Below are 57,671 nucleotides of genomic sequence, written 5' to 3' on the forward strand. Positions count from 1 at the left end.
ACGCCGTCGCCGACGGCGCGGATCCGGCCGGAGACCTCCAGGCCCGGGCGGTAGGGCAGTGACTGCACCCGGTAGCCCTCGGCGCGGGCCTTGAGGTCGGCGAAGTTCACGCCGACGTAGGCGGCGTCGATGCTGACCTGGCCAGGTCCCGGCTGGGGGGCCTCGGCCGTCACGACCTTCAGCACCTCGGGGGCTCCGTACTCCTGGAACTCGACTGCGCGCATGGCGGAACGCACCCTTCGACAAGGTGTTCAATGGAAAGCGAACACCCGGAGTGTAAGATGATCGTCGAACACTGAGCAAGCGGGGGAGCCGACGGGTGTCCCAGCGACGATGCGCAGGACGGGGAGAGGGGCATGCCGAACCAAGCTGCGGGCGCCAGTCATCGTGCGGCGCCGGTACACACGGATCCCGAGGACGTTTCCGTCCTGACGGCGCTGTCCGCGCTCGCCGATCCTGTGCGCATTCAGCTCATCCGCGAACTGGCGGGCTCCGCCGACTGGACGCGCAGCTGTGGCAGCTTCGACGTTCCCGTCGGCAAGGCCGCACTCAGCCACCACTTCTCGGTCCTGCGCGGTGCCGGCCTGGTCGAACAGCGCGACGAGGGCGCCAAGCGGGTCAACCGGCTGCGCCGCGAGGAGTTCGAAGCGCGCTTCCCCGGCCTGCTCGACCTGCTCCTCCGCGCCGACGACACCGACTGAACCCTGCCCCACCAGGCCCCGGCGAGTCTGCCTACCGGGCCCGTGCGACCAGCAGCGCCACGTCGTCGTGGTCGTCGGGGTGGCGCAGGCCGTACAGCAGGAGGTCGCACAGTTCCTCGAGGGGACGGTCGGGTTCGTCCAGGAAGCCGAGGAGGACGGACAGGCGGTCGTCGATGGGATGGTGCCGGGTTTCGACCAGGCCGTCCGTGTAGAGGACCAGCAGGTCGCCGGGGGAGAGGTCGGTCGTGGTGGTCTCGAAGGGGATGCCTCCGACGCCCAGCGGGGCTCCGGAGGGCAGGTCGAGCAGCGTGGGTGCCTTGCCGGGGCCGGCGAGTGCGGGCGGCATGTGTCCCGCGTTGGCGATGCGGCACTGCCTGGTGTGCGGGTCGTACACGGCGTAGAGGCAGGTGACGATGTAGTGCTCCAGATCGCAGGTGATCTTGTCCAGATGCTGGAGCACGGCGCCGGGGTCGAGGTCGAGGTCCGCGTAGGCGCACGTGGCGGTGCGCAGCCGGCCCATGGTGGCGGCGGCGTCGATGCCGTTGCCCATGACGTCTCCGACGACGAGGGCGGTCTTGTCGTCCTCCAGGGGGATGACGTCGTACCAGTCGCCGCCGACCTCGCTGGTGGCCTGCGCCGGCTGGTAGCGGGAGGCGAGTTCGAGACCGGTGTGATGGGGCGGGTGGTTCGGCAGCAGGCTGCGCTGCAGGGTGAGGGCGGTGTTGCGCACGCTCTGGAACCAACGGGCGTTGTCGATGGCCACGGCCGCCCGGCCGGCCAGCTCACTGGCGAGGACGACATCGTCCTCGTCGAACGGGAGCGGGTTGCGGGTGCGCTTGAGGTCGAGGGCGCCGAGCACCTCGCCGTGGGCGATCAACGGCACGGCGAGATACGAGTGGACGCCGGCGCGGGCCAGCAGTGAGCCGGCCTCGGCGTCCCGGGCGATGCGGGGGATGTCGTGGGCGCCGACGTGCCGCACCAGGACCGGCCGCCCGGTGTGCACGCACAGCGTGACCAGGCGGTCACCTTCATAGGCCGCGAGGTCACCGGGAGGGTCGGCGGCGCGCAGAGCCACGGTGGGGTGGGCCGCCTTGAGCGCGAGGGCGCGGAAGAGCTCCGGGCCGTTGTCCGGTCGGCGCGAGCGCCGGCACGCCAGGGCGGAGTCGAGGACGTCCACGGCGACCACGTCGGCGAGCTGGGGGACGGCGATCTCCGCCAGTTCCTGGGCGGTCCGCTCCACTTCCAGCGTGGTGCCGACGTGGGTGGAGGCCTCGGCGATGAGCGCGAGGCGTCGCCGGGCCCGGTCGGCCTCCGCGGCCGCGCGGTGCCGTTCGGTGACGTCGACGACCGAGGTGGCCGCGCCCAGGACCCGCCCGCCGGGGTCCTCCAGCCGGTAGAACGAGAGAGACCAGGCGTGCTCATGTTTCGGGTCGGTCGGTGGGCGGCCCACGTGGTACTGGTCCAGCAGTGGCGTGCCGGTGGTGAGCACCTGACGCAGTGCGGACTCGATGGTGTCGACGTCGGGGAGGGACAGGGTCTCCCGGAGGCGACGGCCGACGTGCTCCTCGGCGGGGATGCCGTCGATCCGCTCGAGTGCCGGGTTGACCAGGAGGTACCGCAGATCGGGGTCCAGGAGGGCCAGACCGATCGGAGACTGGTTGATCAGCCGCTCGCACAGGGCCAGGTCGGTCTCGACGCGCTGGAGCAGGGTGTGGTCGGCCGCGATGCCCAGGGCGTAGACATCCCCGTGATCGTCCTGCAGCCGCATGTTGCGGAACTCCATCAGGCGGCTGCTGCCGTCCTTGTGCCGGATGGGGAAGGCGCCGGCCCAGCTCCGGCCGGTCTCCAGCACCTCCGCGAACAGCTTCACCACGGCCTGCAGGTGCTCGGGGTGGATGAACAGCCGCGCCGCGTACTTGCCGAGCGCCTCCTGCGCGGAGTACCCGAAGAGCTCCTCCGCCTGCGGGGTCCAGAACACGATGCGTCCGTCGGTGTCGACGACCATGGCGGACACGCTCAGGACGTCCAGCAGACCGGTGGGCGGGGGCGCCACGGATCTGTACGCGTCTCCGTCGGGCTGGAAGGGTTCGGCTGTCATCCCAGATCCTCTCCACCGTTCGGCAGGAGGTGGCGACGCCTGTCGGCATCGTCGCACCACCTGGGTTCCCGACCACGGGCACTTCCATGCCGTCTCCGGCCCGGGGAGTCGGCAGGCGCAGGGGCTCCGGCAGGAGGCCGCTCGGCGTCGTGCAGATCGGGCGGACAAGCAGGAACATGGTCGTGTAGAGGATGGCACCCATGGATTCTGCGGATTCTGCGCGAAAAGCTGCCGACAGTCCGGCCCCCGACGGATCGCGCGACCACCTCGACGCGTCCACCGACGCGGTGGCGGTCGTGTCCGCGGACGGCGTCGTGCTCGGCTGGACGCGGGGCGCCGAGGCGCTGCTCGGCCACCCGGCTTCGGAGGTGGTCGGCGGCTCCGCCGCGCGTCTGGTGGCGATGCCCGGCGATCCGGCTCGTGTGGCCGGTATCGCGGCGCGGTGCCGCGCGGGCATGGGGTGGAGCGGACTCATCTGCGTACGGCATCGCGACGGCCACTCCCTCGACATCGACCTGCGGGTCTCGGCGTCCTTCCACATCGGCGACGACGAGTGCTTTCTGATCTCCGCGCGCAAGCAGAGCCCGCAGTGGGCGGTGGATCAGTCGGTCCTCGACGGGTTCCTGACCCGCTCCCCGGTCGGGATGGCGGTGATGGATCTGGACCTGCGCTACGTGTGGCTGAACGACACGCTGGAACGCTTCGGCGGTGTGCCCCGCGCACAGCGGCTGGGGCGTCGGCTCAGCGAGCTGCTGCCCGGCCTGCAGGCGGCCACCATCGAGGGGCTGATGCGCAAGGTCCTGGAGACCGGAGTCCCGATCACCGACTACGAGTACGTGGGATGGAGCTGGGCCGATCCACACCGCCGGCACGCCTACTCCACGTCCTTCTTCCCCCTGGTGGGCGCCGACAACTCCGTCACCGGGGTCTGCTACATGGTCCTGGACGTCACCGAACGGTGGAACGTCCGCCAGCTGCTGTCGCTGGTCAACGAGGCCGGGGCCAGCGTCGGCACGACCCTGGACGTGATGCGTACGGCTCAGGAACTCGCCGACTTCGCCGTCCCACGCTTCGCGGACTTCGTCATCGTCGACCTCCTGGAGCCCGTGCTCAGCACCGAAGGGCACGGCGCGTGGCTGACGGACGCGGGACCGGCGCCCATCAAGCCGGAGATGCGCCGCGCCGGAATGAGCTCGGTGCGCGAGGGCTGCCCGGAGGCCGTGGCACGGATCGGGGACAGGGTGGACTTCATCCCTCCGCCGCACGACGCGAACCTGCTCATCGAGGGCGAGCCGGTCCTCATCCCGGTCCTCGACCCGTCCGACGAACTGTGGGCCTCCGAACAGCCCGAGAGAGCGGCGAGCATGCGCGAGTTCGGACTGCACTCCCTCATCTCGGTACCGATGCGGGCGCGGAACACCGCTCTGGGCCTCACCACGTTCCTACGGTCGCTCAATCCCGTCTCGTTCCAGCCCGACGACGTCCTGCTGGCCCGGGAGCTGGTCGCGCGAGCGGCGCTGTGCGTCGACAACGCCCGTCGCTACACCCGGGAACACGCGGCGGCGGTCACCCTGCAACGCAGTCTGCTGCCGCAGGCCCTGACGGGCGGAACGGCGCTGGAGGTGGCCTCCTCCTACCTGCCGGCCGACCCCACGGACGGGGTGGGGGGCGACTGGTTCGACGTGATCCCCCTGTCCGGGGCCCGGGTGGGCCTGGTGGTCGGTGACGTGGTGGGGCACGGCATCGCCGCGGCGGCGACCATGGGCCGACTGCGCACCGCGGTGCAGACCCTCGCCGACATGGAGATGCCCCCCGACGAACTGCTGGCTCACCTCGACGACCTCGTGCTCCGGCTGAGCGCGGAGATCGAGGACTCGGCGGCCCCGCAGAGCACCACCGCCTTCCTCGGGGCGACCTGCCTGTACGCCGTCTACGACCCGGTCACCAGGCGGTGCACGATGGCCCGGTCCGGACACCCGCCCCCCGTCGTCGTCGACCCCGACGGGCAGGTGTCCTTCCCGGAGCCCCCGGCCGGGCCGCCGCTCGGGCTCGGCGGGATGGCGTTCGAGGCCACCGAGATCGAGCTCGCCGAGAACAGCCTCATCGGTCTCTACACCGACGGCCTCATCGAGGGAGCCGACCGCGACATGGGACTGGGCATGTCCCGGCTCGGTGAACTGCTGGCCCGGTCCGACGCCGACCTCGCGACCCTGTGCACGTCGGCGGTGCAGCAGCTCGTACCCGTTCCGCAACCCGACGACATCGCCCTGCTCCTGGCACGCACGCACTCCCTGGGCGCCGACCACGTCGTCTCCTGGGACGTGCCCGTGGACCCGGCCGCCGTCGCCGACGTCCGAGCCCGGGCGACTCGCCAGGTGGAAGCCTGGGGGCTGGGGGAGCTGGCCATGACGTCGGAGCTCATCGTGAGCGAGCTGGTCACCAACGCCGTTCGCTACGCCGCACCTCCCATACGGCTGCGCCTGATCCGCGACGCGCGCCTGACCTGCGAGGTCGCCGACTCCAGCAGCACGGCCCCCCGGCTGAGACACGCCCGGAGCACGGACGAAGGGGGCCGTGGCCTCTTCCTCGTCGCCCAGCTCGCCCATCGCTGGGGAGCCCGGTACACGGGCGACGGAAAGATCATCTGGGCTGAGCAGGAGATCCCGTGACCGTTCAGCCGACGAGGAGGTCGTCCATCTGGCCGACCGCCTGCTGCAGGCCCTCTTCCATGCCCATGGTCATCAGCTGTTCCATCTTCTCCCGGGTGTCGAAGGCGGACCGGAGCTCCATACGGCTGCCGTCTCCGTGCCGGGTCAGCCGTACGTGCACGGTGGTGACCGGCAGGGTGGGGTCCGGGGTTCCCTCCTCGTCGGCGAAGCCGTCGGTGAACTCCAGGGACGTCGGCGGGGCGACCGACGTGACGCGCCACCAGCCGCGGTGTTTGTCGCCCTCGGGACCCGTCATGAAGTAGGTGACCTCGCCGCCGGGGATCAGGTCGTGGGTCTCGACGGTCGCCGGGTAGGTCGGCGGTCCCCACCAGCGCTCCAGCCGACGGGGGTCGGCCCACAGTTGCCACACCTTTTCGACCGGGGCGGCGAAGTCGGCGATCAGGGTGAGGGTGAGGCTGTCGTCATCCTTGTCCACGCTCGTCACGCTCATCTGTCCTGTCCTGTCTTCTCTCGGTTCGGGCTCTTCCGTACGGGACAGAGTCTCCAGTTCCTCGAGCGTCTGCCGTGCCCGCGACACGGCGTCGGGCTCCGTGCGGACGAGCTGTTCCCGCCCACGGCGGTGCTTGCCGAGGCAGGCGGCCCCCTTTCATGTCACAAACGTACGGGGCTGTCTCGTCCCTGTTCCGGGAGACGGACTCCGGAATCAGGAAGGTGACGGTCATGCGGGTGTTCGTGGCAGGGGGGACCGGGGTCCTGGGGCGGCGGCTGGTGCCGCAGCTCGTGGCCCGTGGTCACCAGGTGACGGCTACGACGACGAGCGCGGCCAAGCTGGGCCTGCTCGAGCAACTGGGCGCAGAGGCGGTCGTGATGGACGGGCTGGACGCGGTGTCGGTCGGTGCGGCGGTGGCCCGGGCCCGGCCGGACGCGATCGTGCACCAGATGACCGCGATCGCCGGCAAGCCCGACATCAAGCACATGGACCGCTGGTTCGCCACCACCAACCGGCTGCGCACCGAGGGGACGGACCACCTGCTGGCCGCCGCCGAGGCGACCGGCGTGTCCCACTTCGTCGCGCAGAGCTACGCCTCGTGGAACGGCATCCGCGAGGGCGGATGGGTGAAGACCGAGGAGGACCCGCTGGACCTGATGCCCGGAACGCCGGCGCGCCCGGGGATGGAGGCGATCCGCCACGTCGAGGACGTCGTCGTCAAGGCCGGCGGCGCGGCTCTGCGCTACGGCGGGCTCTACGGGCCGGGCGCCACCGACGACCAGGTCGAGCTCGTGCGCAAGCGGCAGTTCCCGCTCGTCGGGGGCGGCACCGGCTACAGCTCGTGGGTGCATCTCGACGACGCGGCGAGCGCCACCGTCCTGGCCGTGGAGCAGAAGGCGAGGGGCGTGTTCAACATCGTCGACGACGAACCGGCGCCGGCCAGTGAGTGGCTGCCGTATCTCGCCGCGTGCGCGGGTGCGAAGCCGCCGATGCGGGTGCCGAAGTGGCTGGCCCGGCTGCCGGCCGGCGACGTGGCGGTGACGATGATGACCGAGGGGCGCGGCTTCTCCAACGCCAGGGCCAAGCGGGAGCTCGGCTGGGAGCTGCGCTTTCCGTCATGGCGCCAGGGCTTCCGGGAGAGCCTCGGATGACCCTGACCGAGGAGTTCGAGGAACTGCGGCCGCTGCTGTTCGCGATCGCCTACCGGATCCTCGGCAGCGTGAGCGAGGCCGAGGACGCGGTCCAGGAGACGTGGCTGCGCCACCAGGTCTCCCCGACCCGCCCCACGTCGGCCAGTGCCTGTCTCTCGGCCGTGGTCACCCGGATCTCCATCGACGTCCTGCGCTCGGCGCGCGTTTGGCGGGAGGAGTACATCGGGCCGTGGTTCCCCGAGCCGCTGCTGACCGACCCCTACGAGGACCCGGAGCGCTCGGCGGAGCCGGCCGACTCGTTGTCGATGGCGGCGCTGGTCCTGCTGGAGCGGCTCAGCCCGCTCGAACGCGCGGTCTTGGTGCTGAGGGAGGTGTTCGGGTTCGGCTTCCCGGAGATCGCCTCGACCGTGGAGCGGTCGAAGGCAGCGTGCCGCCAGCTCGCGGTGCGGGCGCGCCGCCACATGGACGCGGGCCGACCCCGGTGCGAGGCCGGCCGAAAGGAGCGCGAGGAACTCGCCGGGCGGTTCTTCGACGCCTTCAGGGAAGGGGACGTCGACGGGCTCCGGGAGCTCCTCGCCGCCGACGTGCACATGATCGGCGACGGCGGCAGCAAGGCCCCGCAGTGGGGCAGGCGCATGATCGGTGCCGGGTCGGTGATCAACCCCGACAAGCTCGGGCACGTGGGTCCGGTGGCGGACGCCTGGGCGGTCGTCCGCGAGGCGCGGCGGGCTCGCCGACCACAGGTGGACCGCAGGAGCTGACCGCGCGGGGGAGCGGGGGAGCGGGGGAGGTGGGCCGACGCGCCGGCCCACCCCGCCTCGGTTCGGCATTCCGGTTCCTCGAACGTGACCTACTGGACGAGCTCCCACTCCTGCGAGCCGTCCGTGACCGCGCTCTGCAGGGTGAGCGGCGCCCCGGCGGTCGCGCCGGTCAAGTACAGACCGGTGTTCCTGACCGCCTGCAGTTTGTAGAAGCCGTCGCTGGTCTTGACGAGGTTCCAGCTGCCGGTGGCGCTGTTGTCGACCCACTGGCCGATCCGCTGGCCGACCGTCGCGTTGCCGGTCCAGATGGCCGCCGCGCGGCCGCCCGACTTGTTCAGCAGCGTCACGCCGCCGTTGGGCTCGGTCACCACGTGCCAGAACTGGGTGTCCGCGTTCGCCGCCGAGCCGGGGGCCTCCAGACGGACGTCGGGAACGTCGCCGTTGCCGATGTTCGCGTCGTTGGTCTTGTTCCCGGTGCCGATCACCTGGTCCGTCTTCCGGTTCACCAGCTGGTAGTAGGGGCCGTCCGAGTGGCCGAGATCGACCTCGGCGAACCTGAGTGTCGAGGTGCCCTGGTTGTTGAGTATCGCGATGCGGCCGGTGCCCTCGACGTACTGCAGGTTGCGGCTGTAGCCGGCCTGAGAGGTCGTCTGGTACTCCTTCCACACCCCGTCGCTGCGACCGCTGTCGTTGACCCAGACGTTGCCGCTGCCGGCGGCGTTGTACACCAGGCGCCCACCGGGAAGCCTGATGAGCACCGGGCTGCCCCCTGTCGACAGAGCACGTGAACCGGTGTCGACCGGCAGTGAGTTGACCCCCGTTCCGGTGGGCGAGCCGGTGTAGAACTTCAGCGGGTCATCGGCGATCCGGTACCTGGTGTTGGCTCCGCCGCCCCAGTACTCGTAGGTGAGGAGCCACTTGCCGTCCGTCGTGCGGACGACGTTCGTCATGCCCGGCCGCCCGTCTCCGATCTCCGTCTTGCCGCCTCCCATGTCCTCGGTCAGGCCGGCGATGTCGACGACGGGGGTGCTCCATTGCGCGCTGCGGCCGTCCCAGGTCCGGTGGGCGAGGATCTGGCCGTGCGAGTCCGGGGCGGTGTCGTTCGCGGGATCCAGGGTCGGGACGCCGGTGGCGGGGTCGAAGCCGGTGTAGTCGTTCTCGTCGGAGTAGTAGCAGACGAGCTTGCCCTTGTGGACCATCAGGTACGGCTCCCAGAGGGGATCCACCTGCTTGTTCGTGTTGGCGTTCGCGATGTTCTGGCCGACTGCGCCCGCGCTGCCGCCCTGCCAGCCGCCGGTGGCGATGACGTTGACGACGTTCCACGTCACGCCTTCGTCGGTGCTGGCGAACAGGGCGATCGCCAGGTCCTTGCGGTCTCCGTCGTTGGACGGCGTCCAGTTGGGGTCGGCTGCCTTGTGCTCCTTGTAGTAGTAGTCGTCGCCCGACACGACACTCGCGAGGAGCAGCGTGCCCTGCTTGAGGTTCCCGACGTCCTGCGGCAGCACGTAGAGGTACGGGTTCGTCCAGTTGCTCGTGTACCTCGCGTACTTGGGGTCGCTGGAGAGGTACGCCGGGGCCTTGACCTCCGACAGCGGCTGCCACGTCGTTCCGTGGTCGTCGCTCTTGTACACCGGGAGCGTCTGCTTGTCGGCGCTTCCCGTCTCCGTCACGACGGTGGACTTCTCGAACGACGCGACGAGGCGTCCGCTCGGCAACTGCGCCGACTTGGGGTAGACCGCGCAGTTGCCCCGCCCCTTCAGGCACGGTTCGCTGCCGAGCTGGTACAGGGTCCCGCCTGTCGGGTTGTACGCCCGCGCACTGGACGCGGGGATCACGAGCATCGCTGCTGCCGCGACCAGGCTCACCAGCGTTCTTCTGGATCTTCTTCTCCGCACAGCCTCCCCTTTCGGGGGTTTCGGGGGTGGTGAATCAGGAGTGGAGGACGCGTACGTCCCACGGGCCCAGGTCGAGCGACGCCCCCGCGGGGAGGGTGGTGCCCGTCAGGACGTCGGACAGGTCCACCGGCGCGAGAACGCTCGCGGGCTCCCAGCTCCAGTTGTGGACGATGTGGACGCGGCGTCCGTCGGGTGAGGTGCCGGTCGTGGCGGTGACGGACGCCGGGAGGTCCCGCCAGGCGTGCCGTGCGGACGGCGTCAGCCACTCGGCCAGCGCCCGGGCGAGGTCGCGACCGGGCACCGTGCCGACGTACGTGACGCGGCCCGCGCCGTGGCGGCGGGTGGTGACCGCGGGCCAGCGCCCGAAGTGCGGGTGGTCGTAGGTGACGAGTACGTCGGCGTCGGTGACCGTCAGGCCGTCCGCCCAGCGGGTCGCCGTCGCGCCGTCGGGGAGGTCGAGGGGGCTGCCGGGTGCCGACCGCACGGGGACCTCCCGCGTGAGGTTGCTGAACTCGTCGTACGTGACGCCGGCGGCGTCGGTGAGGCGTCCGGGCGCCGGCTCGGTGCGGGCACGGGCCTCCTGGTCGGCGTAGCCGGTGCGCGGGCCGAGGACCAGGTGGCCGCCGGCCCCGGCGTAGGCGGCGAGCCAGTCGAGTGTCGAGTCGGCGGCCAGGTACAACGCCGGGACGACCAGGACCGGGTGGCGGCGGACGGCCTCCTCCGGCGTCAGGCCCTCCTGTTCCCCGCGCGGGTCGTGCAGTTGGCGGGCGTGGACGATCCGCACCTGGCGCCCGGCGTCGAACGCGCCGCGGTAGAAGGGGTCGACGATGCGGTGGTAGGCGGCCGGGTCGGGCTCGCCGTCCGGTGTGGACAGCGGCGGGTACTTCTGCATCAGCCACTTGCTCGGAGTCGACTGGACCAGGGTGATGTCGGCGTCCGGTTCGAGCCCGGCGACGAGCGAGCCGGCCGCCTCGAACTCGGCCCCCAGGCGGGCGAGTTCGGCGTACGTACGTCCTGGACGGCCGGTGTGCGGGAGGACGCCGCCCCAGTAGGTCTCCGCGCCGAAGTGCAGCGTGTTCCAGTGCCAGTACTCGATCATGCGGGCGCCGCGCGCCACGAGCGCCCACGCGGCCTGCCGCCACTGGCCGTCGTAGGCGGGCCGGTTGTCCCAGGGGAAGCCGATGGAACCGGCGTTGGTCTCGGTGACCAGGAACGGCTCCTGACGGGAGGCGAACATCCAGTCGGCGGTCTGGTACAGCGCCCACACGCCGGTGGTCTTCCACTTCTGCTCGTGCCCGTCGGGCGTGGGGTCGGGCAGCAGCAGTCCGTCCTGCATGTCGTAGTACGGATTGCCGGAGGCGATGTCGAGGCGGTCGGTCAGCTCGTCGTCCTCCACCGCCGGGCGGGTGTAGGAGATGCAGGTGGTGACGAACTGCTCGGGGCGGGCGTACGCGCGGACGATGTCGGCCTGCCAGCCGATGAACTCGGTGACCTGACGGGCCTGGAACGCGCGCCAGGCGACGTCGTACTGGGGCTGCGCGTTGCCGTCCGGCGTCCACAGGTCGGCCCACGTCGACAGCCGGTGCGACCAGTACACCAGCCCCCACTCACGGTTGAGGGTCTCGACGTCGCCGTACGTCTCGCGCAGATGGTCCACGAAGCGCTGGAAGACGCCGTGGTTGTGGAGGAGTTCGTTGCCCGGTTCGTTGTCGACCTGGAAGCCGATGACGGCGGGGTGGCCGGCGTACCGGGCGACGATCTTGCGGATGACCCGCTCGGCGTGGAAACGGAAGGCGGGGTGGGTGAAGTCGACCTCCTGGCGGGCGCCCCAGCCGATGCGCTCGCCGGTGCGCCGCTCGCCCGTGATCTCCGGGTACTGGCGGGCCAGCCACGGCGGGACGGCGTACGTCGGTGTGCCGAGGACGACGGAGATGCCGCGCTCGTGGGCACCGTCCAGCACCGGCTGGAGCCAGTCGAGGTCGAACCGCCCGTTCTCCGGCTCCCAGGTCGACCACACCGACTCGCCGACCCGGATGATACTGACCTTCGCATCGGCCATCAGGTCCAGGTCGGTCTTGAGGCGTTCGTCGGGCCGTTCGGTGCCGTGAGGGGGCCGGTACTCGTGGTAGTACGCGGCGCCGAACAGGACGCGGGCAGGCAGAGCCGCCATGAAAGGAAACCTCCGAGGAAAGGGGGGTGCTACGAGGACCGCGAGACCTACTGCTTGACGCCACCCGCGGCCAGCCCGCTCTGCCAGTACCGCTGAAGCATGAGGAAGGCCACGACGAGCGGGACGACCGAGATCAGGGATCCGGTCACGACCAGCGGGAGCATGTCGCTGCTGGCGCCGGCTCCGCCGTTCTGCGCCTGCGCGGCCCAGGAGGCCAGGCCGACGGTGATCGGGTACAGGTCCGGGTCGTTGAGCATGATCAGCGGCAGGAAGTAGTTGTTCCAGGTCGCCACGAGCGTGAACAGCAGGACCGTCACCAGGCCGGGACCCAGCAGCCGCAGCACGATCCGGAAGAAGATCCGGGCCTCGCCGGCACCGTCGATGCGGGCGGCCTCGAGGATGCTGTCCGGGACGGCGTCCTGCGCGTAGACGCGCATGAGGTAGAGGCCGAACGGGTTGACGAGCGAGGGCAGGATGATCGCCCAAGGGGTGTTCACCAGACCCGCCTTCGCGAAGAGCAGGTAGGTCGGGATCGCCAGAGCGGTGGTCGGGACCATGACGGCGCCGAGGACCAGGTTGAAGGCCGCCCGGTCGCCGCGGAAGCGGAACTTGGCGAAGCCGTACCCGCCGGCCGCGGCGAGCAGCGCGGCCCCGAGCGCGCTGACGACGGCGTACATCACCGTGTTGAGCAGCCAGTGCAGGAAGACTCCGTCGTCCTGGGTGAAGGTCTCCGTGATGTTCGTCAGCAGTTGCGGGGCGTGCGAGAACCACAGACCGAAGCTGTCGAACAGGTCCTGGGTGCTCTTGGTCGAGGCGATCAGCAGCCAGAAGAGGGGGAGGAGGAAGTAGGCCAGAGCGGCCAGCATGGCGATGGTCAGCGGGGTGCTGCGGCGGGCGGAGGGACGGCGCCCTTTCGCAGGCGCCGAGTGAACCCGCTCGGCCACCGGAGCGACGGCGGCCGTCGGCGTCGTGGTCGTCACGAGGTCCTCCTGCGGTTAGCGGTGAGCAGGACGGCGTAGGAGGCGACCACGATGACGAGGCCGAGGAGGAAGGACACCGTGGCCGCGTAGTTGACCTGCTGGCCGGTGAAGGCGAGGGAGTAGGCGTAGAGGTTGGCGGTGTAGGAACTGCTGATGACGTCCGGGGCGATCTTCATCAACAGGTTCGGTTCGTTGAACAGCTGGAAGCTGCCGATCACGGAGAACAGCAGGGTCAGCAGGAGCGCCGGGCGCAGTGCCGGCAGCTTGATCGACCAGGCGATGCGCCAGGCGCCGGCGCCGTCCATCGCGGCCGCCTCGTACAGGTCCTGGGGGACCGTGCGCAGGGCGGCGTACAGGATGATCATGTTGTAGCCGACGAACTCCCAGGTCACGATGTTCGCCAGGCTGCCCAGCATCCAGCCGTCGCTGAGGAAGTGCGGGGCCGGCAGATCCAGCGTCCGGCTCAGCTGCGCGAAGGGGCCGAAGTCCGGCCCGTACAGGTAGCCCCACATGAGCGCGGCGACCACGCTGGGCACGGCGTACGGGACGAAGATGCCCAGCCGGATCACACGCGCGAGCCGCAGCAGGCCGCTGTCGAGCGCGAGGGCGAACAGCAGCGCCAGCAGCAGCATCACGGGGACCTGGATCAGGAAGAACAGCGCGACGCGTCCGACGCCGCCGAGGAACTGGGAGTCGCCCAGGGCCTGGACGTAGTTGTCGAGACCGACGAACACCGTCCCGCCGATCAGGCGCTCCTGGAACAGGCTGAGATAGGCGGCGTAGCCGAGCGGGGCCAGGAAGAGCAGGAGGAACAGCACCAGGAACGGTGCGACGAACAGCGGCCCCGCCGCCCGTTGACGGCTCATCTCAACTCCCCTTGACGGTGAAGCCCTGGTTCTTGGCGTACGTGGTGAGCCGCGACTGCCAGGTGCCGAGCGCGGCCACCGTGTCGGACTTGCCGGCGAGGGACTTGCCGACCGTCTCGGTCCAGTCGGTCGCCGCCTGGTCGAGGAACGGCGGCCACTGGAAGGAGGGGTTGACCGTGGAGCTGACGTCGGCGAAGACCTGGTTGACCTTCTGGCCGCCGTAGAAGGACGGGGCGTCCCCGACGAACTCGGCGTCCGTGAGCAGGGACTTGGTCGCCGGGAAGAAGAACTGCTCGGTGGTGAACATCTTGGCGCTGGCCGGGTCGCTGTTGAGGAACTGCGCGAACTGGGCCGCCGCGATGGGGTTCTTGGTGGACCGGATGACGGCGGTGGTCGAGCCGCCCCAGTTGCCCGAGCTGGGCTTGGCGGCGTCCCACTGCGGCAGCGGGGCCGCCCGCCACTTGCCCGCGGTGGCCTTGGCGGAGCCGGAGAGGAAGACGGGGCCCCAGGCGGCGGTGATCCAGGTGGCGTACTTGCCCCTGTTGAGGGCGGCGTACCAGGAGTCGGTGAAGTCGGGCTCGACACCGATGACCCCTTCCTTCGCGAGCCCGCCCCAGTACGCGCCGAGCTTCTGGGAGACGGCGTCGTCGACGCTGATGGTGATGTCGCTCTTGCCGGAGGTCACATACGGCTCGGCGCCCGCCTGCCACAGCAGGCCGTGCCAGGCGGCGACCTGGTTGGCCGCGAGGTTCGTCAGGTAGACGTCGGGGTCGGCCTTGTGGAGCTTGCGTGCCGCGGCGGCGAACTCGTCCCAGGTCCTGGGCACTTCGATGCCGTGCTTGTCGAAGATGTCCTGCCGGTACAGCATGCCCATCGGGCCGGTGTCCTGCGGGATCGCCCAGACCTCGCCGTTGCCGCCGCTGACCTGGCCCCACGTCCAGTCCACGAACCTGTCCTGCAGCGCGGAGGCCCCGTACGGCCGCAGGTCCAGCAGGCTGTTGGTGATGGTGAAGGTCGGGATGGCCTGGTACTCGATCTGCACCATGTCCGGGGCGCCGCTGCCGGCCTTCAGCGCCGTGCGCAGCTTGGTGTACTGCGGGGTGCCCTGGCCGGCGTTGACGACCTTGACCTTGATGGCCGGGTACCGCTTCTCGAAGAGCGCGACCTCCTTGGCGATGTTCGGGACCCAGGTCCAGAACGTCAGCTCGGTCGGCGTCTTCATCGCCTTGTCGATGTCGGCCTGGCTGACCGGCTTGGCGGAGCCGGAGGATCCACCGGAGTCACCGCCGCCGCAGGCGGTGAGGGCGGCGCCGAGCGACAGGGCGCCCGTCGTGGTGAGGAAGAGCCGACGGCTCATCGGGGAAGCGCTGGACAGGCGTGTGTTTCTGGGCATGGTGAACTCCCGCCGGTGGCAAAGATGGCGGCACGCCTGGCGAGGGCGTGCGGGGGTGTGGTGGAGGAAGGCGTGGACGCGGCGACCGGGGCCGGATGGCCTGTGCGGTCGGTGTGCGCGTCCTCGTGGACGGGGACCGGCGCGCGTTCCGCGAGCTGCGAAGGCGGAGGGCGCGAGGTCGGTGGGAAGAGCAGGCGTGGGAAGAGCAGGGGAGGGGAGGGGAGGGAAGAGGGTCTGGCGTGGAGAAGCCGGCTCAGGGCCCGCTGCGTTCAGCGGAACGGGAGACGGTGCGCCGTCCGCGCCGCGGGGTCGTCCGGGGCGGCGGTGGCGCGGTCGAGGAGCGGACGATGAGGTCGACCGGTGGGTCGCTCGGGGGCAGGGGGTCTGCGCCGGGGTTCTCGATGGCGTGCACGAGCCGCTTGAGTCCCTCCTGCGCCACGGCGTCGAACGGCTGCCGCACCGTGGTCAGCGGAGGAGTCACGAAGGCGGCGACCGGGATGTCGTCGAAGCCGACGACGCTGACGTCCTCCGGTACGCGCCGGCCGGCCTCCGTCAGCGCGCGGACCAGGCCGATCGCCATGTCGTCGTTGGCGGCGAAGACCGCGGTGACGTCATCGGCCTCGGCCAGTTCGCGTCCCGCGGCGTACCCGGACGCGGCCGACCAGTCGCCCTCGACGACCCGCGGCACGTCCCTGCCGTGGGCGGCCAGCGTCGTCCGCCACCCCTCCAGCCGGTCCCGGGCGGCGTACCACCGCTGCGGACCGGCCAGGTGATGGACCGTCGCATGACCAAGGCCCAGCAGGTACTCGGTCGCCGTCCGGGCCATCAGGTCGGCACCGTCGCCCGCGGTCAGCACCGTGGGCGCGGTGACGGGGGACGGCGCACCGATGACGAGGACCGGCACGTCGACGCGGAGGGAAGCGTCTCGTCGCGTTGCCTCCTCGTCGATCGGTTCGGAGATGACGATGCCGTCCACGCCCTGGTCGAGGAGCGAGTCCACGGCACCCGCGACACCCGCCGGGTCCCCTTCCATCGTGTTGACCACACGCAGCGCGTAGCCGGTGTCCCGCACGACCCGCTCGACGCCCATGAGCAGCGAGGCGGGTCCGTACAGGGCGGTTCCCAGCGTCACCACACCGATGGAGCGGGTGCGGCCGGAGGCCAGCGCCCGGGCGGCGTTGTTACGCCGGTAACCGAGCTGCTCGGCGGCTTCGAGGACGCGCCGGCGCACCTCGGCGGAGACGTACGGCTCGTCGTTGAAGACCCTTGACACCGTCTTCTGCGACACCCCGGCGAGGCGGGCCACGTCCACGCTGCGCGGAGCCGCTGAGCTCCCGCCCCGCCCTGTCCCACCCGTCATGGTGTCTCCCGCTGCCGCACGAACGAGCCCAATGATGGCAGACGCCGTCTGTCTGACTGCGCTGTCATGACTACGCAGTCATGACAGCGCAGTCATAAGGCGGGCGTCAAGACGTCGGAACGCATGCATCACACACCTGCCGGTGCGGGTGTGGGTCGGCGGTGCGGAGGGTGGGGCTTGCCGGTGCGGGGTTGCGGTTGTAGCGGGGAAAGGCGCCGCTGCGGTGTGCTCCGACGTGCAGGGACCGGGCCCCGAGACGTGACTCGGTGTCGGGGCACGGCCCCGACAGTGGGCAGACCTGTCGCCCACCATGGGGGACGCTGCTGGACCGGCTGCGCCAGGACCTACCGCAGCGGCCGTTGCTGCCGACCGGTGCGGAGTTGATCGATGGCCGGGTCAAGGGGCGCTGAAGCTGGCATAGTTGGGGCCATGGGGGAATTTGTGGAGTTCACCTTCGACGACGGCCAGGCGGTGCTGCTGGAGGTCTTTCCCAGTCCGCTGGCCGACTCCGCGGCGGGCGGCACGACACCCGGCTCCGCGCCGCTCGTGCCGGTCGCCAATGACGGGAACGGACGGGTGGCGCGGGCTACCCGCGGCGCATTGCGGCAGGTCTTGAAGCCGTTGGTCCCGGTCCTGCAGTCGGTGCACGACACGGTGTCCGCCATGGACCGGCAGCCCCAACAGCTCACCGTCGAACTGGGTGTCAAGGTCGGCAACGACCTGACGCTCGGCATCGTCGCCAACAAGGGCGAGGCGAGCCTCACGGTGTCCGCGACCTGGAACCTCGAATCCTCCGTGCCGACGGAGTAACGGTGCGCCGCCAGCACGACGACGACCCGGACGCACGTATCCGCAGGGCGTGGGTCACCGTGCATGCCCGCGGCGCGACCGGGGAGGGCCTTGGCGCGGGTGTGGTCGTGGCGGACGGATTCCTGCTGACCTGCGCCCATGTCGTCAACGCGGCTCTCGGACGGCACAAACTGGCCGTCGCCGAACCCACTGCGCAGGACATGCTCCAGGTCGCCGTCTCCTTTCCGGGCCTCGGCGGTGAGCACCACGCCGTGGAACTGGCCGGGTGGCTGGCCCCCAGGCCGGAGGAGCAGAAGTGGTGGTACGGCGACCTCGCCTTGCTGAAGGTCGAGCCCGGGCCGTCGGGCATTTGTCCCGTGCCTGTCCGGGAGACGCCCGGCCGACGGCTGTCGACCTGGTACGCCCATGGAGCCCCGCGCTCCCTCGTGGACGTGTACGTCCAGGCCGACATGGGCCCCTGGTACATCCTGGATCCCGGGTACGCTCCGCTCAGGATCCAGCCCGGCCACAGCGGAGCACCCCTGTGGGACCGTGAACGCGGCTGTGTGACGGGCCTGGTGGTGTCCACCGAACCCGACAACCCACGCTCGTACGCCATCAGAGCCTCCGAGATGGTGAAGCTGCTCGCCGCCACCGGCGTGCTCCCGGCCGTGGCCACGGAGGTGTCCGACCCGCGGACACGAGCCCGGCGCGGCGAGCTGGTCGACGCCCTCGAGGGACTCTCCGACCGGAAGCTGGAGCGATGCGCCGATCGCGTCGGCCGGGCCCTCGGCCTGTCCTGGACCCCGGTCACCCGTGCGGACCTCGTCGACTCGGCCCTGCGCCATCCCCGGGGCATACCGGCACTGCTCAGCACCCTCACGGCACACGAGGGGGTGGCCCGACGGGTCCGCGACGCAGCCGCGAAGCTGGGGCCTTTGCGCCTTCTCACCCAGGACGAGTACGACGAACTCGTCGCGTTGCTGGGTGACGCCGCGTATCCCGAGGTGCGCGCGGCGGCCCGCCGCGCAGTACCGCACTTCGCACTGCCCGACGCCGGCCCTCCCGACCTCGGGGCCCTCATCGAGGACCTGGAGGACCGCGCCGGCGAACCCGGTGTCGTACCGCCCGTGATCCAGGTGGTCGAGGAGGTTGCTGCGGCCCGGCGGGAAGGCGGAGACGTCCTGCGGGACTGGTCGCACCGCGTGATCAACCGCCTGGGCGTCAGCCCGGAGGCGGTGCGGCAGTGCCGCTGGTCCGCCGAGTCCCGTGCACGGGCCCGGACTTCGCAGCCGGTCCTGCGGGTGTGGCTGTGGGCCGAGGAGCCGACCGCGGAGTCCTTGCGCTACCTCCTCCGCCTCTACGACGCGCATGGACACCAGGTCAGGACATGGACGGGCGGGGACACCCTGCGCAGTCGCGCCGACCTGTGTGCCGACCTCTCCGAGGCCGTCGACGACCTCGACCAGTACGAGGAGTCGGCCGGCGTGGAGTTCCTGCTGGAGGAAGGCTTCTTCCGGCTGGCCGTCGACCGCCTGCCCACCCAGGCCGGGGCTTTGGGAACGCGGCCCGTCGGGTTGGACAGGGTGGTGGTCCTGCGCGGTCAGAGCGTGCAGCGCGCCGGCGCCTTGAAGAAGCGATGGGAACACGGACGCGGCTCCGGGGTGGGGCCGTATGTGCTGCACGACGTACCGGCGGAGAACGGCACCCTGTCGAGTCGGCATGAGATCGCCTGCGTCGTCGCCTGCTGCCCGCCCGACCAGCACGACGACGCGCTGGCCCTGTGCCGCTACCTGGGGGTGCCCGTGGTCCTGTGGCACCGCAGCGCCCACGGCCCGGACACCGCCGAGGAGCTGCGGGCCGTCGTACCCGACGACTGGCCGCACGGCCTGCGGGAAGAGGTCAGGCGGCGGCGAGCCGAAGCGCTGTACGACGCCGCGCGCACGGGCGCTCATCTGGCTCTGCTGTGGGAAGACCCGAGCTGGGAACCGCCCCGACAGCGGCTGGCCAACCCGACGAGGCGGAAAGGAGGCGCCGCGTGAACAGCGGACGCCCGCAAGAACGGCTCTTCCGCGGCGACGGCGGCACGTACGACGACTCCGTACCGCTGCCCCAGCCCCCGCCGTGGCGACGGCCGCGACCGGAGGACGAGACCGCGCGGCGGCGGCCGTACCTGATCGGCGAGGACGAGGTGGAGGTGGTCAACGCCGCCCTGCGCCTGCGCCGCCCCCTCTTGGTCACCGGCGATCCCGGCACCGGCAAGTCGTCCCTCGCCCACGCCGTGGCGGCTGAGCTCGGACTCGGGCCGGTCCTCGTCTGGCCCGTCAACACCCGCGCCACGCTCACCGACGCGCTGTACCGCTACGACGCCATCGGCCGCTTGCGGGAGCAGCAGGACGGCACCGACGACATCGGCAGCTTCGTACGCCTGGGGCCCCTGGGCACCGCGCTGGCCACCCGACACGAGGGGCGACCGCGGCTTCTCCTGATTGACGAGCTCGACAAGAGCGACCTGGACCTGCCCAACGACCTGCTGTTCGTGCTGGAGGAAGGCGAGTTCACCATCCCCGAGCTGGCCCGCCTGCCCGAGGAACAGGCCGAGGTCGCCGTTCGTGTGCAGGGCTCGCAGGAGAGGGTGCGGGTGCGGGGCGGCACCGTCCGCTGTCAGGACTTCCCGTTCGTCGTGATCACCAGCAACGGCGAACGGCAGTTCCCGGCGGCCTTCCTGCGCCGCTGCATTTGGCTGGAACTGCCGAAGCCCGAGCCGAAGCAGCTCGAAGCGATCGTTCGGGCGCACTTCGCCCAGGATCTTCAGCAACTGGAGGCGCAGTGGCCGCGGGTGCTGCGTCTCATCAAGACGTTCGACGAGCAGCGCAGCCTCGGCGGTCTCGCCACCGACCAGTTGCTGCACGCCGTCTATTTGCTGCAGCAGGGCGTCCGGCCCGAGGTGGAGCACCTCAGGAAGGCGGTGCTGCGTGAGCTCGGGAGCGGCGGGGCCCGGTGAGCCGGACGAGCTCTGGGTCGCCCGCCTGCACGCCGCGCTACACAGCGCCGGAGCCGAGCTCTCGCCCCGGGAGCTGAGCGACGCGCTGTGGCTCGCCCTGAACGAGCCGCCGCACCGGGCCACGGCCGCTGTACCGGAGCCCGACACCCTGCGCACGTCCCGGTCCGCGCCCGACACTCTCCCGCCCCCAGAGCATCGCGGACGGGGCGCGGCCGAGCCCACGCCGAGTGAGGTCCGGCGCCCCGTCTACGCACTCACCGGGACCCACGACGGCGAAGCCCCCGGCGCGCCGGTCACCCTTCCCGGAGTCCGAGGCCTGCGCCATGCTCTGGGCATCGTCCGGGCGCTGCGCGCGCTCAAACGAAGAGTGCCGTCCGCGCACCGGTACGAGCTGGACGAGACCGCCACCGCCGAGGCCATCGCCGACAGCGGAGTCCTCGACGCCGTGCTGCGCCCGGCGGCGGACCGCTGGCTCCATCTCGTGCTCGCCGTCGACGACGGTCCGTCCATGCGGGTGTGGCGCGACACAGTCGGCGAACTGACCGACGCCCTCACGGTCTCGGGCATCTTCCGTTCCGTGCGCGTGAGCCCGCTCGATGCATCAGCAGCCCCCCTCACCGGCGACCGGACCGCCGTGCTGGTCGTGACCGACGGGGTTGCCGACCACTGGTACACCGGGGCGGCCCACAAGCGTCTGGCCGACCTGGCCCGCAGAGCGCCGACCGCTGTGCTCCACATGTTCCCGACCCGGCTGTGGAGCGGCACCGGGCTCGCAGCCGAACCCATGATCGTCCGTACGACCGATCCGGCACCGCCCAACAGCCTGCTCACAGCTCAGGACCCTTGGCTTCCGGCCGCGATGAGCCGCCGGCCCGGCCTCCCCGTGCCCGTACTCGAACTGGACGAGCCGAGCCTGCGTCCCTGGGCCGACCTCATGGCGTCGCACGGCGGCGTGGCCGCTCTGCGCGTCATCGATGCGGGACGTCCTCCCGACGCCGCGCGCTTGGACGAGGACGGCACGAGTAGGCCGGACACCGCCGCCGAGCGCGTCCAGATCTTCCGGGCGACAGCCTCGCCGCACGCCTACGAACTGGCCGGCCACCTGGCCGCCGTCGATCCGCTGACTCTTCCCGTCATGCGGCTCGTCCAGGCCGCCGCCCTGCCCGACAGCAACCCGGTCTGTCTGGCGGAGGTCTTGCTGAGCGGCCTCATGCACGTGGACGACCCGCTCGCCGGCCAGGACGTCTTCGCCTTCACACCGGACGTACGCGGTGTGCTGCGCACAGTGATCAAGAGCGGTTCGGCACAGCGCACGGTCGACGCCGTGAGCGACTTCATCGCACCGCGTCTCGGCCGTATCCCGGACTTCCCGGCGATCATCGCGGACCGGACCGGGACACTGACCCTGCCGAGAGAGGGCGAACCGCTTGCGGAGCTGGCGCGCGCGAACGAGCTGGAACTGAGGGAGGGGCCGGGCGGGCGCGTAGGGGCGGAGCCGTCCCTGTGGGGCTGGGGCACGCACAACCTGCCCGCGCGCCGTGGCACTCGCTGGTTGCCGGCCCTCGAGGCCGACGTGGTCTGGGTGGAACGGACACTGGCGCACGCAGACCGTGTCCCCGTGGTGCTGTGCGGACCGGCGGGGTCGGACAAGACCACCGTCGCGCTGGAGTACGCCCATCGTCACCTGGGTGACTACAGCGTGGTGTGGTGGGTGGACACGAGCACCGCGCGCACAAAGGAGAGGGACCTCGCACGTCTCGCGGAGGCCGTGCTTCCGGACCTCTCTTCCGAGCCGGAAGGCGTCGGCTTCGCCGAGCAGACCTTGCGCTGGCTGGCGTCCAGTGGCGGATGGCTGCTCGTACTCGATCACGTCACAGATGATGCTGATGTCGCTTGGCTCGTGGACCGGATGGGGGCGTCGCGCGGACACGTGCTGGTGACCACCCGCCATGACGCCCGGAGGTGGAGAACGGCGGCCTCGCGTGACCTGACGCCCGCCTACCGCGCCCGGCACGACGCCCTCACCGGCCTGCGCAACGGCCGTACGCTGCGCGAACAGCTCTCCGGCCTGCTGTGCGCCGATCCGCAGGCCGACGACGACCCGCACCACAGGCACATACGCCTTCCCCCGGAGGATCCCGGGACCGATCGCCAGGGACTGGCCGTGCTCTTCTGCGCCCTCGACAGTTTCCAGGACATCAATGACGGCTTCGGACCAGAGGCCGGTGACGCGGTCCTTGTCGAGGTCGCCCGTCGGCTGCGCACCCTCGTACGCGAGGACGACACCGTGGCCCGCTACGGCGGCGCAAAGTTCATGATCCTCGCGGGCGGCCTGAACCGGGCCGATGCCGAGGACCTCGTCGTACGCGTGCGCGACGAGATTATCGAGCCGATCCCGGTCGACGGCCGGGCCGTTCAGGTCGGCGCCGCTTTCGGGATCGGCTGGGCGCAGTGCGGCATGGACGCGAACGAGGTCATCGAGTCCGCGTACGGAGGGATCCTCGGACACGCGTCGGGCACGGAGCTGTTGCTTCGTCTGACCGAGGCCCTGTGCGAACTGGCGTGCATGGAGGATCCGGAGGGGCGTGGATTCTTCGCCGTAGTGCTCGGAGAAGAACTGTCCAGGCCGGTCGTGCTGCGGGGCGTCAGACTGCGTGAGGACGTCGTCACTCTGGTGCGTGCCGCGCTGAGCGTGTCGGGCGGGGAACACGTCCTGGTCGACGTGGTGAGGGTCTTCGAAGGGGCCATGGCGGCCCAGGAGTTGGTACGACTGCTTGACCGGCTCAGTACGTTCGCTGCTCCCCGGCCGGAGCAGGGAGGGGCCGGGCAGGCTCACGCCCGCGTTGACCATGTGCTTCGCCTGACCGACGCCTTGTACCCGCTGGAGTGCCTGGAGGACGCGGAGGGACGTAGGCAGTTCGCTGCTCTGCTGGGGGACCTGCTGGACCGGCCGATCGACCTGCGGGGCGTCAGACTGCGTGAGGACGTCGTCACTCTGGTGCGTGCCGCGCTGAGCGTGTCGGGCGGGGAACACAACCTCGTCGACGTGGTCCGGATTCTCGAAGGGAGGCCCCCGGCCGATGAGTTGGCATCGCTGATCTCCGCTGGGCCGGTGCTCCTCGTGCCCAACGTGCTGTCGGCCGCGGAGGAGGACGCGGCACTGACCCTCTTGCGGGCCGCCGCAGCCGAACTCTCCTCCGCCCGCCTGCGTGACGCGCTCACCCATGATCTCAACGGCCTTGAGCTGCCCACCGGTCTCTCTCCAGAACGGCTCTTCGCGTGGGTCCTGCAGCGGACCGCGCAGCCGGACGGCCTGCCCCCCGCCGTACTGCTCATCGAGCGTGCGTCCCGGCTCGTCACCTCGCCGGTCCACCGGACCGCTCTGGCCGGCTGGGTCGAGAACTGGGCCGCGAACGCGGGCCTGTCCGAGGCACTGCGGCGGCGACGGGGGACGACGTGAAAAACCTGCTGACGTCGGTGCTCCACGTCATGTCGGATGTCGGTAAGTCACCTGCTCCGCCCATGACCGGCGTGCTAGCTTCACTCGCCGGGCAGGTGTACCGGCTCCGCGGGGAAGGTCGGTGAAGTCGTCGAAAACGGCATGAGCGAGTTCAAGCGTGCGTCAGGCGGCGGCGTGGAGGCGCTGCTCCGGCTGACCGAAGCGCTGTGCGAGCTGTCGTGCGTGGAGGAGCCGACGGGGCGTGTCCTGTTCGCCGATATGCTCGGACAACACCTGGGCGTCAGCATCGACCTTCGGGGCGTGAGACTGCGCGAGGACGTCGTCTCCCTGGTGCGTGCCGCGTTGAGCATGTCCGGGGGCGAGCGCGCACTGCTCGAGGTGGTGCGGATCCTCGAAGGACCCGTGGCCGCCAACACCCTCGAGCAGGAACTCGCTCTCTTGCTTGTGGCGAGCGCCCCGGCAGCCGAACTGCCCGGTCCCGTGTTCGAGCGGGATGTGAGCGCCGCCCGCGCGCTCCTGGACAAGGCGGTGGACTGGCTGCCTGGGACCGAGCTGCGCGACGGGCTCGCAGCCGAGCTCGGCATCGATCTCCCAGCGGGTCTCTCTCCTGTCCAACTCTTCCAGCACGTACTCGAGTTCAACGTGCAGCCGGACGGCCTGCCGCCCGCGGTCCTGCTCATGGATCAGGCAGCCGGGTCCGTCCGGATCACGGGCCTCCAACGGGCCCTGTCCGCATGGGTGAGGGACTGGGCGGGCCGCGCCGGACTGCTGACGCAGATCGAAGAGCGTCGGGCCGCTCGCACCCGCACCCGAACCGACCCCACCATCCCCAGGTGCCTCGTCGTGGTCGTGGAGCCCACCCGCGACGGTTCCGGAGAGGTCGTCGTCCGGCCTTGGCTCAACACGGTCCCCGGCCGCTGGAATCCTCTGCCCGACGAGCCCGTGACGACCACCCTCGACGATCTCGGCGCGGCGGTCGAACGGGTCCTGCGTCGGCTGGCACGGCTCTCGCCCTCAGCGGAAGCGCCGACGCCCACCCGCTCCGCGATGCCGCCGTACGTCGAGTTCGTCCTCCCGTACGACCTGATCAATCACGACGTGGCCGGCCTGAGAGATCGGTCGGGTGGGGGCAGGCCGCTGCCCCTCGGGCTGAAGTACGGAGTGCACCTGCGCAGCCTGGAGCGGATGCGTACCGACGACGCGCTGGTCAGGAGCCAGTGGCGGGAGCGGTGGCATGCCCTGCAGAGGCATGGGGTCACGGTGCACGGCTGGCGGGATGGCGACGAGCAACGACTGGAAGCGTGGCAGGCCGCTCTGGCGGGAGAGCCGATGTACACGGCGGCCGTACTCGACGCGCCCGACGGGAGAGCGGCGACGGACGCCCTCAAGGCGGCCATCGCGGAGGGGATCGGGCTCGCGGTCTGGGACCGTCGAGGCGTCTTCGTGGACGAGCGCAGGGAAGTCGTGACGGCGGTCTTCGCCTCCGTGCCGACGCCCGCCCAGCTGCCCATCGCCATGCACAGGCTCAGAAGCAGAGCCGAACTCCACCAGGGCGGCCCGTCCCTGCTCGGCCGCCACATCGCCTTCTTCTGGGACGACCCCACCCGGCTCGTCGACATCCAGGAGGCCGACCCGGGCGTCGACATGGACACCATCGACAGCGAGGAGAGCGGGATATGAGCGGGACACCACGGGTGGACGAGCAGGCCTGGCGGGTGTTCCACGCCACCGGTACCGCTCCCGACGGGCCACCCCGCCCTCTGCCGGAGGCGCCGCCCTGGCGCAGGTTCCGCGGCGGCCCGGCCCTGCCCCCGCCCCCTGACGACGAGGCGGCCGCACGCCGCCGTCTCGGGTACGCGGACGCCGTGCCACAGCTCGACGAGGCCACCATCGACGTCGTCAACGCGGCGCTCCTGCTGCGCCGCCCCCTGCTCGTCACCGGACCACCCGGAGTGGGCAAGTCCACGCTCGCCTACCTGATCTCCCGTGAACTGGGCCTGGGCCGCGTACTGGAGTGGAACATCGTCAGCCGTACCACGCTGCGCGACGGCCTGTACGCACACGACGCCCTGGGCCGTGCGCAGGCCATTGCCGCCTGGCGGGCGGGCCTCGATGCGCCCCTGGTGCCCGAAGAACCGGATCGGGGCGACGACCTCCCCTCCCCTCCGACTCTGGGTGACTTCATCACCCTGGGGTCCCTGGGGACCGCGCTGCTGCCCTATGACCGCCCGCGTGTGCTGCTCGTCGACGAACTCGACAAGAGCGACATCGACCTGCCCAACGACCTGTTGCACGTGCTGGAGAACGGCAGCTATGAGGTTCCGGAGTTGGTGCGCGACACGGCTGTCAGCGCCCGCGTGCACACCAGTGATCCCGGGCTGCACGCGGTGGTGCGCCACGGGCGGGTGGAGTGCCGGGAGTTCCCCGTCGTGGTGATCACCAGCAATGGCGAGCGGGAGTTCCCGGCGGCGTTCCGGAGGCGCTGTCTGCCCCTGGAGATGCGGCTCCCCACCCGGGAGCAGCTGCTCACCATGGTGGAAAGCCACTTCAGTGCCCTGCCGTCGGGCTCCGAAGAGCTGGTCGACACCTTCATCACACGGCTCCAGTCGGGCGGGACGCACTCCCTGGACCAGCTGCTCAACGCGGTGCAACTGACCACGGACGGCGGCTTCCGGCCCGACGGCGCGTGGCGCCGGCTCATCGAGATGCTGCTGCGCGACCTGTCGAAGGGCCGCTGAATGAACGGTATTCCACGGGAGCGCGCGCCAGGACCCGAGGATGTGGATCCGCACTGGCAGGAAGTGGCCGACGCCGTCTGGCTGGCCGCACACTGGAGCCGTACCGGGCGCACCATCCCGGAGGAGTCCGGGCCGGTGGACGACGACGAGTCGGTGGACGTGGCACCGTTGCCCCCGGCTCCGTCGTCCGATGTGCAGCAGGTGCCGACCGCCGAGGAGTCAGGTCCCTACGCCGCGCTGAGCCTGCCGGCCTCCTCCCCGGAAGGCCCTGCCCAGGTCCGCCCAGGGCCACCCGTCCTGCCCGGGGCACGGCCCCACGTACCCGGGCCGGGAGCACGCTCCGCGCAGCTGGCCCGCGCTCTGCACCGGCTCGCGCGACGGGTGCCGTCCCGCGAGGCGCTGCTGCTGGACGAGGAACTCACCGCCGAACGGATGGCCCTCGACGAGCTGTGGCTGCCGTTGTTCAGGCCCGGCTGGGCCAAGGCCTTCGACCTGGTCGTCCTCATCGACAACGGTCCCACGATGGCCATCTGGCGGGGGGAGACGGCTGCGCTGGGGGCCGCCGCCGAGCACAGCGGTGCCTTCCGGTCCGTGCGTACCGTCCACCTGAACGTGCCGCATGCCGGTGCCGGCGTACCGACGCTGCGCTGGAGCGCGGCCGGGAGCACAGCGGACCTGGGCGAGGTCCTCGACGGCAGAGGGGACCGGCTCTTCCTCGTCGTCACTGACGGTCTCGGGCACGGCTGGGCCGCCTACGCCGCCGACATCCTGCTCCACCGCCTCGGCCGCGCGGGCCCCACCGCCCTGGTCCACCTGCTGCCACCCCACATGCGGCACCGCTCCTCTCTCCATCCCCATGCCCTGGTACTGGAGGCAGGGGGATTCGGCGCCTCCAACCGCAACCTGCACCTCCGGCCGCCGTTCAGCGGGCCGGACCCGCTGCGGCCCCTGCCGGAGACCGACGGCGAAGCCACAGCCGTTCCCGTACTGTCCTTGAAGCCCGGTTCGCTCACCGCGTGGGCCGATCTGGTCGTCGGGGAGCCTGGCGTCCGCCGCGAGCTTCCCGTCGTGCTGGCCGGGTCGCTGAGCGCCGGAACGCCCGCGCCCGGGCTGCGTGCCCCGCAGCTGCCCCGCGGCGCGGCCGCCGCCGTGCGCCGCTTCTTCACGCTGGCCACGCCCGCTGCCCGTCGGCTCGCCACCTATCTCGCGGCGGCCCCGTTCGAGTTCGACCTCATCCAACAGTTACGCGACCGGACCATGCCGGACACCGGGGCGGAGCACCTCGCCGAGATTCTGATGGGCGGACTGATCGACTGGGAGCACGCCGATGCGCAACGCCCTGAGTTCGCCGACGGCGTCCGCGAAGCGCTCCTGGCCACGACGACGCGCACGCAGTTGGCCACGGTGGTCAGCGTTCTCGGGGAACTTCCCGCGGCGGGAGAACACGGCATCGCCCTGCGTGCTGCCTTGCGCGATCCGGCGGGGATCGCGCTGCCCGACGAGAGTGCCTGGGCGTGGCGGCGGACCGAACTGGCGGTGATGCGGGCGTTGGCCGGACCATATGCGCTGCGAGCCCGCCGGATCGAGGCCACCGGCCTCACCGTGATCCGCGACGCCGCCGACGTGGGGTCGACCGCCGGTCCGTCCTCTCTTGAGCTCCCCCCGGCTGCGGCGTCCCGGGAGCCCTCCGAGGCGACCGTCACAGCCGTGGAGGCACCGCTGAAAAGCGAGGCCGAGCCGTCGCGATCACCATCCGTCATGGTGAACGTTCCCCCGCGGAACAGATTGTTCGTGGGCCGGACGGCGCAGCTCCAGGCACTGGAGGAGCAGCTCGAAGTCCAGGACGTCGTGTGCCTGCTCCCGGACGCGTTCTCCACTTCCAGCGGTGTGGGCACGTCCGAGCTGGCGCTCGAGTACGTTTACCGGCATGCGGACGACTACAACCTCGTCTGCTGGATCCCGGCCGAGTGGGAGAGCCTCGTCCTGGCGACCCTCGCGAGCCTGGCGGATCGGCTGGGCCTTGGCCGGGCGGCCAGCGCAGCCCACCCCGTCGACTGGGCTGAGCCGGCCGTTCTGGACGCGCTGCGCACCGGTGCACCGTACGACGGGTGGCTGCTGGTCCTGGACAACGCCGTGGACGTCGAAGCGGTACGCCGTCACCTGCCCACCGGCGGACCCGGGAAGATCATCGTCACCTCCCGCAATCCCGAGTGGCAGCAAGTGGCCACCCCGGTGACGATGGGCGTCTTCGAGCGCGAGGAGTCGGTCGAACTGCTCCGGAAGCTTTCGCCCGCTCTCCCGGCGGAGGATGCCGACCGGCTCGCCGAGGCCTTGGGCGACGTGCCGCTCGCCGTTGAACAGGCGGGCACCTGGCACGGGCTCACCGGAATGGGGACCGACGAGTACCTCGAACTGCTCGGCCGCCGCGGCCCAGCCGTCGACGCACTCGACCCGGATACGAACTGCCCGGTCTCCCTGGCCGCGGTCTGGGACATTTCGTTGGAGCGGCTTCGGGAGCTGAACCCGGACGCGCGTCGGCTGCTCGACCTCTGCGCGAGCATGGCCCCCGAGCCGATCCCGTTCGACCTGTTGCCCCAGGTTCGAACCGCCGACGGCACGTCGCCGGAGAGCGAACACCTGCCGGGCAACCCGATGGGAATGTCCCGCGCAGTCCGGGCCCTGTGGCAGCTCTCCCTGGCCAAGGTCGACCACCGCGCGGGCACCCTGCAACTGCACCGGCTGCTGCGGGCTGCGCTGCTCGCCGGGCTGCCGGCCGAACAACGCGAGCGGACGCGTGAGGCCGCCCACCAGCTGCTGGCGGCGGGCAGGCCCGGCCGCTGCTCCTCGCCGCAGGAGTGGCCCGCCTACTGGTCACTGCTGCCCCACGTGCTCGCCTCGCAGGCGGTGACCAGCACGGACCCGCGGGTGCGGGCCCTCGTCCATGACGTCGTGCTGTTCCTCGAGCACTGCGGCGACCGCGAGGGTGCCGCCGCGCTCGGCCGGCAGGCCTGGGCCGCCTGGCTCGCGGCTTCCGGCGAGGAGCACTCCGACGTCCTCCGCATGGCCAGGGCCTACGCGTCCCTGCTGCGGCGCTCCGGCCGGCTGGCCGAGTCCGTCCCGCTCACGGAGAACGCGCTGGAGGTCTCGCGCCGGATCGCGGTCGACCCCGAGGACCTGATCGACTCCCTGTGCGAGCTGGCCGACGCCCGCCGCCACCAGGGCCAGTTCCAGGAGGCACGGGCCTTGAGTGAGGAGGCCACCCGACTGGCCCGGCCCGTGTTCGGGTCCCAGGACCCCTGGACGCTGCGGGCCACCCACAGCTGGGGCATCGACCTGCGCCTGTGCGGGCAGTTCGAGGAGGCTCTGACGCTGGACGGGCAGAACGCGAGGCTGGCCGAAGACCTGTACGGTCCCGCCGACCACTTCACCCTTGAGAGCCTCAACGCTGTCTCCATCGACATGCGTGAGCGCGGCGACTACCCCGGCGCCCGCGACCTCCAGGAGGATCTCTACCGCCGGGCGCGGTCCGAGCTCGGCGAGGAACACCGGCTCACCCTGCACATCGCCGCCACCCTCGCGGTATGCCGACGCCGCGACGGGGCACTCTCCGCGGCCGCCGTGCTCTCCGAGGAGACGTTGTGGCACTGCACGGCCCGCTACGGATCCGACCACCTCGACTCCCTCTTGGCCGCGATCAACGCAGCCGTCGACAGGCGTCTGGCCGGCGACGCGGAGTGGTCGCAGCAACTGTCCGAGACAACCACACAGCGCCTCGCCGCGCGCTTGGGCGAGGACCACCTGTGCACTCTGGTGGCGGAGGCCAATCTGGCCGCCACCCTGCGCACGCTCGGCCGCCTCGACGACGCGCAGGAACTGGAGGACGACGTCGCGCACCGACTGGACGCGACGGTCGGACCCCGCCACATGACGGCGCTGACCGTCGCGATCGGCAGAGCCAACACGGCATACGCCGGATTGGAATTCGAGCGAGCACACGAGATCGACGAGTCCAACCAGCTGCTGCTGGCTGAGATCGCGGGCGAACAACACCCGTTGAGACTGGCCTGCACCGCCAACCTCGCCCTCGACCTCCGGGGGCTGGGCCAGGGTGCTGAGGCAGACGAACTGCAACGAACGGCCATCGAGGGGCTCTTGGCTGTCGTCCGGGAGGACCATCCCTGGCTCCTCGCGGCCCGGCAGCGGCGACGCATCGAGTGCGACGTGGCCCTCATTCCGCTGTAGTCGCTCGCAGCAGCCCACGACCGGCGGAGGGCTGGCTGCGGCCGGGACAGGCGTGCGCTCCACACGGCTGCCGTGCACGGGTGCGCACCTCGATGCTGCACCAGGCGATGGTGCGGGCCGATCGGTGGACCGGTCGGCCCCCAGCAATCCGGGCGACGGACGCCACCGCCCGCCCCGCGGCCTGCACCCAGGCGCGTGGCCTTCCGGAGGAGGATGCCGTCACGCTTCGACGGGGCCCGCCAGGTGCACGATGTCGTCGGAGGCGACGTCGTGCAGTCGGACGGCGAGGTCGTCCAGGGCGCGGCTGGCGGCGAGTTCGTCGCCGATCTCCGGAATGGGGCGGTCGACCGGGTTGCGCCGGGCCGTGCCCTGACCGGTGACCGTCGAGGTCTCCCCGGTGGTCAGCACGGCACGCGCGTGGGTGTCGTCGCCGTCCTCGGTGATGAAGATCTGCACGGTCCACTGTTTGGATTCCATCGTGATCACTTCCGTGCGGAGCGGGAGGCGAGGCTTCGGGACGGGCCTGCGCAGGCAGGATGCCTTTCCTGCCCACTCCTCAGCGTGCGCCTCCTCACCGAGCAGGTCCAGGGCGGACGGGTCGCGCTCCACCAGGTCGCCGCCCCGGCCCTGCTCGTCCCGCGGTGAAGCAGACGCGGAGACGAGGAGGCCGTTCGGCTCGTCTCCCCGCCCCGCGCCTCCTCCGCCTCAGGCGTCACCAGGTGTGGGCCACGTCCACCACGACGTGGTCCGCCAGGCGCAGCACCCGGAAGGGCAGCCGAGCCCGTACCCCGAGGCCGAACTGCGTCACACCCTCGAAGCTGCCGGCGAACCGAGTGTCACGGAAGGTGCGGTAGCCGGTGAGGTTCACGCCCGGCAGGGGCTGGGCGACGCGTCCGGGGTAGGTGGGGGTGCCGGTCTCGGGGTCGTAGGCGGGAGCGTTCACCCGCACCTCGAGGATGGCTCCGCCGCCGACGGGGATGGGGCGGCCGGAGCCGTCCTGGTAGAGCTGGTCGACGTACCCGACGGAGAAGCCGAGCTCGTCCGCGGCCGCGCCGGGGACGTCGACGACGAAGCGGTCGTAGCAGTCGTGGCGGCCGGTCCTGACGTTCTCCACCGGAGCCGACGTACCGGACAGGTAGGTCTTGTCGAGGCTGCCCCAGCCGGTGGGGCAGGCGACGGCCCGCGGGGCGGTGACCGGGGTGGCGGCCTCGGCCGGGACCGCGGCCGCGCCGAGCGCCACGGTCATGAGCGCGGCGGTGGCCCAAACAGTTCTGTTTCGCACCATGATGTCCCCCTGAAGTGCGTGTGTCGGACAACAGCTGAGACAGTCCGATTGACCCGATGGTTGCACTGTTTCCTCGCCTGAGCATGGCGCGAACGGTGCGATGCCCCGCTGCCTGGTCCGGGCCGCTCATCGGCCGACCGCAGGTTCGGCAGGCTCCTCGGTTCCGTGATTCGTCCCGCACGGACAAAGGCGCAGCCCGGGGCTGCGTTCTTGTGAGCAACGCCCGACCCCGTGGTCGGCACGGACCTACGGTCCGGCCATGAACACACGTCTCAGTACGGGAAGAACCGCGAAAGCCCTGCGCAGCGCCGCGTTGGCGATGCTGCTGACCACCGGGGCGCTCACCGCGGCCGCCCCGGACGCCCGGGGGGAGAGTGCCAGGACCGAGACGCGCGTGGCGTCGACGAGTCCGGTCGCCGGGGTGACCGAGTCGGTGGTGCGGGTGAAGGCGCCGTTGCCGGTCTCCTTCGGGGCCCGTCCGGCGGCGTGCGACTGGCTGTCGTACCTGCGCTACCGCGCCGCCGACGGGCCGGAGGCGTCCGCCGACGCCGACCGGATCCTCGTCGCCCAGCCGGGCATCCTGGAAGGGGCCGGAGCCTTCGACAGCGTCGCCCGCAACACCGTGGCGCGCGCCGCCGCACAGGGCCTGCACATCGAGTTCTGGGCCCTGGACCGGCGTTCCAACTGTCTGGAGGACCGCACCGGCATCGCCTCCGGCGACCAGCACACGGCCGTCGACTACTACTACCGGGGCAAGCAGGTCGACGGCCACACCTTCGCCGGGTACCTCGGCAACGAACGGCTGGGGTGGATGGCGAAGCTCGGCATCGAGCAGACCGTCCGCGACCAGTACGACCTGCTCACCGCCGAGGTGCCCGACCAGGGCCTGCGCAAGCGGAAGGTGCTGTGCGGAGGCCATTCCCTCGGCGGCGTCATCACGGGGTACTTCGCGGCCGCCGACTTCGACGGCGACCGCGCCACCACCGCCGACGCCGGACACCGGCAGTGCGCCGGCTACTTCGCCCTCGACACCACCGTCTCCACCTCGCTCGCCGACCTCAGCGGCAGCATCCCCGACGACACCAACCTGCCCGACATCGGCCTCGGATACGGTGCCGTGCAGGCCGGGCTCGACAGCGGACTGCTGCCGCGCTCGCTGTCCGCGCCGGTCCTGCTCAACCCCGAGACGATGACCCTGCTGGCCATCGCCGGCCTGGGCGCCGTACAGGATCCCGGCGGCGAAGCCGACCTGCCCCGCTATCTGCCCTCCAACGTCAACATCGAGGCCACCAACCGCTTCCTGTTCTCCGAGGACACCGCCACCTTCCTCAGCGGCTCACCCGCGGTGAAGGACTTCCGGCTCACCAACGCGGCCGTGCTCGGAGCGCTGATGGACGACAACTCCGTCCCTCTGGCGTTCCTGCAGAGCAGCGTCGGCTTCTTCGACGGCGGGCCGATCGCCGACAAGAACTTCCCCGTCGCCAACGGCGGTTCGCAGCAGCCGGGGCTGTTCGGCACGGACTACAAGGCCATCCCGGACCGGCCCCACGGGCCGCTCTACACATGGCGCGATTACGACCGCGTCGGCGATCCCGACGACCCCGGATACCGCTCGGCCGACGGTACCCCCTTCACGAGCGCCGGCAAGGAGGTCACCGACCTCCAGGAACTGGCCCGCAGTCTGGCCGAGCAGCCGCTGGACTTCACCGAGCAGTACTTCCCGACCAAGCTGGTCACCGACCTCCAACTGGCCACCTCACCCCAGGTGAAGCGGCTCGTCGTGCACCCGGGAGGGCTCACCGCCAACCCGACGCTCACGGTCCTCGCCGGCGACGGACTCCTGGCGGGCCGCATCCCGGCCGACCTGCACCCCGTGGTCGCCGACGGCTACCAGCACCTCGACGTGCTGACCGCGGCGCCCGTGCAGAACTACGGACGGCCCGAACCCGTCTCCACCCACCTCACGGAGTTCGCCCGGGCCCCCAAGTAGGCGCCCCCCTACGGAAGTCGGGCCCGGGAGAGATCCTCCCGGGCCCTGCCGTGTCCGTCGGTGACGGTACGGCTCAGACCTTGCCTGCGGCGAAGGTGGCCGCCGCGTCGGCGTCGGCGGTGTAGCCGAGGTGCGCCAGCACGTCGTCCCCGCCGTTCTCGCAGATGGGGTCGCCCTGTGCGCAGATGTCCAGGGTGCGGCTCTGGTAGGTGCCGGTGACGCTCTTGCCGAGGGCCCGGATCGGGTTGCCGAACAGCAGCACCGCGGCGACCCTCGGTTCGAGAGCGGCCGGGATGGTGGCCACGATGGGGCTGCCGACCACCGCGCCGGCGCTGCTGATGCCGATGGAATTGTCGACGACGTTCGCGCCCTGCGAATAGCCGACGAGGACGAAACGCTGATTCGGGCAGGCAGCCGCCTGGCTCTTCACGTGGTTCACCAGGTCCGCGTTGCCCTGGGCGGCTGAGGTGAGGGAAAGGTCCGCGGGATAGTTCACCTTGTAGCTGGACAGGGTTTTGCCCGTGATTTTCTTCTGCAGCGCGGAATACACGGGGTCGCCGACGATGAAGCCGAGCGTGCCCGGCTCGAATGTGCCGCGGGCCGCGACGACGTCGATGTCCGTGCAGGCCGCGGCCGATGCCGCGGGTGCCGAGAGGGTGGCCAGTCCGGCCCCGCCGGCCAGTGAGAGCGCGGCGAGACACAAGCGAATGCGCATGGGGATCCTTTGCGGGTGGGGCGCGTGCGCGCCTGCGGAAAAGGACGTCCCGAACGTATTCGTGTTTCCGGACCGGGTGTTATGGACGGGAATTCAGAAACTCCCGCTTTTTTGTTGCCGACGTGAGCGGGCGGAATGCGTCACGCGGAAAAGGTGCTGTGGCCGCGCAGTTCCTCGGCACGCAGGGCCAGGATGAGGTCCAGGCGGGTGCCGGGGTCGTGCAGCGCGTCGCCGAACAGCTTCTCCAACTGGCGTAAGCGGTAGCGGACTGTCTGCGGATGGACGTGCAGCCGCGTGGCGACGTCGGGCACGTTGCTGCCGCTGAGCAGCCACGCCAGCAGCGTCTCGGCGAGCCGGACGCGCTGCCCCTCGGACACCGCGTCGAGCGGCGCGAGGACACGCGCCTCCAACTGGGCCAGCAGCGGCTCGTCGCTGTGCAGCAGCAGGGTCGAGAGGTGGTCGGCGCACCGCACCACGCCCTGCCGCGGCAGGACACCCCGGCCCATCAACCCCAGGGCCCGGGTGGCCCAGTGCAGCGACCGGGCGGCCTCGGCGAGCGGGACCGTCGGGCCGATCGCCGCCGGACGGCCACGCAGGGCGAGGGCGAACGCCCGCCCACCGAACCGGCCGGAACCCTCCGGGTCGGGCACCAGCATCCGGGGCGGCCGGGACTCCATGTCCACCAGCGCCCCCGCCGCCGCCAACGGCCGGTCCTCCTCCCGCTGGTCCGCGGTCGCCGCGAGCGCCACGACGGCGACCTGCCGCGGCACCGTCCACCGGGCGCCGTGCGCAAGGTCCTGCACGGCTTCCGGGGCCACCGGCCCGTCGCCCAGCAGCAGGTCGAGCAGGCGCCTGCGGCGCCGTTCCAGCTCGTCCGTGCTGCGCAGCTGGGCCTCGGCGTAACCGGCCGCGGCCGCCTCGGCCACCTCGTGCACCGTCCGGAACGCCAGCTCGCCCAGCGCGGCCACGACCGTGGAGTCCAGCCCGAGCTCCTCCGCCGTACGGCCCATCAGCCGCCAGGCGTGCAGCCCCCCGACGCGCAGCGCGGACTGCAGCGCGTCCAGACTGCGGCCCTCCAGCGCCTCGCCCCGCCCGAGTTCGTAGTACGTCGCGGCGATCGCGTCCCCCTGGCCGCGCGGTTCGGCGATGTGGTCGACGAACAGGGTGAGCGCCTGGACCACCCCGGCTCTGAGCTGCGCGCGGTACGTCCCGTCGGCCGGCCGCGCGTACTCCGGAACCTGCCGACGCACCTCCTCCTCCACCTCGTCGGCGACGGCCTCGAGCCGGTCGCGCAGCAGCCTCGCCAGGTCGGGCGGCACAGGGGCGGCGCCGAGGCCCTGCGGTACGCCGTGCGGGGTGGGGGCAGCCACGGCGGACCCTCCTTTCACCCGGAAGCGGCTCACCCGCGGGCCGTTGCCCGTGGGGCGAGGGGTAAGTCCTGTGTTGGACGGACGTCCCCTGCGCTCCGTTCCGTGCCCCGACGGCACCGACATCACTCCGGCACCCCCAGCGCACGGGCGAGCATCGGCCATGACGCGGTGAACTCCCGCTTCCAGTAGGCCCAGCTGTGTCCTCCTCCCGCGTAGTAGTGGGTGGTGACCGGGATGCGGAGCAGTGCCAGCGTGTCGGTGAAGCTGTGGGCGGAGGGCCACAGGGCGCTCTCCAGCGCCTCGGGGAGCCAGTCACCGCTGCCTCCCGCCACTCCGCTGCCGCTCGAGACGTACAGGGCGGTGCCGCGCAGCCCCGCGGCCCGGGCGCGCGGGTTGAAGTCGCGCCAGGTGAGGAGGTTCAGCACCGGGTTGCCCCAGAGGGAGAGCGGCAGCAGTCTCTCGCGGGCGACGATGGCGTCCACGATCGGCGGCACGCCCGGTGCCGTGGTGTCGAGGATGCCGCTGTAGGAGGCCGCCGCGGCGAACATGCCGGGATGGCGTGCCGCGTGCGCCATGGCTCCGTAGCCGCCGGTGGAGACCCCGGCGACGGCCCGCACGCCGGAGGCCCGGTACTCCCGGGCGAGCAGCGCCGGAACCTCCGTGAGCTGGAAGGTCTCGTAGTCGGGGCCGCTGCGCCACGCCGTGGGAATGCCGGTGGGGCCCGCGTCCGGCATCGCCACGATCAGGTCCCGGCCCTCGGTGAAGGACTCGATGTCCGTCTCCCGGGTCCAGGACGTGTGGTCGTCGTGGGCGCCGTGCAGCAGATACAGGACGGGGTACGTCCGCCCGGGCTGGGTGTCGAAGCCCGACGGCAGGATCAGCCGTACCGGCGCGGTGCGGCCCAGAGCGGGGGAGGACACGGACACGTCGAGAGTGCGCGGTCCGAGCCGGGTCGCGGCCCGGGCGGTGGCGGCCCCGGCGCCGAACAGGGCGGCCAGCCCGGCGGTCGCCGCGGCTTTGGTGACGGTGCGCCGGGACACCCCGGCGGTGCGGTGGGACATGGCGGCTCCTCGGATCCGGTTCAACGGGTCTGCTCGGCGAGCTCCCGCCGCAGCCGGGCGGCGATCTCGTCGACGTACGGCGGGTCGAGGAGCGACAGATGGTGCCCCGCGACCGGTACGACCGTCAGGTGCGGGCACACCTCGTCCCAGCCGAGCGCCTCGTCGTCCCGCTCGTACGCCGGGTCGCGCACGGTGTGCGGGGCGGGCTCGGTCGCCCGGTACAGGACCACCCGCCCGTCGTAGGGCCCGGGCCGGTGGGCCTCGCCGATCCTCAGGTCCAGGTAGGAGGCGCGCTGGTGCTCCAGAGCGGCGGGCGGCACATCGGCGGCCTCGCGCAGGGCCCGCAGCACGGTGTCGATACGGTCGCCGTCGTCGTCCATCGCCACGAGCTCGTCGTACGGCAGCTCCAGCCGGACCCCGTAGGTATCGGCGACATGGCGGGCGAAGCCCGAGAAGTGGGCGCGGATCCGGTCGGCCGGTGTGCGGCCGGACCGGGGGAGGGGCCGTACGGAGTCGATGAGCACCACCAGCTCCACGTCCCGTCCGGCGGCGGTGAGCTGCCGTGCCGTCTCCTGGGCGACGAAGCCGCCGAAGGACCAGCCGCCGAGCACGCAGGGCCCGTCGGGGTGGACGGCGGCGACGGCCTCGGCGTAGCGGCGTGCCTTGTCGGTCACCGTGCGCGCCTCTTCGAGCCGTTCCAGTCCGTGCACCGGCCGCTCGTCGCCGAGCCGTTCGGCGAGGGACCGGTAGACGTCGGTGGTTCCGCCGGCGGCGTGGACGAGGAAGAGCGGGGGCCGGGAGCCGGTGGCACGCAGGGTCCGCAGCGGGGAGTTCTCACCCGGCGGCCGTGCCGGGAGTGCCTGCTGGATGCGGGCGGCGGCCTCCTCGACGGTGGCGGCGCCGAGCAGGTCGCGCAGGGGCAGCTCGATCCGGAACTCGCGTTGCAGGGCGGTGCGGATGCGGACGGCCATCAGGGAGTCCAGGCCGAGGTCGGCCAGGGCGGTGGAGGGGGTGACGCGGGTCGGGGGGTGGCCGGTGACGGCGGCGATGTGGTGGCGCAGGCGGGCGGAGACCGAGGTGTCCTCCACCGCGCCGGCCTCCCGCACAGGCGCCGCCGGTGTGGCCGTGGCGCCCGTGCGCCCGTCCGTCCACCAGTACCGGACGTGCCGCCAGCGCGGCGCGGGCAGGTCGATGACGCGGCCGGGCGGCAGGGGCAGGCGTCCGCCGGCCGCGTACAGGGCTCCCACCTGCGTGAGGAACGCGGCGGAGCCGTCGGCGTCCCGGCGCAGCGTGCCGAGGGCGAGGGCACCCGGCACGGTGTCGGCGACGGCCCGGGTCAGGACCGGGTGGGGCGAGATCTCCACGAACGCGGTGTGACCGTCGGCCGCGGCCGACGCGACGGCCCGGTCCAGGCGCACGGGCCGCCGCAGGTTCGCGGCCCAGTGGGCGGCGTCGAAGACACTGTCGCCGCGCGGGTCGTCCAGGACGGTGGAGTAGACGGGGACGCGGGGCCGCCCGCCCCGGAGGTCGGCCAACGCCTCGGTCAACTCCGGCAACAGTGGCTCGACTTGAGGCGAGTGTCCGGCACCGGCGACCCGCATGGCGCGGACCGCGCGCCCCTGCCGCTCCCATCGACGCACGAGCCGATCCACCGCCGGCTCCTCGCCGGTGACGACCTTCTGGCCGGGCGAGGAGTGCACCGCGACGTGTACGCCCGGGAAGTCCCGTGCCAGCGCGTCGAGTTCGCTGTCGTCCAGGTCGACGACGGCCATGGCGCCGCCGCGCAGCCCGCTGAGCAGCCGGGCCCGTACGGCGACGACCCGGGCCGCGTCCGACACGTCCAGGGCGCCCGCGCACACCGCGGCGGCCACCTCGCCGAGGGAGTGTCCGATGACGGCGGCGGGTTCGACACCGTACGAGCGCCACAGCTCGGCGAGCGCCAACTGGAGCCCGAACAGGACGGGTTGGGCCACGTCCAGACGGTCGAGAGCGCGCCCGGACGCCAGGTGGTCGTACAGGGACAGACCGCACTCCGGGGCCAGTTGGGCGTCGAGCTTCTCCACGGCGGCGGCGAAGGCGGGCTCCTCGGCGAGCAGCCGACGCCCCATGCCGGCCCACTGGCTGCCGTACCCCGAGAAGACCCACACCGGGCCGCGCCCGACGAGATCACGGTCGCCGGTCACGACCCGCTCGTGCGGGCGGCCTTGGGCCAACGCGTCCAGTCCGTCGGCGAGTTCGCCGTGATCACGGGCGATGACGGCAACGCGCGCCGACCCGCGCCCGGTGCGCCCGGCGAGCGTGCGCGCCACATCGGCGGGGTGCGCGGCGCCCCCCTCGGGCGTGCGGAGCCAGTCGGCGAGCCGGGTCGCGGTGTCCCGGACGCGGGCGGTGTCGACGTCGGAGAGGAGATGCAGACGGGCGGCCGGCCCCTCCTCGGCCGGGGGCGGCGGGAGGACGCCGGGCCGCCATTCCTCCAGTACCGCGTGGGCGTTGGTGCCACCGAAGCCGAATCCGGAAACCCCGGCGGTGGCCGTACCGCCGTACCGGGGCCACGGCTCCGGCTCGGTCACCACCCGCAGCCGTACGTCGTCCAGGGCGCTGCCCCCGGCGCAGTGCAGGGACGGCGGAACGAGGTCGTGGTGCAGGGCGAGCACCGTCTTCACCAGCCCGGCGATGCTCGCGGCGGACTCCAGGTGGCCGAGGTTGCCCTTGACGGAGCCGAGGAGCAGGGGCTGGTCCGGGTCGCGGCCCGCACCGAGCACGGCGGCGAGCGCGCCCGCCTCGATCGGGTCGCCGAGCGGGGTACCGGTGCCGTGCGCCTCGACGTGGTCGATGTGCGCCGGACTCAGCCCGGCCCGTGCGTAGGCCGTGGTCAACAGAGCCTGCTGGGCCGCCGGATTGGGCGCCAGCAGGCCGTTGGAGCGGCCGTCGGAGTTGACGGCCGTGGCGCGGATGACGGCGAGGACGCGGTCGCCGTCCCGCTCGGCGTCGGACAGCCGCTTCAGCAGGACGGCCGCGCAGCCCTCGCCGCGTCCGATGCCGTCGGCCGCCGTCGAGAACGGCTTGCACCGCCCGTCCGGAGCGAGGGCGCCCGCCCGCCGGAACGCGACACCGACGGCGGGGGAGAGCAGCAGATTGACCCCGGCGGCGATGGCCGTGTCGCTCTCGCCGGTGCGCAGGCTGACACAGGCGTGGTGCACGGCGACCAGCGAGGAGGAACAGGCGGTGTCGACGGCCATGCTCGGCCCCCGGGTGTCCAGTACGTACGCCAGGCGCCCCGCCGTGACGCCCAACGCCCCGCCGGCCGGTGCCCACGGGTCGACGGCCGCCGGGTCGGCGCCGGTGAGCGAGCCGTACTCCGGGGCGGACACGCCGACGAAGACGCCGGTGGCGGTGCCGGCGAGGGACGCGGCCGGGACGGCGGCGTGGTCGAGGGCCTCGTGGACGACCTCCAGCAGGATCCGCTGCTGCGGATCCATCACCACGGCCTCGCGGGGCGTGATCCGGAAGAAGTCCGCGTCGAACCCGGCGATGTCGTCGAGATAGCCCCCGTACGGCGGCGCGTCGGCCGGCGGGAAGGCGGTGAAGTCCCGCCAGCGGTCCTCCGGGACCCGCCGGATTGCGTCGACGCCCTCGCACAGCAGCCGCCAGTAGTCCCCCGGTCCGTGCACACCCCCGGGCAGCCGGCAGCCGACCCCGATGACCGCGACGGGCTCGCCGGGGTCCGGCGGAGGAGAGGCCGCCCCCGCTGCCGCGGGGACCGTTGTGCCGCACAGGTGCGCCACCAGGGCGTCGCCGGTGGACACCTGCCACAGCAGCGTCGCCGGCAGCTCCCGACCCGTCGCCCGGGAGAGCTCCCCGGCCAGGACGACCGCGTCCCGCGAGGACATGCCGAGGTCCGCCAGCGGCCGGTCCATCGGGACGTCCTCGACAGCCGTACCACTCCAGGCGGCCACCCGTTCGGCGATCAGACGGCGCAGCGCGTGCCGCTGCCCGCTCTCCTCGACGGCGCTCATTCCCCGGTCTCCGGCGCGTAGGCACCCGCCAGATAGCGCTCGCGGGTCAGCGCCCGCGACACCTTGCCGCTGGACGTACGGGGCACGGTGCCCGGAGGGACGACGACGACATCGGCGAGCCGCAGGCCGTGCCGGGCGGAGACGGCCGCGCGCACGGCACGCACCAGGTCCGGCAGGTCGATCTCGGCGAGTGTCGTGGTCCGCACGTGCTCCGCCACGACGACCACCCGCTCACCCGAGCCGCCCGCTACCGCGAAGGCGGCGAGCCGGTCGCGCCGCACCGCCGGATGCGCGTCCTGGGCCGTCACCTCCACGTCCTGCGGATAGTGGTTGCGGCCGTCGACGACGATGAGGTCCTTCAGCCGGCCGGTGACGAGCAGCTGCCCGTCCAGGACCGTCCCCAGATCACCGGTGCGCAGCCAGCCGCCCGGACCGGCCCCGGCGTCGGCGAGGGCGGCCCCGAAGACGCGCCGGGTCGCCCCTTCCTGGTTCCAGTAGCCGCGCCCCACATTGGGACCCTGCACCCAGATCTCGCCGACCTCCCCCTCGGACAGGGCGGCGCGGGAGACGGGGTCGGCGATCCGGAGCCGCTGGCCCGCCGGGGTACCGCAGCCGGCCAGCAGCACGGCCCGGGGATCGTCGGGCCGCACGGGCAGGGCCTTCCCGGTGGCGAGGGCGTCACGGTCGAGCGCGAACCGGTGCAACGTCTCCCCCGGCCGGGCGGCGCTGACGAAGACGGTCGCCTCGGCGAGCCCGTACGACGGACAGTGTGTGTCCGGCGCGAGCCCCTGGGCGGCGAAGGCGGCGTGGAAGCGGTCGGCGGTGCCGGGGCGGACCGGCTCGCTGCCGTTGATCAGCGCGGCGACGCCGTCCAGCCGCAGATCCGCCTTCTGCGCGTCGGTGACGGCCGAGGCGCAGTAGTCGTAGGCGAAGTTGGGGGCGGCGCTCACCGCGCGCGGATGGGCGGCGAGCAGCCGCAGCCAGCGCACGGGCTCGTGCAGGAACGCGACCGGATCCATGAGCACCGACTGCAAGCCCCGTACGACCGGGGCGGCGACACTCAGCACGAGCCCCATGTCGTGGTACAGCGGCAGCCAGCCGACGCAGGTCACCGGGTGGTCGTCGGCACCGTAGGCGGTCAGTGCCTGCCGGGCGTTGGCGACGACGTTGGCGTGGGTGATCTCCACGCCGGCCGGGGTGCGGGTCGAGCCGGAGGTGTACTGGAGGTACGCGACCGCCGTGTCGTGCGGCGTGACCGGCTGCCGGTCCCCGGCGACGGCGTCGGGCACCCGGTCCGTGGCGACGACCGCCACAGGTGTGCCGGCGCAGAGGTCCCGCACCTCGTCGAGGGCCCGGCTCGTCGTCACGACGACCGCCGGACGCGCGTCGGCCAGGACGGCCGAGAGCCGGTCGCCGTGCCCGGGCAGACCGGGCGGGTACAGCGGTACGGCGACCAGCCCGGCGGCCAGTGCGGCGAGGAACGCGGTGACGAACTCCGTGCCCTGGGGGCACAGCAGCGCGACCCGGGCTCCGGGCTCGGCCTCCTCGGCGAGCCGGGCGGCCAGCGCCCGCACGCGCAGGTCCAGCCGGCGCCAGGTCAGGGTGCGGTGGACGCCACGCGAGTGCGGGGAGGGGTGGTCGACGAAGGTGAACGCCCGGCGGTCCGGGGTGGTTTCGGCCCAGTGCCGCACGTACTCCGGCAGACTCCGGAACGCGGGCGCGAGCGGGGGGCGGCGGGTGTCCATCGGGGATGGCTCCTCACATCGCGGGATCGGCTTGCGGGGCGGATCGGTCGGGCCGGTCGGAGCGGTCAGAGGGGGATGTTGCCGTGTCGGCGCTCCGGCATCGGGGCACGCTTGCCGCGCAGCGCACGCAACGCACGGCAGACCTGGACGCGCGTGTCGCGCGGGGCGATGACGGCGTCGACGTATCCCCGCTCGGCGGCGAGGTAGGGGGTCCCGTACGTGCTCTCGTACGCGGCGACGAGACGGGCGCGCAGCGCCTCGGGGTCGTCGGAGGCGGCGAGCTCGCGCCGGTGCAGGACACCGACGGCGCCCTCGGCGCCCATGACGGCGATCCGCGCCGTGGGCCAGGCGAGGTTGATGTCGGCGCCCAGGTGCTTGGAGCCCATCACCGCGTACCCGCCGCCGTACGCCTTGCGCACCACCACGGTGACCTTCGGGACGGTCGCCTCGGCGTAGGCGTACAACAGCTTGGCGCCGCGGCGGATGATCCCCGCCTGCTCCTGACGGACACCGGAGAGATAGCCGGGGACGTCGGCGAAGGTCAGCAGCGGGATGCCGAACGCGTCGCAGAACCGCACGAAGCGCGCCGCCTTCTCGGAGGCGTCGATGTCGAGGACCCCGGCGGCGTGCAGCGGCTGGTTGGCGACGACACCGACGGGATGGCCCTCGACGAGCGCCAGCGCACAGATGATGTTCGGCGCGAACAGCTCCTGGATCTCCAGCAGTTCGCCGTTGTCGACGACGGCGTGCAGGATGTCGCGCATGTCGTAGGCCTGCCCGAGCCGGTCCGGCACGATCTCGTCGAGCCGCGTGCCGGCGGGCGCGGACGCCGGCGCGTACTGCGGGGGCCGCTCGAGGTTGTTGGCGGGCAGATACGACAGCAGGTCGCGTACGGTGTCGAGGGCGTCCACCTCGTCGGTCGCGAGGAAGTGGGCGTTGCCGTTGACGGCGTTGCTGGTGCGGGCGCCGCCCAGGTCCTCGGCGCTGGTGCGCTCGCCGGTGACCGCCTCGATGACGTCGGGTCCGGTGACGAACATGTGCGAGGCGCCGTCCACCATCACGGTGAAGTCGGTGATGGCCGGCGAGTAGGCGGCCCCGCCGGCGCACGGCCCGAGCACGACCGAGATCTGCGGGATCACGCCGGACGCCCGCACGTTGCGGCGCACCAGCTCGGCGTAGAGGGCGAGTGAGGCGACCCCTTCCTGGATGCGGGCGCCGCCGCCGTCGTTGAGCCCGATGACCGGGCAGCCGGTCTTCAGGGCGAGATCCATCAGGGCGACGGTCTTCTCGCCGAAGGCCTCGCCCATGCTGCCGCCGAAGACCGTGGAGTCCTGCGCGAACACACAGACCGGACGTCCGTCGATCGTGCCGTGCCCGGTGACCACCCCGTCGCCGTAAGGGCCAGGGGTGCCGTCGCCGGTGGGGCGCCCCCGGACGAACAGACCGGTCTCGGTGAAGGAGCCCGCGTCCAGCAGCAGGTCGATGCGCTCCCGGGCGCCGAACTCGCCGCGTCGCCTCGGCCCGCCCGGAGCCACGGCCTGTGCCCAACGGCTTTCGAGGCCGGCGAGGCGTTCGGCGGTGCCGTCGGACCCACGCGCCGCCGTCTCCCTCGCCCGGAATGTTGTCGCCTCTCGCGTCACAGCCACCTCCGAAAGTGGCTTCGAATATGGCAGCGGCGCCGCGACGGTCCGGGCGGATCGCCGTTCTCTTTGGGCGAGGTGAGTCCCGTGGGAGCCGGGTTCGTCCTCGGGTGACAAGAGGCCGCCGACGCCCGGAGGGCGACGCCCGCGACACCGCATGGTCACCGTCGGACGCGATCGCTGACTGTGCGCGCTCGGCCACCGTCACGTCTGCCGGGTACCGAGCCGCGCCGGGGTTCGGCCGTGGGGCGACAGGGGTACCCGTGGTGTCGACATACCGGCCGGAGATTCCCGGAGGTGAGGGGAGTGACAGCCTCTTCCAGGTCGTCCATGGAGACCCACCCGGACATCATCGACATGCGGGACCGTCTCGAGATGGCGGAGCGCGCCACCAGTACCCCCCGGGCGCAGGCCGTCGAGACCCTGGCCCTGCTCGCAGGCGTGTATCTGGCGGCTTCCCCATGGATCGCGGGTTTCAGCAACCTGTCCGCGCTGGCGGTCAACAACCTGATCGTCGGCATCGCCTACGCGCTCCTGATGAGCGGCGGTTTCGGCCGCGCCTACGAGCGCACCCACAGCATGGCCTGGGCCGCCTGTGCGCTGGGCGCGTGGACCATCATTTCGCCCTGGGTCGTCGCAGGTGACGTCAGCACCACCAGGACCGTGCTGAACAACGTCATCGTCGGAGCCGTCTGCCTCCTGCTCGGGCTGGCCGCCAGCGCCGCCGCCCCGGGGAAGCGACCGTCAGGGGCCGGACGCCGCGTGACGACCCCGTAGGGGTGCCGGATCAGGGCTGACCTGTATCACCGGCGCCCCGCGACGCCGTCCGCAAGGCCCCGCACAGCGACCGACCCGCACCTGCGGCCTTCGGTGACCGCCCATCGGTCACCGGAGGCCGTAGGCAGTTTTGTATCGATGTTGCTCAGGCCGCCAGAGGGTTGGTCCGGGTCGCCGCCAGCAGGTACCAGGCGGTGGCCCCGGTGTGCCGGTACGGGTAGTAGCCGAAGCCGAAACCGGTGTCGAGCGGGCTGCTCGCCGAGACGACTCCGGAGTGGGCGGGAAGCGCCTTGCCGCCGATGGTCTGGTCGGCGCCGAGGAGGTCCTGGGCCCGCTCCACGGAGGCGATCAGCCGTCGGGCGCGGGCCTCGTCCCCGGGGTTGTGCCGGTGGCGCAGGGCGAGCGCGAGGTGGGCCGTTCCTTCGAACCACACGCCGTTGCGGTCGGGCTTGGGCTGGCCCGCGGCGATCGGGGCGTCCTCGTTCGCCAGCAGACTGGCGGAGCTGAAGGTGACCCCCGCGTACGACTGGCCCGCGGGCACCGTGCTGTTGCGCCGGTCGGCCGTGTCCAGGACGGCCAGTTCGGTCGTGGCCCAGTCCAGGGACCGGGCGTGGGCGGGGGAGGAGAGGGCGAGATGGGTCCAGGTCTGGGTGTCCTCGGGGATCGGGGACCTGTTGATCGTCACCCCGTCGTTGGTGCCGGTGTAGAAGAAGCCCCCGGACGGCTCCCACATCTTCTTGACGAAGGCCGCGGCCCGCGCGCGCCGCTCCCGCCACACCCGGTCCCCGGTGAGCCGGGCGAGCTGTCCGAAGAGGCCGATCAGGTCGGTGTTGTGCTCGGTCGAGGTGAAGGGCAGCTTCTCGTCGGCGCCGTTGACGCCGAACTTGTAGCCGCCGAGGGGTTCGTCGGTGCGGCCGACGCGCTCGATCCACTCACCGATGCGTACGGCGCCGGTGAGGAAGCGGCGCTCACCCGTCCGGCGGGCGAGGGTGCTCAACGCGATGCCGGCCCAGGCCATGTCGCCGACGGCCGTGCCGGTGAAGCCGAACTGGGTGCCGACGTTGGCCGTGCCGTCCGCGCGGACGAAGCCGTCCGGCTGCGGGGAGCCGTCGTAGAACGTGTACGGGCCGACGTTGTAGGCCTGGCGCAGTCTGCCGTCGTCATGGACGGGGTCGTGGGCCTGGGCGTACAGAAGCGCGTCGCCGAGGGCCACGGCTCGGGACCGGCCGTCCGCGGTGCGGGACGCGAGGTTCGCCAGGATCGCGAGGGCGTTGTCGTAGGTGAACGCGGTGCTGAACAGGCCGGCCTGGTCGGTGTAGCTCTGGGCCAGGCGGACGGTGCCGTGATCCGGGTAGCCGTCCATGGCGGCGGCGAGGAAGGCGTACGCCCGGCGCTGGGCAGGCGCTCGGGTCACCGCCCAGGCCGTGCCGGAGCCGGCCGTGGTGACGGCCGCGGCGCCGACAGCGAGGCCGGCCCCGATCAGAGCACGGCGGCTGAGTACCGGGCGTTGACTGCCGGACATGGGGCTCCTCGAAGGTGGGCGCGGTGCGGGGCGCGAAGGAAGGGGCGGGTTTGAGAGCGCTCTCAAGAGTGCGGGCTCATTGTGCTGTCGCGTCGGGAGCTGGTCAACGCCTCGGACACAAAGGGGCGTTGAGGAGACAGAGAAGAGGCCCTGTTCCCGCCGGACCGGCGGGAACAGGGCCTTGGGGGGTGGGGTGGGGCAGAGGGCTGCTGCGGCGTTGTGGAGGTTCTTGGCGGCCAGGGCGAGGCTTTCGGTCTGGGGGTGGGCGGCGTCTTCGTGTTCGATGTCGACGGCCGTGTCGGGGTCGATGTCGGCGAGGGCGTGCAGGAACGCGGGTGCGGTTCCAGGGCGAGCTTGATGCCCTCGCGGTTGAGGTCGATGGCCGGGATGCCGGCACAGCCGACCGTCCGACGGGAGTTTGTCAAATCCTTGACGGTCTGAGTCCTGACGAATACGGTCCCCCTGGTACCGCCGATACCGGCCCCGTCCCGGAGGGTACGCACGTGACCGAGGACTTTGATGCCGACGTGGCGATCGTGGGTCTCGGCCCCGTCGGGGCCACGGCCGCGAACCTGGCTCATGACCTCGGCCTTCGGGCCGTGGCGTTCGACCGAGCCGTGGACGTCGAGAGCCGGCCCCGTGCCATCGGGTTCGACCAGGAAGCGATGCGCGTCTTCGCCGGCTTCGGCCTGGCCGACGCGATCGCGGACCATGTCATGCCGTACCGCCCGTCCGAGTACCACAACGGCGACGGGCAGGTCATCAAACGCATCGGCACCGCCCCGCCACCGCACCCTCTCGGGTGGGCGCCCAACTACGTCTTCCATCAGCCGCGGCTGGAAGGCGCGCTGCGGCAGCGCCTCGCGCGGGCGGAGCACGTCGAGCTGCACCTCGGCACAGAGGTGACCGGCCTGGAATTGGGCGAGGGCGGAGCCACCGTGGAGGCGGTCGACGCGTCGGGGCGCCGACGCACGCTGCGTACGCGCTATGTGCTGGCCTGTGACGGCGGCAGCAGCCCCGTGCGCAGGCAGCTGGGCCTGGGCATGGACGACCTGGAGTTCGACCAGCCGTGGCTGGTGGTGGACCTGTTGCTGCGCCCCGGCGCGGGAGACGGGCTGCCGCGGACCAACGTCCAGTACTGCGAGCCGGCGCGCCCCAGCACGTTCGTCGTGGGCCCGGGGAACCATCGCCGCTGGGAGTTCATGATCAACCCGGACGAACGCCCCGAGGACGTGTCCGATCCGGAGTTCATCCGTGCCCTGCTGGCGCGATGGCTGGCCCCCGAGGACTACGACCTGTGGCGGGCTGCCACCTACCGCTTCCATGCGCTGGTCCTGAACCGGTGGCGCGTGGGGCGTCTGTTCTTCCTGGGGGACGCGGCGCACATGACCCCGCCGTTCCTGGCGCAGGGCATGTGCCAGGGGATCCGTGACGCGTCCAACCTGATGTGGAAGCTGGCCCTGCATCTGCGTGCGGGCGCCGGCGAGCGGCTCCTGGACACGTACCAGCAGGAGCGCGAACCGCACGTACGCCAAGTGACGCTCGTCGCCAAGGAGTTCGGGCACGTCATCTGTGAACGGGACGAGGCCACCGCCGCCAAGCGTGACGCGGATCTGCTGGCGGAGCTGGCGGAGAGGCCGGAGGGGACGGTCCGGCAGTCCCTGATACCCGGGCTGCAGGCCGGATTCCTCGCGCCGGAAGGCTTCCCCGCGCGCGGCGACATCCTGCCGCAGCCGAAAGTGACCGACGGCGGGGGAAGGGCCGGGCTGCTCGACGAGTTCACCGCAGGCGCCTTCCGGCTGGTGGTCCGGCAGGACACGGACCTCGCCGAGGCCGAGTCGGCGCTGCGCGCGCACCGGGCCGCGGGCGGGTTCCCGGTCACCCTCGTCCGCCTCGTCCCTCCGGCCGGTGGTGTCGTGGCGGGCGGGCCGGACGAGTACCGCGAGGCAGAGGGTGTCCTGGACGCCTGGATGCGTCACCGGTCGTGCGAAGCGGTACTCGCTCGTCCCGACCACTATGTGTTCGGCGGTGTGCACTCTGCGCGTGAGACCGGGCAGCTGCTCGCATCCGCCCGGCGGCACCTGCGCGGGTAGGGCGGAGCGTCGGCGCGTCAGGCCGCGGACCGGACCAGTCCGTACTCGTAGGCGTAGGCGACCGCCTGGACGCGGGCTCGGGCGCCGATCTTGGCGAGGATGTGGCTGACGTGGGACTTGACGGTGGTCGGGGCGATGGACAGCCGGGCGGCGATCTCCGCGTTGGACCAACCGGAGGCGACGGCGGTCAGGACGTCGCGTTCCCGCTCCGTGAGTGTGTCGAGCCCGGTGTCCCGCTGGACGGGCCCGGTGGTGTGCTGCCGGCGGACGGTGTCGATGAGGGCGCGGGTCAGGGCGGGAGTGATCGCCGCGTCTCCGGCGGCCACGGCCCGGACGGCCGCGATCAACGCGTCAGGGGTGGCGTCCTTGGAGAGGAATCCGTCGGCTCCGGCGCGCAGGGCGGCGTAGGCGTAACCCTCGTGGTCGGCGGGGGCCAGGACCAGTACGCGCGGAGCGGGCGCCCCTCCTCCGGACGGTTCCGGGATCCGGGCGAGACGCGGTGACCGCCGGATGCGTCGGACGGCCTCGATGTCGCCGGTCTCGCAGGCGTGGCTGTCCATCAGGACGACATCGGGGCGGAGCGCGGCGCTCATGCGCACCGCCTCGGCCCCGCTCGCCGCTTCGCCCACGACGGTCAGATCGGGCTCGGCCGCCAGGAGCATACGCAGGCCGAGGCGCTGCAGGGACTGGTCGTTGACGACGAGTACGGAGACGCTCCTCATGGCACTCGCTTTCCGAACGAAACCGTTTCGTTCACTTGATGCTCAGGGTAGCCCTGGTTCTATCGAAACGGCATCGTTTTCTTAGTGGTCTGGGTCACATGCCGGGAGCATCCATGGGAATGCCCTCGCATCGGAGACGGGCGGCCCCAACTGGCAGGTGCCGCAAGCTCATCAGGTCAATCGTCCCGGACTCTTGACTCGGAAAGCGGTCGTGGAGATCCTCGTCCCACGTATTGCGCCGGTCATGACAATCCAGCAGGGCCTCGGGACTCCGGACGGCCCGGTTCGTCGACCGTGCCGTCCCGCCGACCGATGGACGTGGGTAGTGACCATGACTCGACGCCCGTACCGCAGACGCAGAGACGTCACCGTTGTGTCGCTGCTCCTCCTCGTGCTGGCCATGGCCCTCGGCCCCACGCCGAGTTCGGCGGCCGGCACCGACTGGTGGGTGCCGACCGCACGGCCCGCGCCGGACTCCGAGATCAACGTCACCGGAGAGCCGTTCACCGGCACCAACGCCCAGGGCGAGGTGCGCGGCTTCGTCGACGCGCACAACCACCTGATGTCCAACGAGGCCTTCGGCGGGCGGCTCATCTGCGGCAGGACGTTCTCCGAGGCCGGGATCGCCGACGCGCTCAAGGACTGTCCCGAGCACTACCCCGACGGCACGCTCGCGATCTTCGACTACATCACCCACGGCGGCGACGGGAAGCACGACCCGGTCGGCTGGCCGACGTTCAAGGACTGGCCCGCCTACGACTCGATGACCCACCAGGCGAACTACTACGCCTGGATCGAACGCGCCTGGCGCGGCGGCCAGCGGGTCCTCGTCAACGACCTCGTCACCAACGGCATGATCTGCTCGGTCTACTTCTTCAAGGACCGCGGCTGCGACGAGATGACTTCGATCCGGCTGCAGGCGAAGCTGACGTACGACCTTCAGGCGTACATCGACAAGATGTACGGCGGCACCGGCAAGGGCTGGTTCCGGATCGTCACCGACAGCGCGCAGGCCCGCGAGGTCATCAAGCAGGGCAAGCTCGCCGTCATCCTGGGCGTCGAGACCTCCGAACCCTTCGGCTGCAAGCAGATCCTGGACATCGCGCAGTGCAGCAAGGAGGACATCGACAAGGGGCTGGACGAGCTGTACGCGCTGGGCGTGCGCAGCATGTTCCTGTGCCACAAGTTCGACAACGCGCTGTGCGGCGTCCGCTTCGACGAGCACGGCCTCGGCACGGCGATCAACGTCGGCCAGTTCCTGTCCACCGGCACCTTCTGGCAGACCGAGAAGTGCACCGGACCGCAGCACGACAACCCCATCGGCACCGCCGCCTCCGACGCGGAGGACGAGCTGCCGGCGGGCACCGAGGTCCCGGAGTACGACGAGGACGCCCAGTGCAACGTCCGCGGGCTCACCGCGCTCGGCGAGTACGCCGTCCGCGGCATGATGAAGCGCAAGATGATGCTGGAGATCGACCACATGAGCGTCAAGGCCACCGGCCGGGTGCTCGACATCTTCGAGGCCGAGTCCTACCCGGGCGTTCTCTCCTCGCACAGCTGGATGGACCTGAACTGGACCGAGCGCGTCTACTCCCTCGGCGGCTTCGTCGCCCAGTACATGCACGGCTCGGAGGCGTTCGCCGCCGAGGCGAAGCGCACGGACGCGCTGCGCGAGAAGTACGGCGTGGGATACGGCTACGGCACCGACTTCAACGGCATCGGCGACCACCCCGCCCCGCGCGGCGCGAACACCGCCAACCCCGTCACGTACCCCTTCAAGAGCGCCGACGGCGGCTCCGTCATCGACCGGCAGACCACCGGCGAGCGCACCTGGAACTACAACACCGACGGCGCCGCCCACGTCGGCATGATCCCCGACTGGATCGAGGACATCCGGCTCGTCGGCGGCCAGGGCGTGGTGGAGGACCTCTTCCGCGGCGCCGAGTCCTACCTCGACACCTGGGGCGGCACCGAGCAGCACCAGGCCGGGGTCAACCTCGCCAAGGGCGCCGCGGCGACGGCCAGTTCGGCGGAGTCGAACCCGTTCACCAGCTACGCCCCGGGGCGGGCCGTGGACGGCGACGCCGGCACCCGCTGGGCCAGCGACTGGAGCGACGACCAGTGGCTGCGGATCGACCTGGGCTCCACGCACCGGGTCGGGCGCGTCACGCTCGACTGGGAGCGCGCGTACGGGAAGTCCTACCGCGTCGAGCTCTCCACCGACGGCGTGACCTGGCAGACCGCCTGGTCCACCAGCTCCGGCGACGGCGGCCTGGACACGGCCCGCTTCACCGGCACACCGGCCCGCTATGTCCGCGTCCACGGCCTGGAACGCGGCACCGACTGGGGATACTCGCTCCACGAGGTGGGCGTCCACAGCGGCTGACCACAGGCCGGTACGAGCACGAGGGGCACACGGATGGCACGGATGCCGTCGGCGGAACGCCGCCGACAGCTGACGGAAGCGGCGATCAGGGTGATGGCCCGGGACGGCGTCGCCAAGGCGACGACCCGGGCCATCGCCGCCGAGGCGGGCGTGTCCCTCAGCGTCTTCCACTACTGCTTCGACTCCAAGCAGGCACTGGTCGAGTCCGTCATCACCACCATCACCGACCACTCCGTCACCATGGTGAAGGAGGCCATACGCCCCCGGGCGACGCTCGAGGAGACCGTCCGGGCCGGCTTCCAGGCGTACTGGAACCACGTCCGCACCCACCCCGACGAGCACATGCTCACCTACGAACTGACCCAGTACGCCCTGCGCCAGCCGGGCTTCGAACACCTGGCGCGACGGCAGTACGAGGTGTACGGCGCCACGTACGCCGAGCTCATCGACCAGCTCCACCGCAGCATGGACTTCCGGCTCCGCGTGCCCGTCTCCGTCCTGGCCCGCTACCTGGCCGCCGTGACCGACGGGCTGACCCTCAACTACCTCGTGCTCGGCGACGACGAGACCTGGACCGACATCCTGGACACGGTCACCGCCCACATCGCCGGCCTGGTCCAGGCCGACGCGCACTGACGTTTTCCGCCGGCCGGGGCGGGGGACCCGCCGAGTGTGGTGGCGTACGGAGCGGACCGACGGGTGCGCCTCCCCGCGCTCCACGTCCGCCTGGTGACCCAGACCTTCCTCCACTGGCGCTACCCGCCCGGCCAGGTTCAGGCCCTGCTGCCGGAGGGCCTGACCGTGGACGAGTACGAGGGCGCCGCCTGGGTGGGACTCACGCCCTTCCTCGTGGCGGACCTGCGCCCCACCGGCGTACCCGCCGCGCTGCCCGGGCCGCCGGCGTTCGCGGAGACCAACCTGCGGACCTACGTCCGTCGCCCCGACGGCCTGGACGGGCTGTGGTTCCTGTCCATCGAGGTGGCCTGGCTGCCGATGCTGGCCGCCCGCGCCATCGGCGCGCCCTGCCATCCGGCCACCCTGAGCGTCTCCCGGCACGGCGACGCCGTCTCCTACGAGGGCACGAGGTGGGGCGGAGGGGTCTCCTACCGCCTGGTCGTCCGCCCGGGTCTTGTGGTCATGCCGACCGAGCGGGACGGATGGCTGATGGCGCGCCGGCGGGCGTACACGCGGCGGCTCGGCATGCTCTGGGAGACGCCCGTGGAGCACGAGCCGTGGTCGCCGGCCGGGGCCGTCGTCCACGAGCTGGACGAGACCCTGACCACGGCGGCGGGCCTTCCCGCACCCGCCGGAGAGCCCCTGGTGCACTTCTCGGAGGGCGTCCGGCACATGCGCCTCGGCCCATCCCGGCCCTGCGGCGCCGTCCTCCGAGGCTCCTAGCAGGGCGTTTCGCGTGTGGTGCCGGGCACCTGGGGGAACTCGGGCCGCGCCCAAGGGAAGGCCGGATCGCTCCAGGAGGTGCCATGGCCGCGGACGCCGCGCGTTACGAGGACCGGGACGACGACCGGAATGACGACCGGAGCACCGAGCCCCTCGAGGGCTACACGCTGCTCGCCGCCGCCTTCACCACCGGCGCCGCCGTCTTCACCGGCGTCGCCCGGAGCCGGGGCGTGCAGCTGCCGCAGCGGGTGCCGCCGTGGGACGTCGCCCTCCTGGGCACGGCGACGTACAAGGCGTCCCGGCTGCTCTCCAGGGACAAGATCACCAGCTTTGTGCGGGCGCCCTTCACCCGCCGCAGGTCCGACGCCCCGGCCGGTGAGGTCATGGACGAACCCCGGGGCAGCGGCGTGCAGCGTGCCGTCGGCGACCTGGTGTCCTGCCCGTTCTGCACCTCGGTCTGGGTGGCCGGGGCCCTGGTGTGTTCGTACGCCTGGACCCCCCGGGCCACCCGCCTGGTCTGCGCGGGCCTCGGCGCCGTCACGCTGGCGGACTGGCTGCAGTACGCCTGGACCCGGACCCAGCAGACCACGGAGGAGTGAGCAGTGAGCACGATGAGCGGGACGAGCGGGATGAGCCACCAGACCCCGTCCCAGGCCGAGGGTGAACGGGACGACGAGGACATGGTCGACACGACCGAGTACCCGACCCCCTCCCAGGCCGAGGGCGAGCGCGACGACGAGGAGGAGGTCGTGGGCGGCGACAGCGATTCCTGACGGATCCCGGCCGGTCCTCACCCGATGTAGCGGCGCGCCGACGACGACTTCCGGGCCCGCTGCAGTGCCGCCAGCCGGCGCTCGATCTCCGGCGGCACCGGGGTGCGCTGCCTGAGCACCCAGGGCAGACCGGCCGCCGCGAGGGCGAAGGCGCGGAGCGAGGCCCTGTCCCGGGGGACCGTGACCATCAGGCCGGCCGTGCGCCGCAGGGCCGGCAGGAGCGGGCGGCGCAGCCAGGTGAACCAGAGCGTGTTGCGGATCCCCAGGATCCGGCGCTCTGTGCTGTTCCGTGCCACCGAGGCCTGGTGGTGGACCGTCAGATCCTCGACGTAGCTCAGCCACCAGCCCTGCCGCAGCAGATCAGTGGCCAGGAGTTCCTCCTCACCGCCGAGCCACAGACCGGGATGGAAACCGCCCGCGCCCCGGAAGGCGTCGGCGCGCAGGACGGTCGCGGCCGCGAGGAAGGAGCCGAGGGGCGGTCCCGGCAGGAAGTCGGGGCCGATCAGGGGCGACTCGCGCAGCTCCTTGACGACAGGGTCCTCGGTGCCGGACGGCTCCACGACGATACGCGCCGTCACCCCGGCCAGACACGGCCGCCCGTCGAGCAGGTCCGCCGCCCGCCGCAGCGCGCCCGGCGCCCACCAGGAATCGTCGTCGCTGAACGCGACGTAGGGCGTGCCGGCCTGCCGTACCGCGAGATTGCGGCCCACGGCGCCGGTGTTCTCCCGGGGCCTGAGGACGCGGACCGCGGCCGGGTGGTGGCGTACCGCTTGGAGGGTCGCGTCGTCGGAGCTGTTGTCGACGACGATGACGGGCGGTCGTTCCGGTAGCGCTGCCAGGGCGTCGAGGGTGCGCAGGACGCCGGCGCGGCGGTCGCGGGTGATCACCGCGACGGTGACCCGGCCGTCCGGTTCTGCCTGGCGGACGGGCTCAGCGGACACCGGCTTCCTCTCCTCTCCGGTGTGGGGCGTTCGTCCCGCCGGGCCGCAGCAGGGACAGGGCCGCGGCGGTGGCCTCGTCGGCCCCGATGCGCAGGAGCTGGGGATCGGGGATGTCGCCGTGCGGGTCGCCGGGCGGGCCGGGCTTCCACAGGGCGAGGTGGCACGCGGAGCGGGGCGGGCCCCACAGGGCCGGGGACACCGGTCCGAACAGCGTCACGGACGGTGTGGCGTGGGCCACCGCGAGATGCGCGAGCCCGGTGTCGCCGCTGACGACGAGCGCGGCGCCCGCCACCAGCGCCGACAGCTCGCCGAACGGCAGCCCGCCGCACAGCACGTCCTGCTGCGGCAGGCCCGCCCGGGCGGCGACGTCCAGGACCAGCGCGTCCTCCTTGGGGCCGCCGGTGACGACGACACGGTGTCCGGCGGCGCGCACCTCGGAGGTGAGGGCGGCGTAGCGCTCGGCCGGCCAGCGGCGGGAGGCGGACTCCGCCCCCGGGTGGATCACCACGGCTCCCGGCGCCGGGGACGCCGTGGTCGGCGCGGGCAGCCGTACGTCCTCGGGGTCGGCGGTGATGCCGTGGGCCGCAAGGAAGCGGCACCATCGTTCGCGTTCGTGTTCGTCCGGCCGCCACTCGGGAGGCCGGGGCGTGGTCTGGGCGAAGGCCAGCAGGCGGTGGGGGGTGAGGGCGGCGAGCGCGTCGCGGCTCTCGGGGCCGTTGCCGTGCAGGTCGATCGCGAGGTCGGGAGGTGGTCCCGGCCAGTGGGCGAGCGACGGCACGCCTCGCCGGGGCGCCTCGGCCGGGAGGACGGCGTCCACGGTTCCGGTGGCCAGGGCGGCCTCGCGCAGGGCCGGTGGCAGGGCCAGGACGACCTCGTGTCCGGGGAAGGCCCGGCGTATGCCCCGCAGCGCGGGCACCCCGGCGAGCAGGTCGCCGAGGCCCAGTGCGCGCAGCACCAGGAGGCGGGGGGTCATCGGCGCCCTCGTTCCGGTGTCAGGTTTGTCGGCCGGGGGGACAGGGCCGCCTTCTCCGCGATGCCGGTGGTGGAGCGGCCGTCCGCCTGGTGTTCGGGGAGGGCCCGGCGTATGCCCCGCAGTGCCGGTATTCCGGCGAGCCGGTCGCCCAGGCCCAGTGCGCGCAGCGCCAGCAGGCGGGGGGTCATCGGCGCCCTCGTTCCGGTGTCAGGTTTGTCGGCCGGGGGGACAGGGCCGCCTTCTCCGCGATGCCGGTGGTGGAGCGGCCGTCCAGGTAGGGGAACAGGACGACCTGTCCGCCCCAGCTCTCCACGAGCGGCGCCTCCGGCAGCCGTTCCAGCGCGTAGTCGCCGCCCTTCGCCCAGATGTGCGGGCGCAGTTCGGTGAGGAGCCGCTCCGGGGTGTCCTCGTCGAACACGGCGACCGCGTCGACGCACTCCAGGGCGCGCAGCACCCGGATCCGGTCCGCCACCGGGACGAGCGGCCGTCCGCGGCCCTTGCGGCGGCGCACGGACGCGTCCGAGTTGACGCACACCACCAGGCAGTCCCCGGTACGGCGGGCGGCCTGGAGCAGCGCCACATGGCCGGCGTGGAGAAGGTCGAAGCAGCCGCCGGCGGCGACGACGGTGCCACCCGCGGCCCGCACCCGGGCGGCCGTGCGCAGGGCGTCGTCCGTCGGGTCGCCGTCGGCCGTCGCCGGCACGGCCGGGACGGTCACCGTGTCCGTCGCGACGGAGCGCACGCCTCCCTCGGCGACGTACCGGGTCGCGGCGTGCACGGCACCCCGCACGGCCGTCTCGATGAGCTCGCCGTCCGCCAGAAGCCCGGCGGCAGCCGCCGCGAAACGGTCCCCGGCACCGCAGGCATCGCCCTCGGCCGTGACCGGGCACGGCACCAGCAGCGGCGTCTCGCCGTGCGACAGCAGGGCACCCCGCCCGCCGAGCGTGACGGCCACGGAGGCCGCCTTCCAGGCACGGACCAGGGCGTCGGCGTCCCGGGCCGCCGTCCGCAGCGCACTCGCGTCCGCGGGCGCCTCACCGCCGACGAAGGCACGGGCCTCGCTCGCGGACGGCGTGACGAGGCGGACGCCGGGCACCGGCGGCTCCCCGCGCGGGTGCGGATCCCAGACCACGGGCACCCGCGCGGCCGCCGACGCGAGCGCCTCGCGCAGGACCTCGGCGGTGCCCCGGCCGTAGTCGGCGACCAGAACGGCGCCGGCCTCGGCGACAGCCCGCCGCGCCTCGTCCGTCGCCTCCCGGGCGCGGCCCTCACCGTCGTCCAGGCGCAGCAGGGGGGTGCCCTCCGCGAGGACCCGGGTCTTGCTGGACAGCGCGCCGGCCAGGGGCAGCCGCACCAGGCGCACCCGGTCGGCCAGCAGCCGGACCAGGGACTCGCTGGCCGCGTCGTCGCCGAGCGCGGTGACCAGGGTGACGGGCCGGCCGTCGGCCGCGGCGAGCGTGGCCGCGAGCGCGGCTCCGCCCGGCCGGGAGGTGCGCC

Annotated in this window: 42 protein-coding genes (1 of these 42 running past the window's edge); 19 read left to right on the forward strand and 23 right to left on the reverse strand. The window is 72.0% G+C overall.

The genetic code is table 11. The features are described 5' to 3' along the window. The coding region (locus tag IE263_RS41820) for an alcohol dehydrogenase catalytic domain-containing protein (protein WP_373312265.1) at nucleotides 1-224 on the reverse strand (224 nt) is incomplete at its 3' end. Between the two features lie 132 nt (nucleotides 225-356). Here IE263_RS41820 and IE263_RS41825 point away from each other — a divergent pair. Then, nucleotides 357-701, forward strand: a complete 345-nt coding sequence (locus tag IE263_RS41825; RefSeq protein ID WP_189943356.1) for an ArsR/SmtB family transcription factor — start codon at nucleotides 357-359, stop codon at nucleotides 699-701. 31 nt (nucleotides 702-732) lie between these two features. On the opposite strand, the gene IE263_RS41830 is transcribed toward IE263_RS41825, so the two are convergent. Then, complete coding sequence (locus IE263_RS41830) at nucleotides 733-2,799, reverse strand: SpoIIE family protein phosphatase (RefSeq protein ID WP_189943357.1); 2,067 nt, start codon at nucleotides 2,797-2,799, stop codon at nucleotides 733-735. Nucleotides 2,800-2,999: 200 nt separating this feature from the next. On the opposite strand from IE263_RS41830, the gene IE263_RS41835 reads away from it, so the two are divergent. Further along, entirely contained in the window at nucleotides 3,000-5,468 is a 2,469-nt protein-coding gene (locus IE263_RS41835) for a SpoIIE family protein phosphatase (protein WP_189943358.1), read from the forward strand. A gap of 4 nt (nucleotides 5,469-5,472) precedes the next feature. On the opposite strand, the gene IE263_RS41840 is transcribed toward IE263_RS41835, so the two are convergent. Beyond that, nucleotides 5,473-5,958, reverse strand: coding sequence for an SRPBCC family protein (locus IE263_RS41840; RefSeq protein WP_189943359.1), 486 nt, complete (start codon nucleotides 5,956-5,958; stop codon nucleotides 5,473-5,475). A 230-nt stretch (nucleotides 5,959-6,188) separates the two neighbouring features. On the opposite strand from IE263_RS41840, the gene IE263_RS41845 reads away from it, so the two are divergent. Then, nucleotides 6,189-7,109 (forward strand): NAD-dependent epimerase/dehydratase family protein, encoded by a 921-nt coding sequence (locus IE263_RS41845; RefSeq protein ID WP_189943360.1) that lies wholly within the window; start codon nucleotides 6,189-6,191, stop codon nucleotides 7,107-7,109. Further along, nucleotides 7,106-7,870, forward strand: a complete 765-nt coding sequence (locus IE263_RS41850) for a sigma factor-like helix-turn-helix DNA-binding protein (protein WP_189943361.1) — start codon at nucleotides 7,106-7,108, stop codon at nucleotides 7,868-7,870. Before IE263_RS41845 ends, IE263_RS41850 begins: the two co-directional genes overlap by 4 nt. Nucleotides 7,871-7,959: 89 nt before the next feature. On the opposite strand, the gene IE263_RS41855 is transcribed toward IE263_RS41850, so the two are convergent. The 6 genes from IE263_RS41855 to IE263_RS41880 all read right to left on the reverse strand — a co-directional run bounded on the left by IE263_RS41855 (nucleotide 7,960) and on the right by IE263_RS41880 (nucleotide 16,534). Continuing rightward, the gene (locus IE263_RS41855; protein WP_189943431.1) at nucleotides 7,960-9,711 is read right to left on the reverse strand and encodes an RICIN domain-containing protein; all 1,752 of its coding nucleotides are present in this window, start codon (nucleotides 9,709-9,711) and stop codon (nucleotides 7,960-7,962) included. Between the two features lie 88 nt (nucleotides 9,712-9,799). Next, a complete protein-coding gene (locus IE263_RS41860; protein ID WP_189943362.1) occupies nucleotides 9,800-11,935 on the reverse strand; it encodes a beta-galactosidase in 2,136 nt (711 codons plus the stop codon). Nucleotides 11,936-11,982: 47 nt separating this feature from the next. Then, on the reverse strand, nucleotides 11,983-12,915 hold the full coding sequence (locus IE263_RS41865) for a carbohydrate ABC transporter permease (protein ID WP_189943363.1): 933 nt from the start codon (nucleotides 12,913-12,915) through the stop codon (nucleotides 11,983-11,985). Then, nucleotides 12,912-13,781 (reverse strand): carbohydrate ABC transporter permease, encoded by an 870-nt coding sequence (locus IE263_RS41870; protein ID WP_189943364.1) that lies wholly within the window; start codon nucleotides 13,779-13,781, stop codon nucleotides 12,912-12,914. Before IE263_RS41870 ends, IE263_RS41865 begins: the two co-directional genes overlap by 4 nt. Before the next feature lies 1 nt (nucleotide 13,782). Beyond that, nucleotides 13,783-15,174: an ABC transporter substrate-binding protein gene (locus IE263_RS41875; protein ID WP_189943365.1), complete on the reverse strand. Its 1,392-nt coding sequence runs from the start codon at nucleotides 15,172-15,174 to the stop codon at nucleotides 13,783-13,785. Nucleotides 15,175-15,427: 253 nt separating this feature from the next. Beyond that, nucleotides 15,428-16,534 carry a LacI family DNA-binding transcriptional regulator gene (locus tag IE263_RS41880; protein WP_189943366.1) on the reverse strand — a complete coding sequence of 369 codons (1,107 nt, stop codon included), beginning with the start codon at nucleotides 16,532-16,534 and terminating at the stop codon, nucleotides 15,428-15,430. A 429-nt stretch (nucleotides 16,535-16,963) separates the two neighbouring features. On the opposite strand from IE263_RS41880, the gene IE263_RS41885 reads away from it, so the two are divergent. From IE263_RS41885 to fxsT, 7 genes are all read left to right on the forward strand, one after another. Next, nucleotides 16,964-17,344: a CU044_2847 family protein gene (locus IE263_RS41885; RefSeq protein ID WP_189943367.1), complete on the forward strand. Its 381-nt coding sequence runs from the start codon at nucleotides 16,964-16,966 to the stop codon at nucleotides 17,342-17,344. 2 nt (nucleotides 17,345-17,346) lie between these two features. Further along, on the forward strand, nucleotides 17,347-19,365 hold the full coding sequence (locus tag IE263_RS41890; RefSeq protein WP_189943368.1) for a VMAP-C domain-containing protein: 2,019 nt from the start codon (nucleotides 17,347-17,349) through the stop codon (nucleotides 19,363-19,365). Next, nucleotides 19,362-20,327 (forward strand): AAA family ATPase, encoded by a 966-nt coding sequence (locus IE263_RS41895; protein ID WP_189943369.1) that lies wholly within the window; start codon nucleotides 19,362-19,364, stop codon nucleotides 20,325-20,327. Before IE263_RS41890 ends, IE263_RS41895 begins: the two co-directional genes overlap by 4 nt. Beyond that, nucleotides 20,299-23,787, forward strand: coding sequence for an SAV_2336 N-terminal domain-related protein (locus tag IE263_RS49840; RefSeq protein WP_308430817.1), 3,489 nt, complete (start codon nucleotides 20,299-20,301; stop codon nucleotides 23,785-23,787). Before IE263_RS41895 ends, IE263_RS49840 begins: the two co-directional genes overlap by 29 nt. 141 nt (nucleotides 23,788-23,928) lie before the next feature. Then, a complete protein-coding gene (locus tag IE263_RS41905; protein ID WP_189943370.1) occupies nucleotides 23,929-25,467 on the forward strand; it encodes a VMAP-C domain-containing protein in 1,539 nt (512 codons plus the stop codon). Continuing rightward, nucleotides 25,464-26,525, forward strand: a complete 1,062-nt coding sequence (locus IE263_RS41910) for an AAA family ATPase (RefSeq protein ID WP_189943371.1) — start codon at nucleotides 25,464-25,466, stop codon at nucleotides 26,523-26,525. The genes IE263_RS41905 and IE263_RS41910 overlap by 4 nt, the downstream gene beginning before the upstream one ends. After that, nucleotides 26,526-30,767, forward strand: coding sequence for an FxSxx-COOH system tetratricopeptide repeat protein (fxsT, locus tag IE263_RS41915; protein WP_189943372.1), 4,242 nt, complete (start codon nucleotides 26,526-26,528; stop codon nucleotides 30,765-30,767). A 219-nt stretch (nucleotides 30,768-30,986) separates the two neighbouring features. On the opposite strand, the gene IE263_RS41920 is transcribed toward fxsT, so the two are convergent. Both IE263_RS41920 and IE263_RS41925 read right to left on the reverse strand, forming a co-directional pair. After that, nucleotides 30,987-31,244, reverse strand: a complete 258-nt coding sequence (locus IE263_RS41920; protein WP_189943373.1) for a DUF1876 domain-containing protein — start codon at nucleotides 31,242-31,244, stop codon at nucleotides 30,987-30,989. A gap of 235 nt (nucleotides 31,245-31,479) precedes the next feature. Further along, complete coding sequence (locus IE263_RS41925) at nucleotides 31,480-32,052, reverse strand: AMIN-like domain-containing (lipo)protein (protein ID WP_444545109.1); 573 nt, start codon at nucleotides 32,050-32,052, stop codon at nucleotides 31,480-31,482. A 319-nt stretch (nucleotides 32,053-32,371) separates the two neighbouring features. Between IE263_RS41925 and IE263_RS41930 the strand changes: the two genes are divergently transcribed. Continuing rightward, nucleotides 32,372-34,042, forward strand: coding sequence for a hypothetical protein (locus IE263_RS41930; RefSeq protein WP_189943433.1), 1,671 nt, complete (start codon nucleotides 32,372-32,374; stop codon nucleotides 34,040-34,042). Nucleotides 34,043-34,115: 73 nt separating this feature from the next. On the opposite strand, the gene IE263_RS41935 is transcribed toward IE263_RS41930, so the two are convergent. The 6 genes from IE263_RS41935 to IE263_RS41960 form a co-directional block, all read right to left on the reverse strand. Further along, entirely contained in the window at nucleotides 34,116-34,757 is a 642-nt protein-coding gene (locus tag IE263_RS41935; RefSeq protein ID WP_189943375.1) for a cutinase family protein, read from the reverse strand. Nucleotides 34,758-34,897: 140 nt separating this feature from the next. After that, a complete protein-coding gene (locus IE263_RS41940; RefSeq protein ID WP_229911460.1) occupies nucleotides 34,898-36,127 on the reverse strand; it encodes a PucR family transcriptional regulator in 1,230 nt (409 codons plus the stop codon). A gap of 122 nt (nucleotides 36,128-36,249) precedes the next feature. Beyond that, nucleotides 36,250-37,188: an alpha/beta hydrolase gene (locus IE263_RS41945; protein WP_189943377.1), complete on the reverse strand. Its 939-nt coding sequence runs from the start codon at nucleotides 37,186-37,188 to the stop codon at nucleotides 36,250-36,252. 20 nt (nucleotides 37,189-37,208) lie between these two features. Then, complete coding sequence (locus tag IE263_RS41950; protein WP_189943378.1) at nucleotides 37,209-41,204, reverse strand: type I polyketide synthase; 3,996 nt, start codon at nucleotides 41,202-41,204, stop codon at nucleotides 37,209-37,211. Then, on the reverse strand, nucleotides 41,201-42,949 hold the full coding sequence (locus tag IE263_RS41955) for a fatty acyl-AMP ligase (RefSeq protein ID WP_189943379.1): 1,749 nt from the start codon (nucleotides 42,947-42,949) through the stop codon (nucleotides 41,201-41,203). The genes IE263_RS41950 and IE263_RS41955 overlap by 4 nt, the downstream gene beginning before the upstream one ends. A gap of 65 nt (nucleotides 42,950-43,014) precedes the next feature. After that, nucleotides 43,015-44,589, reverse strand: a complete 1,575-nt coding sequence (locus IE263_RS41960) for an acyl-CoA carboxylase subunit beta (protein WP_189943434.1) — start codon at nucleotides 44,587-44,589, stop codon at nucleotides 43,015-43,017. A 330-nt stretch (nucleotides 44,590-44,919) separates the two neighbouring features. Here IE263_RS41960 and IE263_RS41965 point away from each other — a divergent pair, with 330 nt between their 5' ends. Next, on the forward strand, nucleotides 44,920-45,366 hold the full coding sequence (locus tag IE263_RS41965; protein ID WP_189943435.1) for an SPW repeat protein: 447 nt from the start codon (nucleotides 44,920-44,922) through the stop codon (nucleotides 45,364-45,366). A 145-nt stretch (nucleotides 45,367-45,511) separates the two neighbouring features. Here IE263_RS41965 and IE263_RS41970 read toward each other — a convergent pair whose 3' ends face one another. Continuing rightward, nucleotides 45,512-46,888: a Tat pathway signal sequence domain protein gene (locus tag IE263_RS41970; protein ID WP_189943380.1), complete on the reverse strand. Its 1,377-nt coding sequence runs from the start codon at nucleotides 46,886-46,888 to the stop codon at nucleotides 45,512-45,514. Nucleotides 46,889-47,391: 503 nt separating this feature from the next. On the opposite strand from IE263_RS41970, the gene IE263_RS41975 reads away from it, so the two are divergent. Continuing rightward, entirely contained in the window at nucleotides 47,392-48,981 is a 1,590-nt protein-coding gene (locus tag IE263_RS41975; RefSeq protein WP_189943381.1) for a bifunctional 3-(3-hydroxy-phenyl)propionate/3-hydroxycinnamic acid hydroxylase, read from the forward strand. 17 nt (nucleotides 48,982-48,998) lie between these two features. Here the strand turns inward: IE263_RS41975 and IE263_RS41980 are convergent, their stop codons facing one another. Continuing rightward, nucleotides 48,999-49,703, reverse strand: a complete 705-nt coding sequence (locus IE263_RS41980; RefSeq protein WP_189943382.1) for a LuxR C-terminal-related transcriptional regulator — start codon at nucleotides 49,701-49,703, stop codon at nucleotides 48,999-49,001. 331 nt (nucleotides 49,704-50,034) lie between these two features. Here IE263_RS41980 and IE263_RS41985 point away from each other — a divergent pair, with 331 nt between their 5' ends. The 5 genes from IE263_RS41985 to IE263_RS42005 all read left to right on the forward strand — a co-directional run bounded on the left by IE263_RS41985 (nucleotide 50,035) and on the right by IE263_RS42005 (nucleotide 54,260). Next, nucleotides 50,035-52,089, forward strand: coding sequence for a galactose-binding domain-containing protein (locus IE263_RS41985; protein WP_189943383.1), 2,055 nt, complete (start codon nucleotides 50,035-50,037; stop codon nucleotides 52,087-52,089). Nucleotides 52,090-52,122: 33 nt separating this feature from the next. Beyond that, nucleotides 52,123-52,725 (forward strand): TetR/AcrR family transcriptional regulator, encoded by a 603-nt coding sequence (locus IE263_RS41990; protein WP_189943384.1) that lies wholly within the window; start codon nucleotides 52,123-52,125, stop codon nucleotides 52,723-52,725. A gap of 63 nt (nucleotides 52,726-52,788) precedes the next feature. Beyond that, a complete protein-coding gene (locus tag IE263_RS41995) occupies nucleotides 52,789-53,487 on the forward strand; it encodes a YqjF family protein (RefSeq protein ID WP_189943385.1) in 699 nt (232 codons plus the stop codon). Nucleotides 53,488-53,570: 83 nt separating this feature from the next. Then, on the forward strand, nucleotides 53,571-54,086 hold the full coding sequence (locus tag IE263_RS42000; protein ID WP_189943386.1) for a DUF1360 domain-containing protein: 516 nt from the start codon (nucleotides 53,571-53,573) through the stop codon (nucleotides 54,084-54,086). 3 nt (nucleotides 54,087-54,089) lie between these two features. After that, nucleotides 54,090-54,260 carry a hypothetical protein gene (locus tag IE263_RS42005; RefSeq protein WP_189943438.1) on the forward strand — a complete coding sequence of 57 codons (171 nt, stop codon included), beginning with the start codon at nucleotides 54,090-54,092 and terminating at the stop codon, nucleotides 54,258-54,260. A 17-nt stretch (nucleotides 54,261-54,277) separates the two neighbouring features. On the opposite strand, the gene IE263_RS42010 is transcribed toward IE263_RS42005, so the two are convergent. The 4 genes in view from IE263_RS42010 to rfaE2 are tightly spaced (each overlapping or abutting the next) and all read right to left on the reverse strand, a layout consistent with a single transcriptional unit that may run on beyond the window. Further along, nucleotides 54,278-55,201: a glycosyltransferase family 2 protein gene (locus IE263_RS42010; RefSeq protein WP_189943387.1), complete on the reverse strand. Its 924-nt coding sequence runs from the start codon at nucleotides 55,199-55,201 to the stop codon at nucleotides 54,278-54,280. Continuing rightward, a complete protein-coding gene (locus IE263_RS42015; protein WP_189943388.1) occupies nucleotides 55,191-56,174 on the reverse strand; it encodes a glycosyltransferase family 9 protein in 984 nt (327 codons plus the stop codon). Before IE263_RS42015 ends, IE263_RS42010 begins: the two co-directional genes overlap by 11 nt. Then, nucleotides 56,171-56,362, reverse strand: coding sequence for a hypothetical protein (locus IE263_RS42020; RefSeq protein ID WP_189943389.1), 192 nt, complete (start codon nucleotides 56,360-56,362; stop codon nucleotides 56,171-56,173). Before IE263_RS42020 ends, IE263_RS42015 begins: the two co-directional genes overlap by 4 nt. Beyond that, nucleotides 56,359-57,671: the 3' portion of a D-glycero-beta-D-manno-heptose 1-phosphate adenylyltransferase gene (rfaE2, locus tag IE263_RS42025; protein WP_189943390.1), read on the reverse strand. It continues 115 nt past the right edge of the window; only the last 1,313 of its 1,428 coding nucleotides appear in the window; its start codon lies off the right edge, out of view; it ends in the stop codon at nucleotides 56,359-56,361. The genes IE263_RS42020 and rfaE2 overlap by 4 nt, the downstream gene beginning before the upstream one ends.

The organism is Streptomyces aurantiogriseus (genome assembly GCF_014649375.1).
Taxonomy (GTDB): Bacteria; Actinomycetota; Actinomycetes; order Streptomycetales; family Streptomycetaceae; genus Streptomyces; species Streptomyces aurantiogriseus.

What these genes read in the sequence shown, in the direction of transcription:
- IE263_RS41945 (WP_189943377.1), bottom strand. Translation starts at nt 37,188, where the DNA reads ATGTCCCACCGCACCGCCGGGGTGTCCCGGCGCACCGTCACCAAAGCC.
- IE263_RS41950 (WP_189943378.1), bottom strand. Translation starts at nt 41,204, where the DNA reads ATGAGCGCCGTCGAGGAGAGCGGGCAGCGGCACGCGCTGCGCCGTCTG.
- IE263_RS41985 (WP_189943383.1), top strand. Translation starts at nt 50,035, where the DNA reads ATGACTCGACGCCCGTACCGCAGACGCAGAGACGTCACCGTTGTGTCG.
- IE263_RS41955 (WP_189943379.1), bottom strand. Translation starts at nt 42,949, where the DNA reads ATGGACACCCGCCGCCCCCCGCTCGCGCCCGCGTTCCGGAGTCTGCCG.
- IE263_RS41980 (WP_189943382.1), bottom strand. Translation starts at nt 49,703, where the DNA reads ATGAGGAGCGTCTCCGTACTCGTCGTCAACGACCAGTCCCTGCAGCGC.
- IE263_RS41875 (WP_189943365.1), bottom strand. Translation starts at nt 15,174, where the DNA reads ATGCCCAGAAACACACGCCTGTCCAGCGCTTCCCCGATGAGCCGTCGG.
- IE263_RS42015 (WP_189943388.1), bottom strand. Translation starts at nt 56,174, where the DNA reads ATGACCCCCCGCCTCCTGGTGCTGCGCGCACTGGGCCTCGGCGACCTG.
- IE263_RS41855 (WP_189943431.1), bottom strand. Translation starts at nt 9,711, where the DNA reads ATGCTCGTGATCCCCGCGTCCAGTGCGCGGGCGTACAACCCGACAGGC.
- IE263_RS41910 (WP_189943371.1), top strand. Translation starts at nt 25,464, where the DNA reads ATGAGCGGGACACCACGGGTGGACGAGCAGGCCTGGCGGGTGTTCCAC.
- IE263_RS41825 (WP_189943356.1), top strand. Translation starts at nt 357, where the DNA reads ATGCCGAACCAAGCTGCGGGCGCCAGTCATCGTGCGGCGCCGGTACAC.
- IE263_RS41840 (WP_189943359.1), bottom strand. Translation starts at nt 5,958, where the DNA reads ATGAGCGTGACGAGCGTGGACAAGGATGACGACAGCCTCACCCTCACC.
- IE263_RS41885 (WP_189943367.1), top strand. Translation starts at nt 16,964, where the DNA reads ATGGGGGAATTTGTGGAGTTCACCTTCGACGACGGCCAGGCGGTGCTG.
- IE263_RS41935 (WP_189943375.1), bottom strand. Translation starts at nt 34,757, where the DNA reads ATGCGCATTCGCTTGTGTCTCGCCGCGCTCTCACTGGCCGGCGGGGCC.
- IE263_RS42020 (WP_189943389.1), bottom strand. Translation starts at nt 56,362, where the DNA reads ATGACCCCCCGCCTGCTGGCGCTGCGCGCACTGGGCCTGGGCGACCGG.
- IE263_RS41845 (WP_189943360.1), top strand. Translation starts at nt 6,189, where the DNA reads ATGCGGGTGTTCGTGGCAGGGGGGACCGGGGTCCTGGGGCGGCGGCTG.
- IE263_RS42000 (WP_189943386.1), top strand. Translation starts at nt 53,571, where the DNA reads ATGGCCGCGGACGCCGCGCGTTACGAGGACCGGGACGACGACCGGAAT.
- IE263_RS41970 (WP_189943380.1), bottom strand. Translation starts at nt 46,888, where the DNA reads ATGTCCGGCAGTCAACGCCCGGTACTCAGCCGCCGTGCTCTGATCGGG.
- IE263_RS41920 (WP_189943373.1), bottom strand. Translation starts at nt 31,244, where the DNA reads ATGGAATCCAAACAGTGGACCGTGCAGATCTTCATCACCGAGGACGGC.
- IE263_RS41880 (WP_189943366.1), bottom strand. Translation starts at nt 16,534, where the DNA reads ATGACGGGTGGGACAGGGCGGGGCGGGAGCTCAGCGGCTCCGCGCAGC.
- IE263_RS41965 (WP_189943435.1), top strand. Translation starts at nt 44,920, where the DNA reads ATGGAGACCCACCCGGACATCATCGACATGCGGGACCGTCTCGAGATG.
- IE263_RS41835 (WP_189943358.1), top strand. Translation starts at nt 3,000, where the DNA reads ATGGATTCTGCGGATTCTGCGCGAAAAGCTGCCGACAGTCCGGCCCCC.
- IE263_RS41870 (WP_189943364.1), bottom strand. Translation starts at nt 13,781, where the DNA reads ATGAGCCGTCAACGGGCGGCGGGGCCGCTGTTCGTCGCACCGTTCCTG.
- IE263_RS41860 (WP_189943362.1), bottom strand. Translation starts at nt 11,935, where the DNA reads ATGGCGGCTCTGCCTGCCCGCGTCCTGTTCGGCGCCGCGTACTACCAC.
- fxsT (WP_189943372.1), top strand. Translation starts at nt 26,526, where the DNA reads ATGAACGGTATTCCACGGGAGCGCGCGCCAGGACCCGAGGATGTGGAT.
- IE263_RS41830 (WP_189943357.1), bottom strand. Translation starts at nt 2,799, where the DNA reads ATGACAGCCGAACCCTTCCAGCCCGACGGAGACGCGTACAGATCCGTG.
- IE263_RS41930 (WP_189943433.1), top strand. Translation starts at nt 32,372, where the DNA reads ATGCTGCTGACCACCGGGGCGCTCACCGCGGCCGCCCCGGACGCCCGG.
- IE263_RS41990 (WP_189943384.1), top strand. Translation starts at nt 52,123, where the DNA reads ATGGCACGGATGCCGTCGGCGGAACGCCGCCGACAGCTGACGGAAGCG.
- IE263_RS41905 (WP_189943370.1), top strand. Translation starts at nt 23,929, where the DNA reads ATGAGCGAGTTCAAGCGTGCGTCAGGCGGCGGCGTGGAGGCGCTGCTC.
- IE263_RS41850 (WP_189943361.1), top strand. Translation starts at nt 7,106, where the DNA reads ATGACCCTGACCGAGGAGTTCGAGGAACTGCGGCCGCTGCTGTTCGCG.
- IE263_RS41925 (WP_444545109.1), bottom strand. Translation starts at nt 32,052, where the DNA reads ATGGTGCGAAACAGAACTGTTTGGGCCACCGCCGCGCTCATGACCGTG.